General features: G+C 41.4%; 50 protein-coding genes, 1 tRNA gene and 1 pseudogene (2 of these 52 cut by a window edge). 14 read left to right on the top strand and 38 right to left on the bottom strand.

The genetic code is table 11. The features are described 5' to 3' along the window. Positions 1 to 1878, bottom strand: the 5' portion of a protein-coding gene (locus AN213_RS06950; protein ID WP_055198042.1) for an EAL domain-containing protein. It extends 345 nt beyond the left edge of the window; 1878 of the gene's 2223 nt are visible here — the first part of the coding sequence; the start codon lies at positions 1876 to 1878; the stop codon falls past the left edge of the window. A gap of 223 nt (positions 1879 to 2101) precedes the next feature. After that, complete coding sequence (gene miaE, locus AN213_RS06945; RefSeq protein WP_055198063.1) at positions 2102 to 2860, bottom strand: tRNA isopentenyl-2-thiomethyl-A-37 hydroxylase MiaE; 759 nt, start codon at positions 2858 to 2860, stop codon at positions 2102 to 2104. 230 nt (positions 2861 to 3090) lie between these two features. On the opposite strand from miaE, the gene AN213_RS06940 reads away from it, so the two are divergent. Continuing rightward, positions 3091 to 3690: a Yip1 family protein gene (locus tag AN213_RS06940; protein WP_054553157.1), complete on the top strand. Its 600-nt coding sequence runs from the start codon at positions 3091 to 3093 to the stop codon at positions 3688 to 3690. 82 nt (positions 3691 to 3772) lie between these two features. On the opposite strand, the gene purF is transcribed toward AN213_RS06940, so the two are convergent. The 22 genes from purF to AN213_RS06830 form a co-directional block, all read right to left on the bottom strand. Beyond that, positions 3773 to 5299, bottom strand: coding sequence for an amidophosphoribosyltransferase (gene purF, locus AN213_RS06935; RefSeq protein WP_054562087.1), 1527 nt, complete (start codon positions 5297 to 5299; stop codon positions 3773 to 3775). An 18-nt stretch (positions 5300 to 5317) separates the two neighbouring features. Further along, complete coding sequence (locus AN213_RS06930; RefSeq protein ID WP_036969851.1) at positions 5318 to 5812, bottom strand: CvpA family protein; 495 nt, start codon at positions 5810 to 5812, stop codon at positions 5318 to 5320. A 311-nt stretch (positions 5813 to 6123) separates the two neighbouring features. Continuing rightward, positions 6124 to 6777 (bottom strand): SPOR domain-containing protein, encoded by a 654-nt coding sequence (locus AN213_RS06925; protein WP_055198040.1) that lies wholly within the window; start codon positions 6775 to 6777, stop codon positions 6124 to 6126. Positions 6778 to 6788: 11 nt separating this feature from the next. Further along, positions 6789 to 8054, bottom strand: coding sequence for a bifunctional tetrahydrofolate synthase/dihydrofolate synthase (gene folC / locus AN213_RS06920; RefSeq protein ID WP_054562089.1), 1266 nt, complete (start codon positions 8052 to 8054; stop codon positions 6789 to 6791). Between the two features lie 25 nt (positions 8055 to 8079). Continuing rightward, positions 8080 to 8955, bottom strand: a complete 876-nt coding sequence (accD, locus tag AN213_RS06915; protein ID WP_055021719.1) for an acetyl-CoA carboxylase, carboxyltransferase subunit beta — start codon at positions 8953 to 8955, stop codon at positions 8080 to 8082. A 158-nt stretch (positions 8956 to 9113) separates the two neighbouring features. After that, a complete protein-coding gene (truA, locus tag AN213_RS06910) occupies positions 9114 to 9908 on the bottom strand; it encodes a tRNA pseudouridine(38-40) synthase TruA (RefSeq protein ID WP_055198038.1) in 795 nt (264 codons plus the stop codon). 141 nt (positions 9909 to 10049) lie between these two features. Further along, positions 10050 to 10382: a Na+/H+ antiporter subunit G gene (locus tag AN213_RS06905; RefSeq protein ID WP_054553163.1), complete on the bottom strand. Its 333-nt coding sequence runs from the start codon at positions 10380 to 10382 to the stop codon at positions 10050 to 10052. 8 nt (positions 10383 to 10390) lie between these two features. Further along, the gene (locus AN213_RS06900; RefSeq protein WP_054553164.1) at positions 10391 to 10660 is read right to left on the bottom strand and encodes a K+/H+ antiporter subunit F; all 270 of its coding nucleotides are present in this window, start codon (positions 10658 to 10660) and stop codon (positions 10391 to 10393) included. Beyond that, entirely contained in the window at positions 10654 to 11190 is a 537-nt protein-coding gene (locus AN213_RS06895; RefSeq protein ID WP_054562091.1) for a Na+/H+ antiporter subunit E, read from the bottom strand. The genes AN213_RS06900 and AN213_RS06895 overlap by 7 nt, the downstream gene beginning before the upstream one ends. Continuing rightward, entirely contained in the window at positions 11190 to 12707 is a 1518-nt protein-coding gene (locus AN213_RS06890) for a monovalent cation/H+ antiporter subunit D (RefSeq protein ID WP_055021721.1), read from the bottom strand. The genes AN213_RS06895 and AN213_RS06890 overlap by 1 nt, the downstream gene beginning before the upstream one ends. Next, positions 12704 to 13048, bottom strand: coding sequence for a Na+/H+ antiporter subunit C (locus AN213_RS06885; protein WP_054553167.1), 345 nt, complete (start codon positions 13046 to 13048; stop codon positions 12704 to 12706). The genes AN213_RS06890 and AN213_RS06885 overlap by 4 nt, the downstream gene beginning before the upstream one ends. After that, a complete protein-coding gene (locus tag AN213_RS06880; RefSeq protein ID WP_055021722.1) occupies positions 13048 to 15840 on the bottom strand; it encodes a monovalent cation/H+ antiporter subunit A in 2793 nt (930 codons plus the stop codon). The genes AN213_RS06885 and AN213_RS06880 overlap by 1 nt, the downstream gene beginning before the upstream one ends. A 211-nt stretch (positions 15841 to 16051) precedes the next feature. Next, complete coding sequence (locus tag AN213_RS06875) at positions 16052 to 17254, bottom strand: hypothetical protein (RefSeq protein WP_055021723.1); 1203 nt, start codon at positions 17252 to 17254, stop codon at positions 16052 to 16054. Further along, positions 17238 to 18116 carry a lipoprotein NlpI gene (nlpI, locus tag AN213_RS06870; protein WP_055021724.1) on the bottom strand — a complete coding sequence of 293 codons (879 nt, stop codon included), beginning with the start codon at positions 18114 to 18116 and terminating at the stop codon, positions 17238 to 17240. Before nlpI ends, AN213_RS06875 begins: the two co-directional genes overlap by 17 nt. 128 nt (positions 18117 to 18244) lie before the next feature. Next, the gene (gene pnp / locus AN213_RS06865; protein ID WP_054562096.1) at positions 18245 to 20374 is read right to left on the bottom strand and encodes a polyribonucleotide nucleotidyltransferase; all 2130 of its coding nucleotides are present in this window, start codon (positions 20372 to 20374) and stop codon (positions 18245 to 18247) included. A gap of 242 nt (positions 20375 to 20616) precedes the next feature. Then, on the bottom strand, positions 20617 to 20886 hold the full coding sequence (gene rpsO / locus AN213_RS06860) for a 30S ribosomal protein S15 (RefSeq protein WP_054553172.1): 270 nt from the start codon (positions 20884 to 20886) through the stop codon (positions 20617 to 20619). 110 nt (positions 20887 to 20996) lie between these two features. After that, complete coding sequence (truB, locus tag AN213_RS06855; RefSeq protein ID WP_054553173.1) at positions 20997 to 21941, bottom strand: tRNA pseudouridine(55) synthase TruB; 945 nt, start codon at positions 21939 to 21941, stop codon at positions 20997 to 20999. Further along, positions 21941 to 22345, bottom strand: coding sequence for a 30S ribosome-binding factor RbfA (rbfA, locus tag AN213_RS06850; RefSeq protein ID WP_054553174.1), 405 nt, complete (start codon positions 22343 to 22345; stop codon positions 21941 to 21943). Before rbfA ends, truB begins: the two co-directional genes overlap by 1 nt. A gap of 110 nt (positions 22346 to 22455) precedes the next feature. Continuing rightward, the gene (infB, locus tag AN213_RS06845; RefSeq protein ID WP_054562097.1) at positions 22456 to 25113 is read right to left on the bottom strand and encodes a translation initiation factor IF-2; all 2658 of its coding nucleotides are present in this window, start codon (positions 25111 to 25113) and stop codon (positions 22456 to 22458) included. A 25-nt stretch (positions 25114 to 25138) separates the two neighbouring features. Further along, positions 25139 to 26638, bottom strand: coding sequence for a transcription termination factor NusA (gene nusA, locus AN213_RS06840; protein ID WP_055198036.1), 1500 nt, complete (start codon positions 26636 to 26638; stop codon positions 25139 to 25141). A 38-nt stretch (positions 26639 to 26676) separates the two neighbouring features. Beyond that, positions 26677 to 27132, bottom strand: a complete 456-nt coding sequence (rimP, locus tag AN213_RS06835) for a ribosome maturation factor RimP (RefSeq protein WP_054562099.1) — start codon at positions 27130 to 27132, stop codon at positions 26677 to 26679. 289 nt (positions 27133 to 27421) lie between these two features. Next, positions 27422 to 27498 (bottom strand) — tRNA-Met (locus AN213_RS06830). Positions 27499 to 27741: 243 nt separating this feature from the next. Between AN213_RS06830 and AN213_RS06825 the strand changes: the two genes are divergently transcribed. Beyond that, positions 27742 to 28203 carry a globin gene (locus AN213_RS06825; protein ID WP_055021725.1) on the top strand — a complete coding sequence of 154 codons (462 nt, stop codon included), beginning with the start codon at positions 27742 to 27744 and terminating at the stop codon, positions 28201 to 28203. On the opposite strand, the gene AN213_RS06820 is transcribed toward AN213_RS06825, so the two are convergent. Further along, positions 28198 to 28971: a DUF4124 domain-containing protein gene (locus tag AN213_RS06820; RefSeq protein ID WP_055198034.1), complete on the bottom strand. Its 774-nt coding sequence runs from the start codon at positions 28969 to 28971 to the stop codon at positions 28198 to 28200. The genes AN213_RS06825 and AN213_RS06820 overlap by 6 nt on opposite strands. 128 nt (positions 28972 to 29099) lie before the next feature. Here AN213_RS06820 and AN213_RS06815 point away from each other — a divergent pair, with 128 nt between their 5' ends. From AN213_RS06815 to AN213_RS06800, 4 genes are all read left to right on the top strand, one after another. Further along, positions 29100 to 30650, top strand: a complete 1551-nt coding sequence (locus AN213_RS06815; protein ID WP_173637074.1) for a cryptochrome/photolyase family protein — start codon at positions 29100 to 29102, stop codon at positions 30648 to 30650. 117 nt (positions 30651 to 30767) lie between these two features. Then, positions 30768 to 31781, top strand: coding sequence for a hypothetical protein (locus tag AN213_RS06810; RefSeq protein ID WP_055021727.1), 1014 nt, complete (start codon positions 30768 to 30770; stop codon positions 31779 to 31781). Between the two features lie 17 nt (positions 31782 to 31798). After that, a complete protein-coding gene (locus tag AN213_RS06805) occupies positions 31799 to 32965 on the top strand; it encodes a peptidyl-prolyl cis-trans isomerase (protein WP_235576264.1) in 1167 nt (388 codons plus the stop codon). Next, the gene (locus tag AN213_RS06800) at positions 32962 to 33486 is read left to right on the top strand and encodes a hypothetical protein (protein ID WP_055198033.1); all 525 of its coding nucleotides are present in this window, start codon (positions 32962 to 32964) and stop codon (positions 33484 to 33486) included. Before AN213_RS06805 ends, AN213_RS06800 begins: the two co-directional genes overlap by 4 nt. Positions 33487 to 33525: 39 nt before the next feature. Here the strand turns inward: AN213_RS06800 and AN213_RS06795 are convergent, their stop codons facing one another. Continuing rightward, positions 33526 to 33972 carry an Hsp20 family protein gene (locus AN213_RS06795; RefSeq protein WP_054562102.1) on the bottom strand — a complete coding sequence of 149 codons (447 nt, stop codon included), beginning with the start codon at positions 33970 to 33972 and terminating at the stop codon, positions 33526 to 33528. A gap of 330 nt (positions 33973 to 34302) precedes the next feature. On the opposite strand from AN213_RS06795, the gene AN213_RS06790 reads away from it, so the two are divergent. From AN213_RS06790 to AN213_RS06780, 3 genes are all read left to right on the top strand, one after another. Then, the gene (locus AN213_RS06790) at positions 34303 to 34761 is read left to right on the top strand and encodes a TlpA disulfide reductase family protein (RefSeq protein ID WP_235576265.1); all 459 of its coding nucleotides are present in this window, start codon (positions 34303 to 34305) and stop codon (positions 34759 to 34761) included. A 110-nt stretch (positions 34762 to 34871) separates the two neighbouring features. Then, positions 34872 to 35135, top strand: coding sequence for a GrxA family glutaredoxin (locus AN213_RS06785; protein ID WP_054553185.1), 264 nt, complete (start codon positions 34872 to 34874; stop codon positions 35133 to 35135). A 147-nt stretch (positions 35136 to 35282) separates the two neighbouring features. Beyond that, positions 35283 to 37097, top strand: coding sequence for a DEAD/DEAH box helicase (locus AN213_RS06780; RefSeq protein WP_055198031.1), 1815 nt, complete (start codon positions 35283 to 35285; stop codon positions 37095 to 37097). 168 nt (positions 37098 to 37265) lie between these two features. Here AN213_RS06780 and AN213_RS06775 read toward each other — a convergent pair whose 3' ends face one another. Then, positions 37266 to 37706, bottom strand: coding sequence for a hypothetical protein (locus AN213_RS06775; RefSeq protein ID WP_055198029.1), 441 nt, complete (start codon positions 37704 to 37706; stop codon positions 37266 to 37268). Between the two features lie 89 nt (positions 37707 to 37795). On the opposite strand from AN213_RS06775, the gene AN213_RS06770 reads away from it, so the two are divergent. Next, entirely contained in the window at positions 37796 to 38590 is a 795-nt protein-coding gene (locus AN213_RS06770; protein ID WP_055198027.1) for a hypothetical protein, read from the top strand. 53 nt (positions 38591 to 38643) lie between these two features. On the opposite strand, the gene AN213_RS06765 is transcribed toward AN213_RS06770, so the two are convergent. The 8 genes and pseudogenes from AN213_RS06765 to AN213_RS06730 form a co-directional block, all read right to left on the bottom strand. Then, a complete protein-coding gene (locus AN213_RS06765; protein WP_055198025.1) occupies positions 38644 to 40203 on the bottom strand; it encodes an AbgT family transporter in 1560 nt (519 codons plus the stop codon). Positions 40204 to 40351: 148 nt separating this feature from the next. Further along, positions 40352 to 40630: a YfcL family protein gene (locus AN213_RS06760; RefSeq protein ID WP_054553188.1), complete on the bottom strand. Its 279-nt coding sequence runs from the start codon at positions 40628 to 40630 to the stop codon at positions 40352 to 40354. A 2-nt stretch (positions 40631 to 40632) separates the two neighbouring features. Then, on the bottom strand, positions 40633 to 41775 hold the full coding sequence (locus AN213_RS06755) for an ATP-NAD kinase family protein (RefSeq protein WP_055198023.1): 1143 nt from the start codon (positions 41773 to 41775) through the stop codon (positions 40633 to 40635). Then, the gene (locus AN213_RS06750) at positions 41765 to 42334 is read right to left on the bottom strand and encodes an elongation factor P hydroxylase (RefSeq protein WP_054562343.1); all 570 of its coding nucleotides are present in this window, start codon (positions 42332 to 42334) and stop codon (positions 41765 to 41767) included. Before AN213_RS06750 ends, AN213_RS06755 begins: the two co-directional genes overlap by 11 nt. A 90-nt stretch (positions 42335 to 42424) precedes the next feature. Next, positions 42425 to 45601 (bottom strand): HD domain-containing phosphohydrolase, encoded by a 3177-nt coding sequence (locus tag AN213_RS06745; RefSeq protein WP_055198021.1) that lies wholly within the window; start codon positions 45599 to 45601, stop codon positions 42425 to 42427. Between the two features lie 122 nt (positions 45602 to 45723). Then, positions 45724 to 47316 (bottom strand): annotated as a pseudogene (locus tag AN213_RS06740) (HD-GYP domain-containing protein); the annotation flags it as partial. A 944-nt stretch (positions 47317 to 48260) separates the two neighbouring features. After that, a complete protein-coding gene (locus AN213_RS06735) occupies positions 48261 to 49424 on the bottom strand; it encodes a GGDEF domain-containing protein (RefSeq protein ID WP_054562109.1) in 1164 nt (387 codons plus the stop codon). Between the two features lie 169 nt (positions 49425 to 49593). Continuing rightward, complete coding sequence (locus AN213_RS06730) at positions 49594 to 50244, bottom strand: glutathione S-transferase family protein (protein ID WP_055198017.1); 651 nt, start codon at positions 50242 to 50244, stop codon at positions 49594 to 49596. A gap of 101 nt (positions 50245 to 50345) precedes the next feature. Here AN213_RS06730 and AN213_RS06725 point away from each other — a divergent pair, with 101 nt between their 5' ends. Next, positions 50346 to 51185, top strand: a complete 840-nt coding sequence (locus AN213_RS06725; protein ID WP_055198014.1) for a LysR family transcriptional regulator — start codon at positions 50346 to 50348, stop codon at positions 51183 to 51185. 13 nt (positions 51186 to 51198) lie between these two features. On the opposite strand, the gene AN213_RS06720 is transcribed toward AN213_RS06725, so the two are convergent. Continuing rightward, entirely contained in the window at positions 51199 to 53199 is a 2001-nt protein-coding gene (locus tag AN213_RS06720) for a winged helix-turn-helix domain-containing protein (RefSeq protein WP_055198012.1), read from the bottom strand. A 130-nt stretch (positions 53200 to 53329) separates the two neighbouring features. Here AN213_RS06720 and AN213_RS06715 point away from each other — a divergent pair, with 130 nt between their 5' ends. Together AN213_RS06715 and AN213_RS20365 are read left to right on the top strand one after the other, a co-directional pair. Then, positions 53330 to 54682: a hypothetical protein gene (locus AN213_RS06715; RefSeq protein ID WP_236702897.1), complete on the top strand. Its 1353-nt coding sequence runs from the start codon at positions 53330 to 53332 to the stop codon at positions 54680 to 54682. A gap of 93 nt (positions 54683 to 54775) precedes the next feature. Continuing rightward, the gene (locus tag AN213_RS20365; RefSeq protein ID WP_236702896.1) at positions 54776 to 55336 is read left to right on the top strand and encodes a spermidine synthase; all 561 of its coding nucleotides are present in this window, start codon (positions 54776 to 54778) and stop codon (positions 55334 to 55336) included. A 68-nt stretch (positions 55337 to 55404) separates the two neighbouring features. Here the strand turns inward: AN213_RS20365 and aroC are convergent, their stop codons facing one another. Both aroC and prmB read right to left on the bottom strand, forming a co-directional pair. Next, the gene (aroC, locus tag AN213_RS06710) at positions 55405 to 56502 is read right to left on the bottom strand and encodes a chorismate synthase (RefSeq protein WP_054562114.1); all 1098 of its coding nucleotides are present in this window, start codon (positions 56500 to 56502) and stop codon (positions 55405 to 55407) included. A 65-nt stretch (positions 56503 to 56567) separates the two neighbouring features. Further along, entirely contained in the window at positions 56568 to 57503 is a 936-nt protein-coding gene (gene prmB, locus AN213_RS06705; protein ID WP_054562115.1) for a 50S ribosomal protein L3 N(5)-glutamine methyltransferase, read from the bottom strand. A 101-nt stretch (positions 57504 to 57604) separates the two neighbouring features. On the opposite strand from prmB, the gene smrB reads away from it, so the two are divergent. Then, positions 57605 to 57671, top strand: partial view of an endonuclease SmrB gene (gene smrB, locus AN213_RS06700; protein ID WP_054562116.1) — the 5' portion only. The gene runs 491 nt beyond the window's last position; 67 of the gene's 558 nt are visible here — the first part of the coding sequence; its start codon is at positions 57605 to 57607; the stop codon falls past the right edge of the window.

Genomic DNA, 57671 nt, shown 5'->3' with positions numbered 1-57671 from the left:
TGTATTGATCTTTTCATAGTTAAAAATTGCTTGGGTCTCTGTTACTTCAAGCTCAAGTAACGAAGGTGAAATGCCATATTCCTCAATACGTGCCGCAATCTCAACAAAGTAATCATCGGCTAACAAATCAAACGTAGAGGCATTAAACGCGATTGGCAAACTAACGCCCTGCTCTGCAAATTGCTTAATCGTCTGCATTATTTTATCGAAAATAAGTTTATCTAACTCACTAATAAGTCCTGCAGTTTCGGCAAGTTCAATAAACTCATCGGGTCTGACAAATGTTCCATCACCTCTTTGCCATCGCGCCAGAGCTTCAAAACCAATGACTTCATTAGTGGTTAAATTAACCTTGGGTTGTAGGGCTACTTGGAGCTCTTTGTTGCGTATTGCGGTGCGCAGCTCTTGCATCAATTCATAGCGCCGTGTAATCGCTTTGGTATTATCTAACGTATAATAGAGAAGCTCAGCTCTTTGTGTGTTTTCATCATTAAGAGTAGACTCTGCTAAATTGAATATTTGCTCTGCGCTATGATCTTCAAAGGCGATTAATTGCATAACTAAAATACGCACATCTAAATACTGTTTTACCCCATCAATTTCAAAAGATTGACGTTTTAAAGAGTCAACAACGCTTTCATCTTCAAATGCATGGCTTGACACTAAAACACCTAAACAATCACTTTTAAAAACAGCGATACGAGGGTGATACGGCGCTAAGGCTTGCAAAATATTCTCGCGCATTTTTAGATGTGTTTTTTTACAAAATTCATGACCAAACCGAAAAGACTTTTCGTCAAACTGAAGTATCTCAAACACCACTAACTGAGTTTCAGCTTGTTCGTATTTGTTCATGTTATCGATTTCGCGCTGGAGCCAGTTCCTGTTGGGCATGTTTAGCGTTATATCGGTGTAAGCAAGCTCAGTAAGGCGGTTCATCAGTGCAATATTCGAAAAGCCTGTACTGACATTTTCACTAAATACCTTTAGTAAAAATACATTATGCTCGTCGATGGGAACATCTGATTTAACAATCGTGATGTAATAGCTAACATCAACATCAGCGGTATCAAAATAAAAAACACTGTAATGCTCAGAAAACACATGCTCTTTTTTATCTCTTGCTAAAATATACGATTGCTGTGCTTCTTCACTGAGCACATCAGTGCTGAGCTCTTTACCATCAAGCCCTCTGTAACAACCGACACTAGTAAGAACTTTTGGGTGTTTATCAACGTGCTTTTCATTGCCAACGCATAATACGCCGCCTCCCTTAGATAGATGCAAAATTTTACCTATTTCATCTAGCACCGCATGAGAAAATGCACGTATGTCGTGTTTACTATTAATGCTTCTTGCCGCATCAAGTACTAACTGCAGTCCTTGTTTGGCATTTGAGATTTGCGAAATATATTGATACGTACGAAGATGGCTACTAACGATAGATTTAAGTTTATCTACCGTCATGTCAGACTTATTCCAATATTCGTCAATATCAAGCGATTGCATTACTTGTGGTTCGGGGGCAAAGCTTGGCTGCCCTGTTAATAGCACTATGCGTATATCGTTGTTGCCTAATACGTGGCGAATAGTATTCACAAGTCGTAGGCCTGAATCATCTTCTTCCATTACCACATCAAGAAATACAATAGCGATGTCTTTGTGACGCGATAACACAGACGATGCCTCTGACACTGAATTTGCCGTTAATACCTCAAGAGACTCATTGTTATCTAGAGATATGGCATTAAAACTGTTTAGTAATGCTTGTTGATAATTTAAGTCGTCTTCAACCGTTAAAACTTTCCATGTTTTTTGAGTATGCGATTGTTCAGAAGCATCTTCTTTAAACTCGAAAGGCACATTAGAATCACGCATGACTTCTCCTTTTAACAACTTATGATTCTATCTTACGAATGTTAATAGCAACCTAGGTCAAAGGTAGTGCAAGATTTTAAAAGATACAAATTATTTACTAAAACAATAAATGAATAAGTATTAGAAAAGTAATGAGAATTAGTTAATTTGAATAGGGGTAAAACCCACTAATTTGGCAAGATAAATGAACTAGAGCGCCAAACAGGCGCTCTGATTTAATATATTATGCAGGCACACCGCTGTGAAATTTAAAGTCTTCATCTGGGGTTGAAATAAGCTCAGCTTCAAGTTGACCAAAAAATTCAACACGCTCAGTAATATCAAACTCACTGATTTCTTGCGCAAGAGTTAAATAATCTTGGTAATGACGCGCTTCAGAGCGCAGTAGTGAGATATAAAAATCACCTAAGCGTTTATCAACATGTGGGGCTAATTTAGCAAAGCGCTCACATGAACGAGCTTCAATATAAGCACCGATAATTAACTTATCTACCAAGGCATCTGGCTCGTATGTTTTTACATGGCGCAGCATCCCTTTGGCATAACGGCATGGGGTAATACTTTTATATTCAATACCATATTCATCCATGATCTCAAGGACTTGATAAAAGTGATGTAGTTCTTCTTTAATGAGCATCACCATTTTATCAATGAGATCTTGCCCATAAGGTGAGTTAGATTTTGGGATCATTGATTTAGTCAGCTTGTTTTTATCTGCAAGCTCACGCCAATCTCCTTCTCGCTTATATACAAGCGTCTCAAATGGTTTTAACCACTCAAGCAACGCATCACTACTTTCTTTATCAACCGCGTACTTACGAATTAAAAACATGGCAGACTGAGCTGCTTTTAATTCACAGATAAGATGGTCGATTAAAACCACATCTAAGTTTTCTTTTTTGGTTGCCGCAGCAATCCACTCATCAGGCGTTTCGCACTCTAAAAAAGAATGAATGGGCGCTAATAAATCAGAATAAGGCACTGAATAACTTCTCATCTAAAATCTTAATTGGATTTTATCACATAAATTAGCCCACGTTCCATGACCCACATCAGTGCAAAGTAATTTTCTATATGCACTAAAGAGTTACATTTAATCGGCTATATCGATTATTTCAGCTTCTTGACAAGACTTAATTACTGAACCATAACTTAATCAAAGCTGTACAAAAATAAAACAGCTCATATTCCTTTTTTACAGGGGCAATGATTATGATTCTAAACCACTTATGGGGCTTATACGCTCACCCACTCGAAGAATGGCAAACAATTGATAACCGTCACGAAAGCTTGCGCTATAGCTTATCGCACATTTTATTAATCGCCTGTATTCCTTCATTAATGGGCTACTATTCATCAGTTTATTTGGGCTGGAGTATTGGCGCAGGTGAGGCTGTATATTTAACCCATGATAGTGCATTACTTATCGCGGTTGCGATGTACTTTGCACTAATTGCGGGCGTTTTTGCACTGGCATATTTAGCTCATTGGATGGCAGTGACCTTTGGTGCAAAACCCACCTTTACACAAACCCTAGAGCTTGCAGCTTATACTGCAACGCCGGTATTTATGTCTTCATTTGCGGCATTCTTACCTGAACTATGGTTTGTGGTATGTGTAGGCCTTGTAGCACTGGCCTACTCAGTTTACTTACTCTACACAGGGGTGCCAATTTTAATGCACATTCCTGAAGAGCGAGGATTTATCTATGCCAGTTCAGTAGTCACCTGTGGGCTGATCTTACTGGTAATTATTTTAGCTGCGACAGCTATTTTATGGACTAACGGAATTGTCCACCCTATGTTTACTTAAGTTCATTGTTATTTTCCTTTCTTTCCATAAACAAAAAAGGAGCTGTGAAGCTCCTTTTTTATACCAATCAAATCAAGGCTGATTAATCAGCGCTGTTTTCTTCTTGGTTATGTAACTCTAAACTTGCTGACATCGCATTTTCACGAGTTGATTTCGCTGAATCATTACGTAAACGGTCAATGTGGTTTAGGTAATCTTGGTCGATATCACCTGTGATGTATTGACCATCAAATACTGATGTTTCAAAACGGGTGATTTCTGGGTTTTCTTGGCTTACTGCTGAGATTAAATCATCTAGCGATTGATAGATAAGACCATCTGCACCAATGCTGGCGTTGATATCTTCAACTTCACGGCCATGAGCAATTAGCTCTGCTGCCGATGGCATATCAATACCGTAAACGTTCGGGAAACGAATCTCTGGCGCTGCTGATGCGAAGTAAACGTTCTTCGCACCTGACTCACGAGCCATTTCAACGATTTGCGCTGACGTTGTACCACGAACAATTGAGTCATCAACAAGTAATACGTTTTTACCTTTGAACTCACGGTCAATGGCATTCAGTTTTTGACGAACTGACTTCTTACGCATTTCTTGGCCTGGCATGATAAACGTACGGCCAATGTAGCGGTTTTTAACAAAACCTTGGCGGTATGGCAGGTTAAGAGCTGATGCAATCTCAAGTGCTACGTCACATGATGTTTCTGGGATTGGAATAACCACATCGATGTCTTTGTCAGCCCATTCACGTGCGATTTTCTCACCTAACTTAGTACCCATGTTTACACGTGTTGCATAAACAGACATACGGTCAATTGTTGAGTCTGGGCGCGCAAAGTAAACAAACTCAAAGATACACGGCGAGTAAGTTGCTTTTTCAGCACACGCTTGTGAGAAAAGTTGACCATCTTCAGTTACGTAAATTGCTTCACCTGGTGCAACGTCACGAACAAACTCAAAGCCATCTGTTTTTAAAGCAACGCTTTCTGATGCAAACATGTACTCAGTACCATTTGCAGTTTCACGCTTACCAAATACTAATGGGCGAATACCGTTCGGATCACGAAACGCAACAATACCGTGACCAATGATCATTGCAATTGTTGCATAACCACCGGTTACTTTATTATTCACTTCAGTTACCGCTGTGAAGATATCTTCAGCATCAAGTTTTAGCTTGTTTGATTTACTTAATTCATGCGCCATGATGTTAAGTAAAATTTCAGAGTCAGATGTTGTATTAACATGACGGCGAGCTTCTGAAAATAATTGCTGCTTTAATGCTTCTGCGTTTGTTAAGTTACCATTGTGCGCAAGTGCGATACCAAATGGCGAGTTAACATAGAAAGGTTGCGCTTCAGACGAGCTAGAAGAACCAGCTGTCGGGTAGCGAACATGGCCAATACCAATTGTACCTTGCAGACGTTTCATATGGCGTGTATGAAATACATCTTTTACAAGGCCATTGGCTTTACGTAAGCTAAACGTGTTGTTTTCAATGGTAATGATGCCAGCTGCATCTTGACCGCGGTGTTGCAAAACAGTTAAGCCGTCATATAACGCCTGATTAACAGGAGAAGTTCCGACTATGCCAACGATACCACACATTAAATTTATCCTCGCCGATTAACGGTTTACAGAATTTAAAAAGCTCGAGTTGTTTTCGAGGTACGAGAAGAACCACTCAACAACAAAGCCAAATTCTGGAATCAAAATAGAGTTGCCCCACCAATGCGTATTAGGTGCACCGGTAAAAGCATCAAGAAAGAAGAGTAACGCGCTTACGACCAACACGCCACGAAGAGCACCAAACACTATGCCGAAAACACGGTCTGTGCCAGATAAACCAGTACGTTGTACAAGTTCACCTAAAATATAGTTTAGTAACCCACCCAACAGGAGTGTCGCAAAGAATAATATGGCTATTGCGGCTGCATTTCTTAAAAGGGGTTCTGAAATACTTGTTAGGAAGGATGCTAAATATTGGTAAAACAAACTAGAGATGATAAATGCGCCAGCCCATACAGCTAATGACATTGCTTCTTTTACAAAGCCACGTATTAAGCCGATGATAGTGGATAGTGCAATAATGCCAAGTATGGCGTAATCAACCCAGATCATAAGAACCAACTAGTCGTTAATTTGGGGCGCATTCTATACCCAAACCACCTGTGGATGCAAGAATTCAGCATGAGATAAAACGCATTTAGGCAAGGCATTGATTGTAGGGAGTGGAGTCCCCTTGTGAAAATCAATAACGCAGAATAAATGCGTTTTAGCCATGCCCTTCGGGCGCTTCACAGGGCTTCCACTACTGTGTTGTGGCAATTTGAAAGGTACCTACATTCCTGCATCGCCACGCCTTGTATTGAAAACCCTGTGATAGCGCTGAATCATGGATCTACAGGTGGTTTGGGTATTTGGATGCCAGATCATTTTGTAATTTCAAACTGAGTAACTTTGCCGTTTAACTTGGTTAACTGCTTTAACTCAGGAAGCTTACTTTCTAACTCTTTCTTGCTAAGTGAAGGACCTACAAAGACTTTTGTCAGTGTGCCGTTCGGGGTTTTAATTGGGCGAGTGAAGGTTTTGAAACCATTCGCTTTTAATTTTTCTTGTAGTGATTTCACATTAGGTGCGTGAGAAAAACTGCCCAGTTGAATAACATAAGCCATTTGTGTGAGGTTCTCTTCTGGCTTACGGGTTGGCTCAGGCGTTTTAGCAGCTGGCTTGGCAGGCTCTTGCACTGCAACTTTCGGCTCAGCTTTGTTAATTACCGGCTCATCAGTTGAAACTTCAACCATTTGCGGTGCAGTATCAATTTGCTGGGTTTCATTTGCGACAAGATCAGCATCGTTTGCTTGCGTATCTTCAACCGGGATTTGCGAAGGTTGCTCGGCAGAGGCGACTTTATTATCAATCACCTCTTGCAAGTCTATCGTAGTGAACTCAGGGCGTTCAGGAATAGCTTTAAAGCCTTCTTTATAATGAACCTTCTCACCATCCAAAATGTTTGGAATGAAGACAATAGCCGCCACAACCACAATCGTGGTGCCTACTAAGCGATTAATAAACCCTGCGTTCACCGATTTCCTCTCTATTTTTTAAAGTAATTGATGGCTGCAGCCACAGTTATAAACGAACCGAACACAATCACTAACGTGTTTTCATCAACATTTGGTAATAACGTATCTAGCGCAGTTTCAACACTCTCATAGTGCGTACTAGGCGCTGTTGATGTGGTTTCGGCTAGTGCTTTAGCAAGATTCTCAACTTTGTCGCCACGAAAACAATCTAAGCTTGCTAACGACCACTGGTCAACAACATTTGCCACGGCCGACATTGCAGCCACTTTATCTTTATCTGCAAGCATAGCGACTAATGCATGAATTTTAAACCCTTGATCTTTATACACGCTTAATTTGCGTGCCAAATATCGAGCTGACTCAGGATTATGTGCAACATCGGTAAAAACAAGCGGCTGCTGACTTAAATGCTGAAAGCGCCCTTCTACAGTTAGATCCGCCAAGCAATCACGCACTTGTTGCTCACTTGGCAATAGCTCAAGTTTTGCAAGTAGGGTCAACGCGGTTGCTGCATTTTGACAAGGGATAGCGGGCTTAGCTAAGCGCCAATCGTTACCTTGGTACTGCCAGTTAAAGCCTTCATTATCTTCTGTGAATATGAAGTCTTGGCCTGATAGCACCATATCAGCGTTAATTTCATTACCATAATCAGTCACTGTATGCGGAATCGCTAAATCGCCAACAATAGCGGGTGTATTGGTACGGAAAATACCGGCTTTATCATACCCAACAAGTTCACGAGTATCACCTAGGTATTCTTTATGGTCTAAATCTATGGTGGTGATCACACAAGCATACGGATTCACGATATTAGTCGCATCAAAACGGCCACCCAGCCCCACTTCTAGCAGCACATAATCAACAGCGTGACGTTTGAAAATAGCCAGTGCGCCTAAGGTACCGTACTCAAAATAAGTAAGCTGCGTGTCACCACGGCCTTTTTCAAGCATATCGAAAGCATCAACATGGAATTGATCGTCAAGCTCTTGGCCATTAATACGTACGCGCTCGTTGTACCGAATAAGATGCGGCGAAGCATAAGTACCGACACTGTAACCCTGTGCAAGTAATAAGCTTTCTAGGCAACGGGCTGTGGTCCCTTTACCGTTGGTGCCTGCAATTAGGATTATTTTGCTTGATGTATCGAGTAAGCCGACTTGGTTTGCCACGCGTTCTACGCGCTCTAAACCCATTTCGATATTAGCAGGGTGGACACTTTCTAAATAACAAAGCCAATCATCAAGGCTTGATGATTGGCTAGGAAGGATTTCTGTCATAGCGTTTAATCAGTTAAGCTGAAATTTACGCTACTCTATGCTCTTGTTCAGTAGAAGGCAAGTTCATAAATTTCGCTAAGATACGTGCAAGGGTGTCACGCATTTCACGACGGTCTACAATCATGTCGATTGCACCATGCTCTAGCAAGAATTCACTGCGTTGGAAACCTTCAGGAAGCGTTTCACGAACTGTTTGCTCAATTACGCGAGGACCCGCAAAACCGATAAGCGCTTTTGGTTCAGCAACGTTTACATCACCAAGCATTGCCAGTGATGCAGATACACCACCCATTGTTGGATCAGTTAATACTGAAATAAACGGTAAGCCTTTTTCGCTCATTTTTGCAAGTGCAGCACTTGTTTTAGCCATTTGCATTAATGACATAAGAGCTTCTTGCATACGTGCGCCGCCTGATGCAGAGAAACAAATAAGTGGCATGTCGTGCTCTAAACATTGATCTACAGCTTCAACAAAACGAGCACCTACTACTGACGCCATTGAACCACCCATAAACGAGAACTCAAAAGCAACAGCAGCAACAGGAATGCCTTTTAGGCGGCCTTTCATTGCTACAAGTGCGTCTTTCTCGCCACTTGCTTTTTGTGCTTGGGTAATACGGTCAGAGTATTTTTTAGAATCTTTAAACTTTAATACGTCTTTTGGTTCGTGCTCTGCACCAATTTCTTGGCGGTCAGCATCATCTAAAAAGTTTTCAAGACGTTTACGGCCACTTAAACGCATGTGGTGATCACACTTAGGACACACGTTGAGTGCTTTTTCTAATTCTGCTTTATATAAAATTGAATCACAGTCTGTACACTTAGCCCAAACCCCTTCTGGGATTTCTTTACGACCTGACGATTTAGTCGTTTTAGGTAAGATTTTTTCTAACCAACTCATTTGCAACTCTCTTAATGCTGTTCTGTGTCGCAGTCTGTTTAATTGGAAACACTCGCTTGTGTTTCTGATAACAAATAAACAGACAGATTTTTTCAATTAAAACATGAATTACCCGCAGACGATATAAAAAACTGGTCTTAGTAGTAGTCTACTAAAGTCTAATTGTCTGAATCAGGTAAAAACAAAGGCCCTAATGGTGTTTTAGGAATGCCAAAATGTTCTGGGTAATCCACATCAACTAAGTAAAGGCCAGCGGCTTTTGCTGTTGCACTTGCCTTAGCGCGCTCTTTTAAATCGAGTAATTCTTTTAACCACACAGGTTCATGCTTATGAAGACCAATGTCCATCAAACACCCGGTGATGTTTCGTACCATGTGATGTAAAAACGCATTGGCTTTAATATCAATGATCACATAATCACCTTGGCGTTTTACCGATAAATGGTGAATAGTACGATTAGCTGTATTTGCTTGGCAGTGTAGTGCTCTAAACGAAGTAAAATCATGCTCACCTATTAAATACTGACAGGCTTCTTGCATTTTAGTTTCGTCTAATGGGTGATGAAAATGGGTCACCCCTTCACTCATGATAGCGCCGCGATAGGTGTAATTATAAATCACATAACGATAGCGACGTGCTGTGGCACTAAAACGAGCATGAAAGTCTTCGCTTACAGGCTTGGCAAAGCGAATAGCAATATCTTTTGGCAGTAAGGTATTCATACCCATCGTAAACGCGACCATTTCACGCTCAGCGTGAGTATCAAAATGGATCACTTGCCCGGTGCCATGTACACCCGCATCGGTGCGGCCTGCACAAACTATTTCGACTGGATGATTACAAATACGCGACAACGCCGTTTCTACTTCTTGTTGTACGCTATTGACGTGTGATTGACGTTGCCAACCACTGTAACGCGCGCCGTTGTACTCTACTCCAAGTGCTACTCGCATAATGCTCTATTTACCTACTGTACTAAATGACGGGGCATTTTATGCGATCTACGAGCGCAATAAAAGCCACTGTAGTAGATCACATTGTTCTGGTTACTCAGATATCACACCAATTCGCTTAACTATTATTGCGAGCTGGTATTAATCTTCTTCGATGTTATCGAGGCCCTTGGTGCCATCTTTAGCACGAAGCTTGTGGTGGATGGCTGATTTGATCAGCATATAGCCACTAATAGGTGCGGTGATCAGTAAGAAAATCGAAATCAAAATTTCTTTCACACTGATGCCATCGTGGGTGTAGCTAAAATACACCATGGCAGCAATTAGCAATGATGCCATGCCAAGCGTTGTTGCTTTAGTTGGACCATGTAAACGCATAAAAAAGTCAGGCATTTTCACAAGTCCGATTGAACCTATAAGAATAAAGCAACCACCAATTAATAATAAGATTGATACAATCCATTCACTCATCATTCGTTACCTTATTCAATAATATCGCCACGCAGCAGGTATTTACATACCGCTACAGTGCTCACAAAGCCAAGCATGGCGATTAATAATGCGGCTTCAAAATATAAATCGGTGCCCATGCTCATGCCATATAGAATAATTAAAGCAATGGTATTTATGAACATAGTATCTAAAGCCAATATACGATCAGGTACCGACGGCCCAACAATTAAACGCCATAGGTTTAACAGTAACGATATGGCTATCATTGCAAAAACAATTAGAAAAACGGTATCTAGCATCGAAAAATCTCCTTAAGCGGTGCTTCGTAGCGCTGCTTAATAGTATTAATTAACGCTTGTTCATCAGCTAAATCGAGTACATGAATCAATAAGTAGCGCTGCTGAATTTCTTCGCCCTCTTCGAGTGACTCAGGAATAGGATAAACCTCTGCGCTCACTGTACCTGGTGTTAAAGATACTGTGCTGGCCAAAATAGTGATTGGCATTTCATGGCTTAAATCCAATGGTACTTTAATAAAACCTGGGCGTAACTTTTTCGTTGGTCCAAGGATCAACAGAGCAACTTGTAAGTTAGCAGTGACAATATCGTACAGCACTAACAATAAGTGCCTAAACGCAAGACCTGGCCTGACAATAAGAGGCTGTGGATCACGAAATGGGAATGTGATCCACGGAATAGTAATAGCAAAAAATGCAGCTAAAAACAGATGTCCTGGCGACACACTATTATTTAACAACAGCCATACAATGAATAATAAAACACTGCGAAATGGTGTTGGCAACCAACGAAAGCGAGATTCTAAACGCATTATTGGCCTCCTTGTAATACAGCGTTGATACTAGTGTTGATATCAAACAACTGCTCTGACGTTGCTAACATATAGTCTGAAATCGGTCCTGCAAATACAACCATTAATGGTGAACACGCAAGTAATGCAACTACAGCTATCACTTTAACAGGGTGTGCTTTAGTGCCTTCAATTGCTTCACTGTCTTTATGGGTGTGATCCCAAAATAAGCTGGTACCGGCTCGTGAAACCGCCACTAATAACGCTAAACTAGAAACTAGGTAGATTGGCCAAAACAACATGGCTTTTTCGCTATCTAACGTGCTCTTTAAAATCCATACTTTGCCGACAAAGCCAGATAACGGTGGCATACCAACAACAGCAAGTGCAGCCACTACAAAACAAGTACCAAGTAAATATGGCTGTGCAACGGCGCGCCCTGCAACTAACCGGTCAGCAACTTTACCACGTTGCTGAGCAATTAAATCCGCAATTAAGAATAGTGCAGCGCAAATAATGGTTGAATGCACTAAGTAGTAAAGTAATGCAGCTGTTGCTGAGACATTCTGAATCGCAACCAATGCCACTAAAGTACCCACAGATACAACCACCAGATTCGCAATAAGCTTTCTAAAATCTTGACTCGCTAATACACCAATACCACCCATCACTATGGTCGCTAGTGCTAAGCCCCATAACCAAGGCTGTGCCATGTGAGCGAGTTCGCCAGCATTATCACCAAATATTACGGTATACACGCGCAACATGGCATACACACCGACCTTGGTCATAATCGCGAATAATGCAGCAACTAATGGCATTGCACTGGCGTAGGTATTCGGTAGCCATAAATGTAACGGTAATAACGCGCCTTTTAACGCAAATACCACGATTAACAGCAAGCCACCAATTTTAGCAAGGTAAACATCATCACCCGTCAGCTGTGGTACTTTTTGCGCTAAATCAGCAATGTTCAATGTGCCTAACACACCATAAAGTACACCCAGCGCAATTAAGAATACGCTTGAACCAATCAGGTTTAAAATGACGTACTGCAGTGCAGCTCGGGTACTATGTTTGTTGCCGGCATGCATCAATAATGAATACGAAGCAATCAACAGCACTTCAAAAAATACGAACAGGTTAAATACATCGCCAGTTAAAAAGGCGCCATTTACACCTAACACTAAAAAGTGCACTAACGGATGGAAAAAGCTCCCTTTTTTATCATCGCCTGCACAGCTATAAAGCACCACAACTGCACCAAGGAAACTGGTAAGTAGCACAAGTAGCGTTGCTAGCCTATCGGCAACCAGCACAATACCAAATGGTGCAGACCAATCACCGATTGCGTAAACAAGCGGTGCGGTACTATTTACGTGAAATAATAAATAAGCACTGACCAATAGTGTGACAATCGACAAAATAACCGACGAAACACGACGAATATGTAAGTTTTTACCACATGGCGGCATGAGTAAAATCACCCCTGCCAACATCGGAATTAAAATTGGTAAAGAAGCTAAATGCTGAATCATTTTTGCTCCTTCGATGACTTAACAAGGTGACCATCAACATGGTCATTACCCAAGTCAGCACGGCCACGAATCGCTAAAATAACCACAAAAGCGGTCATCGCAAAGCCAATTACAATGGCGGTTAAAACCAGTGCTTGAGGGAGTGGATCGGCATACTCACTGCCTGTACCAAGTACAGCCGCTTTGTTAATAGTTAAACGACCTGAAGAGAATAAAAACAGGTTAACTGCATACGACAACATAGTCAGGCCGAGTACTACCGGGAAGGTACGAGCCCGTAATATTAAGTAAATTCCGCATGCAACCAGCACGCCGACGCATGATGCGTACAATACTTCCATTAAATATTTACCTCTTGCTTGGGTGTATCAGCAGTTAATTTACCTAAACTTGCTAAAATCATCAGCGTTGCACCTACAACAGTTAAATACACACCTAAATCAAATACGATAGCACTAGCAAGTTCTGTCTTGCCGACTAGCGGAATATCAAAATAATCAAACCAGGTTGTTAGGAATGGACGTTCGAAGAACCAACTTCCAATACCTGTAAACAATGCAATAGCAATACCTGACGCAATAATCTTACGATAATTCACGTCAAATCTGTCTGCAATCCAGTGCGAACCATTAGCCATATATTGCAAAATAAATGCAATCGCGGTAACCAGTCCTGCAATAAAGCCACCACCTGGTAAGTTATGACCACGTAAGAAAATATACGCTGACACAAGTAATGCAAGTGGTAACAAGCTTTGTGAAATACTCGACAGTAGAATTGGGTAACGCTCTCTTGCCCATGGGCGCCCTTCACTATCACTTGCAGGCATAAACAGCGGCAAGTTAATAAGAAGCTTATAAATACCTAACGCAGCAATACCCAATACGGTAATCTCACCTAGGGTATCAAACCCCCTAAAGTCAACGAGGATAACGTTTACAACGTTAGTACCACCACCGCCAGTTTTTGCATTGGCAACAAAGAAGTCAGAAATTGACTCAAGTGGTCTTGTCAGAAGCGCATAACAAATACTCGCCACAACCACACCAATTGCCGATGAGATACCTAGGTCACGCAAAATACGCAATGAGCTTGATTCTTTCGGAGTACGCTGTGGTAAAAAGAACAGTGCGAGCATCAGTAGCATTACCGTGACAACTTCAACGGTTAACTGAGTCAGTGCTAAATCAGGCGCAGAGAATCGAGTAAATGCAACAGATACCATCAGGCCTACGATTGAAATCATAATCAAAGATATCATTCGTGAGCGATGCCAAATAACCGTTGCCAGCGCACCAATTATTAGTAAGCCGGCACCAATAGCATTATGGAAATCGATTGGCGTTAACTCACTTGCTCCTGCTAACTGGCGCATTTCAAATAAAGGCCAGCCCGCACACATAAGCACCACAGCAATCATCACAAAGGCATAGCGCTGTAACGAGCCATTTTCGATTCGTTTAATCTTTTCTTGTGACCATTTAATTAAGCTATATAAGCCACGCTCAAAGCCTTTCTTAGCATTCAAAGTTGGCAATGAAGCTTGGAAGTGGAACAGGTGCTTACGCTGCACATAAATCATCACGCCCACGCTTGTAGCAATAAAGCTCATTAACAGCGGTAAATTAAAGCCATGCCATACTGATAGCTTATAATCTGGGGCTGCATCGCCGAGCACTGCATAAGACGCCGAAGCTAAAATATCACTTACTGCAAAGTGCGGGAACATACCGACGAGTAAACACAGCACAACCAAAATTTCGATTGGTACACGCATATAGCGTGGTGGCTCATGAGGCTGTTTTGGCAAATCGATTGGGTCGCCGTTAAAAAACACGTCGTGAATAAAGCGTGCTGAATACGCGACAGAGAGTGCACCAGCAATAGTCGCTAACACTGGAATTAACCAAGACATAGAGCCAAGCACTTGCTGATGCAGTGTTTCGGCAAAGAACATTTCTTTCGATAAGAAACCATTTAACAGTGGCACGCCCGCCATGGCTGCCGCTGCTACCATAGCAAGTGTGGCGGTATACGGCATAAAGCGCCACATACCATTGAGTTTACGCATATCACGGGTGCCAGTTTCATGGTCAATGATACCCGTTGCCATAAATAACGACGCTTTAAAGGTTGCGTGGTTAATAATGTGGAAGATAGCAGCCACTGTAGCAAGCTCAGTGTCTAAACCAAGCAGTAAGGTAATTAAACCTAAATGGCTGATTGTTGAATAAGCCAGCAAGCCTTTTAAATCATGCTTAAATAACGCGATATAAGCACCAACCAATAAAGTCGCCAGACCCGTCATTGCTACTAAAATAAACCAAGTATCTGTGCCTGATAGCGCAGGATAAAAACGCGCTAATAAAAAGATACCCGCTTTAACCATGGTTGCAGAGTGTAGGTAGGCACTGACTGGTGTCGGTGCCGCCATCGCATGTGGTAACCAAAAATGAAATGGAAATTGTGCAGATTTGGTAAATGCACCTAAAAGCACTAATACCAACGCAGCCTCATAAAGTGCATGAGATTGAATAAGCGCTTTGCTTGCTAAAATCACATCAAGATTATAGCTACCAACAATATCACCAATTAGTAATAAACCTGCTAGTAACGCAAGACCACCGGCACCGGTAATAGCAAGTGCCATACGTGCACCTTTGCGAGCTTCTGACTTATGCCACCAATAGCTAATCAATAAGAACGAGCTAATACTGGTGAGCTCCCAGAAAAACCACAGCTGGATCACATTATTCGACATCACGATGCCGACCATTGCGGTCATAAATAGCATTAAATAGCAGTATAGCTTTGGCATTGAGTCGCTACTACTTAAGTAATAACGCGCATAAAAAATCACCAGGGTACCGATACCCAAGATCATATATAGAAAAAGTAACGTTAAACCATCAAGTCGAAACGAAACTTGCATGTTTAAAAGAGGGATCCACTCAGCAGTGTAGCGAATTGTTTCACCAGAAAAGACTGCAGGGGTATACGAAAATACAATTCCAAGGGCAATCAAAGGCGCTAACATGGTCAAAGCAGTGCTTTGGTTACGTGTTAGTTTTGAAGTGCAGGATGAAATAACACTGCCGATTAAGGATAACAGGGGTATCCAGAGCAAAGTCATAATTAGGAGCCTTTTAGTGTCATAAGAATATCAATACCGCTCTAGTTTTAATTAGTTGCGTACTGTTCATTTGGATGGTTAAAAGTTGGCTTCAAAAAAAGCTTACAATGCGTATAGTTATACTGATCAGGTGCTATTTTGTCTATAGGAGACACACCTATTTGCACAACATTTAACCGCTTTGCATACTAAAATAGCAATAAATAGACGATTAGTCAGAAAATTTCTGCTCTTTGGAAGCTGTTGTAAACACTGGCTTTAAGCCTAAAAAGGCAAAATATTCAGAAAACCGAATCGGCTTTGTTAAGGGCTGGTTAATTTGTTTTTGCCAAAGCTCACGGTATTGCTCAGACAAGCTCATTGTTTGGTACTGCATAATCGACCAATTAGGGCTTGGTTTATAGGCTAACTGATTGCTACAAGCGATACTTTTTTGCCAGCCTTTTGGTGGGGAAACCTTATTTGCAATAAACAGATTTGGTGCAACCAGCCCCTGTTGCTTACACAGCCACTGTTGTTTTTGCTCTGGTAAAGCATACTCATCTTCAAAGCCATTGAAATGCATTAGCTCATGTAAAAATACCGCATAAGATTGCGATGAATTGATATGCATAATCCCGCCAAGCACATTAGCAGCCCCTTGCTTTGACATCATCACAATAAAGTCAAAACCTTCAGGCCACGGATACGCTGCCGCATTTTGCCAGTTACACTTAAGCGCCCCACTACTATCATCACAACTAAACTTATCAGCAACATAAACAACGTCAGTAAAACAAAAGCTGCCTTTTGCAGGCTCAGGCGCTTTACTGTATTGCTGCTTATACTGCTTTAAAGTATCAATACCCTTGTAATGATCTGTCATCATTAAAATATTAAATTGGCACTGACTGCTTGCTTGTACACTTGATGTTGATAAGGCTAATTGCTGTTGCTGCGCATAAGCTGGGTCAATTTGAGCTGGCGGCATTTGTTGCTGCAACAGCCAAGCTTGCTTGGCATTTCCCTCTGGTAACTTGCCAGCTTTACCTAGGTAACTTATATCGAGCCACTGGTTTGCTCTGACTAACTGCTCCGCTAAGGTTTGTTGCTGATCTGAATTGAATTTAGCAAAGTAAGGCTGCCACCATAATTTTGCTGCGGTGTAATCATGTTGCTGCAAAAACCTGAGCGCAAGCTGATACGCCGCATTACTATCATTAAGCGTTGCTAACTGGCGAAGCTGTGAGTTACTCAGCACTAAATGCTGCAAATTAATGGCGCTGGGTGCCAAATGATAGATAGCTATTGCTTGTGAAGGAGTAGTATTTGCGTAATAAGCGTAAGCGGGAATAAAACGAGACACTGAGCTTGGTACGAAACCCAAGCTCAGTAATAGAATAGCAGTAAAAGAAACCTTAGCTTGCGTTTTCACCAGCCATTAACTCAAGCTCTAAGCGGGCATATTTGTATTCAACAAACTCATGCACATTGGTGGCAAGGGCAAGTCTAAAGTAATCGGCAGCAAGATAGTTATCACCCGCCGCTTGATGCATCTTCGCTAGGTAGAAATAAGCTTCGCATAAGCGGTGCGCATACTCTTGCTCTGAAGTTACACCTTCAATAATGCCAGATAAAAACTCAAACTCACTGATATCACCTAAATAAAGTGCCAACAGTTGGTAACCCCATTGAGACTCATCAACACCCTGCGAGTTAGCTTTTAAATCAATTAAGGCCTGCGCTTTATCAGCTTCTGATTGGGCTAAATAAAGCCATAACACACGATAAGGATCGCTCGGTGAACGATTTAAAAACTGCTGTAAATCATCTTGTGCAAGTGATGGACGGTCACCATAGTAAAGGGCAATACCACGATTTAAATAGGCATACTCGTGTTGCTCGTTAAGCTCAAGTGCCGAATCAAAGAACTCATAAGCTTGTTCATACTGCTGCATTAGTGTGTGATGAATGCCTAAGAAGTTATACACTTCTGCTAGGTCTGGTTTGAGCTTAATCGCACGGTTAAAGTCAATACGCGCCAAGGTCGACATACCTAAGCTGTCAAATAATACACCGCGATCATAATAAAGTTTGGCTTGTTGCTCTGCACTTAAATCAGCACGGTTTAGTAGTTCAGAATAGCGAGCAATCGTAATTTCGTTACGAAAATCAGGTGCTAATGGTGCAGTAAAAGGCACATTAACAATAGGGACTGACTCAGGTTGTGAAGTTGTTTGACATGCACTTAAAGAAAAAATAGCCACAGCGGTCAATGCTAAGTGTTTAAAAATCATTAAATTCCTTAATACCTGAATTCTCTGTAGACAAAGGCGAAGCGGATAGGTTTCATTAAAGCATAAAAAAAGGGGCTAAACAGCCCCTTTTTCTTATATCCAGCAAATAACTGGTTATTCAATCATCATTAAGCGTCTTTAGACTCTTCTGCTTTTTCTTCAGCAGCTGGTTCCATTGCTTCTTTAATGCTTAGACGTACACGACCTTGGCGATCTACTTCAAGAACTTTAACTTTAACTTCTTGGCCTTCGCTTAGGTGGTCAGTTACGTTGTTAACACGCTCTGTGCTGATTTGTGAAATGTGCACTAGACCGTCTTTACCCGGAAGGATATTAACGAACGCACCAAAATCAACGATACGTACAACTTTACCAGTGTAGATAGTACCTACTTCTAGCTCAGCAGTTAATTGCTCGATACGCTTGATTGCATCGTTTGCGCTGATGCCGTCAGTTGCAGCGATCTTGATTGTACCGTCATCTTCGATTTCAATCGTTGTGCCAGTTTCTTCAGTAAGTTGACGGATAGTTGCGCCACCTTTACCGATAACTTCAGCAATTTTCTTCGCAGGGATTTGCATTGTGTAGATGCGTGGTGCGAATTGAGATAACTCTTCAGAAGGTGCTGCAATCGCTTCGTCCATAACACCTAAGATGTGAAGACGTGCTGCTTTCGCTTGTTTAAGAGCGATTTGCATGATTTCTTTAGTGATACCTTCGATCTTGATATCCATTTGTAGTGCAGTGATACCGTTTGAAGTACCCGCTACTTTAAAGTCCATGTCACCTAAGTGATCTTCATCACCTAAGATATCTGAAAGAACAACGAAATCGTCGCCTTCTTTAACTAGACCCATCGCGATACCAGCAACAGATGCTTTAATTGGTACACCTGCGTTCATAAGTGCTAATGACGTACCACATACTGATGCCATAGACGATGAACCGTTTGATTCAGTGATTTCTGAAACAACACGGATTGAGTATGGGAAGTCAGTAAGTGTAGGTAGTACCGCAGCAATACCACGCTTAGCTAGGTTACCGTGACCAATTTCACGACGCTTAGGAGAGCCTACAAAACCTGTTTCACCTACGCAGAACGGAGGGAAGTTGTAGTGAAGCATGAAGTGATGCTTGTTAGTACCTGTTAAGTCGTCGATTAACTGTGAATCACGCTCAGTACCAAGTGTTGCAGTTACAAGTGCTTGCGTCTCACCACGCGTGAAGATTGCAGAACCGTGAGTACGTGGTAAAACACCCGTCATTACGTCTAGTGCACGAACCATATCTGGTTCACGACCATCGATACGTTTTTCACCAGCGATGATACGACCACGAACGATTTCTTTTTCTAAAGAACCGAATAGTTTGCCAACTTCTTGCGTATCTAGCTCTTCGCCTTCAGCAAGTTCAGCTGTTAATGTAGCAACAACTTCTTCTTTCGCTGCACCTAGTGCTTCTTTACGCGCTACTTTGTCAGTGATGCGGTATGCTTCACCTACTTTATCAGCAGCAATTGCAGAGATTTTCTCAGCAAGTGTTACGTTTTTCTCTGGTGCAGTCCAATCCCAAGCTGGTTTACCCGCTTCAGCTTTGAACTCGTTGATTGCGTTGATGATAGCTTGAGATTGCTCATGACCATAAACAACCGCACCTAACATCACGTCTTCAGATAGTGTTTCAGCTTCTGATTCAACCATAAGTACTGCGTTATCAGTACCAGCAACAACTAGGTCTAATTGGCTTTCTTCAAGCTCAGCTAGTGTTGGGTTAAGTACGTATTCACCGTTGATGAAACCAACACGTGATGCACCGATAGGACCATTGAATGGAATACCAGAGATAGCAAGTGCTGCTGAAGTACCAATCATAGCAACCATGTCAGGTTGGATTTCTGGGTTAACAGAAACAACTGTCGCGATTACTTGTACTTCGTTTACGAAACCGTCTGGGAAAAGTGGACGGATTGGACGGTCGATTAGACGAGCGATAAGTGTTTCGCCATCGTTAGGACGACCTTCACGCTTAAGGAAACCACCAGGGATACGACCCGCAGCGTACATACGTTCTTGGTAGTTAACTGTTAGTGGGAAGAAGTCTTGACCTGGTTGTGCATCACGCTTACCAACAACAGTAACTAATACTGAAGTGTCGCCAATGCTTGCTAGTACTGCGCCGTCTGCTTGACGAGCGATAGCACCTGTTTCTAGGGTCACAGTGTGTTGACCTAGTTGAAATTCTTTAATAATTGCTTGCACTTAAAAATGTCCTTTAAATGTAAAAGCAACTCAGAGCTGTGCTCCGAATTGGTAAAAAATAGTCCATCAAAGTACCAATTACAGTACTTAATTGTGCTTATGAAAACACGATTAAGTACTACAATTGGCAATGATGTTTTTTAATATCTAAGCAGTATCCACTACCTAGGTGTGCGCTAGTATACCTTTCATGCGCGCACAAAAAAAGGGGCTAAATAGCCCCTTTTCTCGTAATCTAGTTCTTAGCGACGTAGGCCAAGCTCTTGGATTAACGCAGTGTAACGTGCAATGTCTTTACCTTTAAGGTAGTCAAGCAGTTTACGGCGTTGGCTTACTTTGCGAAGAAGACCACGACGTGAGTGGAAGTCGTGCTTGTGGCTAGCAAAGTGACCTTGAAGCTTGTTGATATCGAAAGTTAGAAGTGCAACTTGTACTTCAGGTGAACCAGTGTCGCCTTCAGCGCGTGCAAATTTAGCGATGATTTCAACTTTTTCTTGATTGCTTAGTGACATAGTAACTCCAAAAATTAATTTAAATTGTGTTTTAGCCGATCACTAATTCAGCCAAAACGATTGAGCGGGGCGTATTCTACCCAGCTTTGCTAATAACTACAAGGTAATCTTTACTCAGGCAGTTGATTTGATAAGCCACGCTTTGATTTTAAATGACCGTCTTTATGACGCTCACCGGTACCAATGAACACCCCATCAGCCATTACCTTTACCACACCATCTGGTACAGGCTTACCAATCACGACTGTTTGACCATGACTAAATGCCACGCCCTGCTCTTGAGTAATCTCAATCACAGGTAAATCAACCAAAGCAGTATCCATTGGCAATAGTAGCTCATCTAGGTAGCTTGAAGGCGCAACATCGTCTGCTTTTGCTTGCTGTAGCTTTTCTTCAAGTTGCTCAAGAGTGACCATTTTTTCACTTGGATAATGGCCAACTGCACTGCGATGTAACATGATGACATGCGCACCACAGCCGAGCTTTTCACCTAAGTCGTCAACAATAGTACGAATATAAGTGCCTTTAGACACATGTGCCGTCATTTGTACTTCGTTATTAGCTTCATCAAACTCATCAAGCGTTAAACTAAATACATTAATTTTTCGACACTTACGCGGCACTTCGATACCTTCGCGAGCATATTTATACAAAGGCTGACCTTGGTATTTAAGCGCAGAGTACATCGAAGGGTATTGATCCGACTCACCTAAGAAACTGGCAATTTGCTCAGCTAATTGTTCACGGGTGACCGATACGTCGCGCGTTTCAACCACTTCACCATCTGAATCAGAGGTCGTGGTTCGCTCACCAAGTTTGGCGCGTACAACATAGGTTTTGTCAGTATCAAGCAAGAACTGGGTAAACTTAGTCGCTTCACCAAAACAAATAGGCAGCATACCCGTCGCGAGCGGATCAAGCGCACCGGTGTGGCCTGCTTTTTGAGCAAAGTAAATTCCCTTTGCTTGCTGCAATGCTTTGTTTGATGAAATACCTTGCGGCTTATTAAGTAATAAGATGCCGTCAATAGCACGACCTTTACTGCGTCTAGCCATTAGTCTTTAGTGCCTTCTTCGCTGTCATCTTCGTCTACATGCTTGGCATTGTCTTCACGAATAACTGAGTCAACCAAGTTTGAAATACGCATACCTTCCATAAGTGAGTTATCGATCACAAAGCGTAACTCAGGCATGATGCGCGCACGAATACGTTTACCTAATAAAGAACGAATATAACCCGTTGCTTCATTTAAGATTTTAGCGCTTTGCTTGGCTTTATCTTCATCATCAGTGTTGAATACTGTGATAAATACTTTTGCGTAAGATAAGTCGCGAGATACCTCAACCGCAGACACTGTCACCATACCTAAGCGTGGATCTTTGATTTCGCGTTGCAGAATAACAGCAATCTCTTTTTGAATTTGCTGTGCAACACGATCAGTGCGAGAAAATTCTCTCATTTCATTTCACTCTAAAATAATAACTTATTGATGTTAAAGAATAAGTTAATTTAATTACGAATACACAAATGGGGGCTAGGCCCCCATTTAAAGCAATAACTTAAACGAAATTAAAGTGAACGTTGTACTTCAACCGTCTCGAATACCTCGATTTGGTCGCCAACTTTAACATCGTTGTAGTTCTTAACGCCGATACCACATTCCATACCGTTACGAACTTCTTGTACGTCATCTTTAAAGCGACGTAGTGACTCAAGTTCACCTTCATAGATAACCACGTTATCACGAAGTACACGGATAGGCGCGCTACGCTTAACGATACCTTCAGTAACCATACAACCTGCGATTGCACCAATCTTAGGTGACTTGAACACGTCACGAACTTCAGCAAGACCAATAATCTCTTGCTTGAATTCTGGTGCAAGCATACCTGACATCGCTTGTTTAACTTCTTCAATCAGGCTGTAGATTACGCTGTAGTAACGTAAGTCTAGGTTTTCTGACTCAATTACTTTACGAGCTGATGCATCAGCACGTACGTTAAAGCCAACAACGATTGCGTTTGACGCCGCTGCAAGAGTTGCATCAGTTTCAGTGATACCACCTACACCTGAACCAACAATCTTCACTTTAACTTCATCAGTAGAAAGCTTAGTTAATGAATCAGCGATTGCTTCAATTGAACCTTGTACGTCAGCTTTAAGAACGATGTTAACTTCTGATACATCGCCTTCAGCCATGTTCGTAAACATGTTTTCAAGCTTCGCTTTTTGTTGACGAGCAAGCTTCACTTCACGGAACTTACCTTGACGGTAAAGTGCTACTTCACGCGCTTTACGCTCATCTTTAACTACTGTTGCTTCATCACCAGCAGCAGGGATACCAGATAGACCTAAAATCTCAACTGGGATAGATGGACCCGCAGACTTGATGTCTTTACCGTTCTCATCTTTCATCGCACGTACACGGCCATATTCAAGACCACAAAGTACGATATCACCTTGGTTAAGCGTACCAGACTGAACTAGGATTGACGCAACTGGACCACGACCTTTATCTAGACGCGATTCAATTACAACACCTGCAGCCATACCTTCAGCTGGCGCAGTTAGCTCAAGTAGCTCAGCTTGCATTAATACCGCTTCAAGTAGGTCATCAATACCTAAACCAGTTTTCGCAGAGATGTGTACAAACTGTGTTTCACCACCCCACTCTTCTGGGATAACGTCTAGTTGTGCTAGCTCGTTCTTAACGCGATCTGGGTCGATGCCTTCTTTATCCATTTTGTTTACTGCGATGATTAAAGGAACGCCAGCAGCACGCGCGTGCTGAACCGCTTCTTTAGTCTGTGGCATTACACCATCATCCGCAGCAACTACTAGGATTACGATATCCGTTGCTTTAGCACCACGTGCACGCATTGATGTAAACGCGGCGTGGCCTGGAGTATCTAAGAAAGTAATCATGTTGCCATTCGTTTCAACGTGGTATGCACCAATGTGCTGAGTAATACCACCGGCCTCACCAGAGGCAACTTTTGCTGAACGAATGTAGTCAAGTGTTGACGTTTTACCGTGGTCAACGTGACCCATTACTGTTACAACCGGTGCACGAGGAATCGCTTTACCTTCTTCGCTACGGTCGTTTAGAACTTTCTCTTCTAATTCGTTTTCTTTAACGATAATAACCTTGTGACCCATTTCTTCAGCAACAAGCTGCGCTGTTTCTTGGTCAATCACTTGGTTGATGGTAACCATGTCACCCATCTTCATCATCGTTTTAACAACTTCAGCACCTTTAACTGCCATGCGTGATGCAAGCTCAGCAACAGTGATTGTTTCACTGATACGAACTTCGTTTTTCACGTCAGCTGTTGGTTTTTGGAAACCATGTTGTAAAGACGTTGGTGCTTTAAGCTTGCCTTTCTTACCTTTAGGACCGGCAGCCTGTTTATCTTTTTGAGGTCCTTTTTTCTTTTTCTTACGACGAGCGCTATTCTCTTCACGTGCATCAGATTCATCTTCTGCTTCACGTGCGTAAGTTGAAGTCGTAAGGTGGTGATCAGCGTTTTCTTCACGCTGCTTACGCTCTTCTTCTTCCTTTTTCCAGCGAGCTTCATTTTCTTCAGCTAGCTTTCTTGCCTCTTCTGCTTGACGTTTCGCTTCTTCTTCAGCTTTTCTCAATGCGGCCTCTTCTGCTTCTTTTTGCAGACGCTCAGCTTCGGCGCGATCTTGTTCAGACTTAGCACTTTGCTCTGGGGTCATCTGCTTCTGTTTCGCTTTACGCTCAGCTTCAGCTTTACGTTTAGCCTCTTCTTTGGCTTTACGCTCAGCTTCTTCTTTCGCTTTGCGCTCTGCCTCTTGTTTCGCTTTAAGCTCCTCAGCTTCTTGCTGGGCTTTAAGCTCTGCTGCTTTACGTGCAGCTTCTTCTGCAGCTAAACGCTCTTCTTCTTGCTGTTGCTCAATGGCGCTTTTCTTAACGTAAGTACGTGTTTTACGTACTTCAACTTGCACAGACTTCGCTTTACCTGTAGAGCCAGTTACGCTTAGCGTACTTTTGCTTTTACGTTGCAAAGTCATGCGAGCTGGGCCTTCTGAGCCCGTGCCGCCGTGCTGCTTGCTCAAGTGATCTAATAACGTCGACTTTTCAGACTCAGTTACCATATCACCTGCTTTTTTAGAAATACCGGCTTGTTCTAGCTGCTGTAGTAATTTATCAACAGTTGTACCAATATCTCCGGCTAGTTTTTCAACATTTACTTCTGCCATAGTGTGTAATACCTCCGTTAATAAATTACTCGTCTGCGAACCAACAAATGTTACGCGCAGCCATAATCAGCTTGCCAGCTTCTTCTTCTGAAAGTTCAGTGATGTCTACTAAATCATCAATGCCTTGCTCAGCTAAGTCTTCAAGTGTTACTACACCTTTACTTGCCATAACAAATGCAAGGTGACGCTCTAAGCCTTCAAGCGCTAGTAGGTCTTCTGCAGGTTCTGCACCTTCTAGGCTTTCTTCAGTTTTAAGCGCTTTCGTTGTTAATGCGTCTTTTGCACGTGAACGTAAGATATCAACTGTTTCTTCATCTAAACCGTCAATTTCTAAGAATTCTGATGCAGGTACGTAAGCCACTTCTTCAAGTGTTGAGAAACCTTCGTTGATAAGTAAAGTTGCAAACTCATCATCGATATCTAAGTATTCAGTGAATAAGTTGATTAGCTTATCTGATTCAGCTTCGTTCTTCGCACGCATGTCATCAACTGTCATTACGTTTAATTCCCAACCAGTTAACTGGCTAGCAAGACGAACGTTTTGACCATTACGACCGATTGCTTGTGCTAGGTTATCGGCTTCAACAGCGATATCCATTGAATGTGTATCTTCGTCCATTACGATTGACGCAACTTCTGCTGGTGCCATTGCATTGATAACGAATTGCGCTGGGTTGTCATCGTAAAGAACGATATCAACACGCTCACCACCAAGCTCAGTTGAAACTGCTTGTACACGTGCACCACGCATACCAACACACGCACCTACTGGGTCGATACGTTTGTCGTTAGATTTTACCGCGATTTTTGCACGAGAACCTGGATCACGTGCAGCTGCACGTAGTTCAATCATCTCTTCGCCAATCTCTGGCACCTCAATGCGGAAAAGTTCCATTAGCATTTCTGGCTTAGAACGCGTTACAAATAACTGCGCGCCACGTGCTTCTGGCTTAACTTCGTAAAGAAGACCACGGATACGGTCACCTGGACGGAAGTTTTCACGCGGTAACATATCATCACGGTAGATAACCGCTTCAGCATTGTTACCAAGGTCAAGTACGATTGCATCACGGGTTGCTTTTTTAACAACACCTGTTACTAATTCGCCTTGTTGATCTTTGTATTCTTCAACCACTAATGCACGCTCAGCTTCACGTACTTTTTGTACGATAACTTGCTTAGCCATTTGTGTTGTAATACGGTCAAACTTGATTGACTCAATTTGTTCTTCAACGTAATCACCTAATTGTAGGCTTTCGTCTTCAACCTGAGCCGCTTCAAGTGTGATTTCGCTGTAAGGGTTTTCTAAAGAACCATCTTCAAGAACTTCAGCAATCTTCCAACGACGGAATGTGTCGTAATCACCTGTTTTACGGTCGATTGATACGCGAACTTCGATTTCGCCATCGTGTTTTTTCTTTGTTGCAGTCGCTAATGCGAACTCTAACGCTTCAAAAATCTTTTCTTTTGGAACCGCTTTCTCATTGGAGACGGCTTCAGCAACCAATAATATTTCTTTTGCCATGGGTTATGCCTCGCTTGCCCTATTCCTTCGCACTCGAATTAAAACTTTGCGATGATGTTCGCACGTTCAATGTTACTAAGCATAATCATATGCTCAGCGCCATCTGCTGAAAGTGTGATCATATCACTGCTAACTGATACTAAATCGCCTTTAAAGTTACGACGACCATCTTGCGGAAGCTTTGTACGCACGCGTACTTCTTCTCCTTGCGCCTTCTCGTAGTGATCTTGTTTGAATAATGGACGATCAACACCAGGAGACGAAACTTCCAAATCATATTCATTTGTAATTGGGTCTTCGACGTCTAAAATTGCGCTAACTTGACGACTAACGTCGGCACAATTGTCAACCGTAATCCCTGCATCGTGATCGATATAAACACGTAATGTAGAGTGGCGACCAGCTTGCACAAACTCAAGACCATGTAACTCAAAGCCTAACATTTCAACGGCCGGTGAGAGCATGGCTACTAAATCTTGCTCAAGTTTTGTCACGAAAATCCTCCATACAAACAAAAAAAGGGCATATAGCCCTGAAATACTGAGTTTAATAATGATTTAAAATCACCGCCAAGCAGATACAACAACGCCCCGAACCAAGCGGGGCGTCACACCTAAAGCATAAAACTGTGTGGCCTAGGGCCAAGCTTGGTTGCGAGTCAGTCACCTGACTAAATTAAACTAGATAGCCTAAACGCAAAACGCGCATTACCAGAATGCGCGACTTCATACAGTAAAAATTACTGTGCATACTAAGTACACTTACAATGCCTTAGCATGTATTTGGTTGCGGGAGCCGGATTTGAACCGACGACCTTCGGGTTATGAGCCCGACGAGCTACCAGGCTGCTCCATCCCGCGCCAATAGATATTAAAAGTAACTTAATATCATTTAATCGAGTGTTAAACACCTCAATTCAATGGCGGCTATTATAAGCATGTAGCGCTCAATTAGCAACCTTCCTACATGAATTAGTTAGACTATTTTTTGCCTAAAAATTTTATGACAACCTTGTCATAAAATTTCCCATAACTGAAAATTCTCGTCTATATTTAGTCATATAATAAGAACAACCTATAGCCTTGGCTATTAAGCGATTTACTATGAGTCTATCTTCATTTCAAAAAAGACTGTTACTACAAGATATTGAATTGCTAAAACCGGATTTCCATCAGTTTACAAGCGCATATCATCGCAGTCTTAGTACTCGTCAATTAACCATGACAGTGCCTGAGCAAGAAAGCATAACTAAGCGCAGCTATATTCTTTACTGTGCGCTCAACAAAGTAGTAAGCCACCTCGATGACTTACAGCAAGTCACGCCGTTTATTCATTATTTAGCGAATAATTTGAGCTTTTTAAACGTGTCATTTGAAGATATCGATACCCTTTGCGATGCCTTTATTGATACGCGCAAATCGTATATTCACCACATTAGTGCGCAATTACATCAAGCTTGGCTGCAAGCTACGAGAATATTTGCCAACATCGTAAAAAGTTACTTGTTTGCTTATTCAAATGTGGTGTCGTTTAGCGCCTATTGCCCAGCACGCTTAAGCTCATAGTTTGGTCAATTCGCTGTTGAGCCTATCTATTTGTTTTTGTTCAATGGCGATTAAGGTGTTAAAACGACTCGTTAAAGCTGTCATTTTGTCAGCTAGTGCGTTATCGCTATTCGCATCAGCTAAATTACGAGGGCGGCTACTTAGTTGTTGCTCAAGCTCTGACATTTGCATGTTTAACTCACTTTGATAAGTATCTATTTTATTTTCATGCTCTGAAATTTTACGCATAATTTGTTTTGAGCGAATAAAACTAGCAACCTCATTATTAGCAACCGTATTTGCAGATGAAGTTAAAGTGTATTTTTCAGCCGTGAGTCTATCAATACTGCGCTGCTCACTGTCGATAAGCACGCCGTAACGCTCAGATACTGCTGTCATTTGTTTGGCGATTGCAGCTTGTTTTTTAGCCCCCACCAAGTTACGTAGCTGAGCATCTGATTGCTCAGTTAAAGCCACTATCTCCCTGTCCATTTTGAGCTTGAATGTGTCAATTTTATTGTTATGCTCTGCTATTTGCGCATCGATTTGCTTTAAGCGGATATAACGGTCGACCTCGGCGGTATCTTTACCTGCTGATGCTTGTGCAGCATTATCTGACGCGCCCGAAAGGTGTGGATTTTGTTCTTTAATGGTAATCAACTTTGCATCTTTGCCACAGGGCTGTTGGCTAAATTCAGCAACACCGTTTTTCTCACAGTGATAAACAGTGCTGTGGCCCAAAGGGCAAACTAACAGGCTTATAAATAGTAAATGTAAGTTAATTTTCATCTCGACCCTTCCTTAGTAGTGACTCATTAAAAATGCCACTAATGTACCTTTTATAGACTATATTTATCGATCTATCTTTGTGATTGCTTCGTAGTTACCTAGATTACTTGCGGCAAAGGCTATTAGAAGTGCAATACACCACCTTAAGATTTATTTTTGGCGATCAACTTAATGCAAGCCACAGCTGGTTTAAAGAAAAATCACAACCAGACACGCTGTATGTCATCGCCGAATTAAAACAAGAAACCAACTACGTAAAGCACCACCTGCAAAAAGTGGTCGCCTTCTTTGCTGCAATGGAAAACTTTGCTAATGCACTGACAAAAGCGAATTTAAACTGCCTGCATCTGACACTCGATGACACACAAGATGATGACTCACTACCAGAGCTACTTACCCGGTTAGCTAAGCATTATCAATGCCAGAACATTGAGTACCAATACCCAGACGAATATCGCCTTAAAAAGCAACTTGCAGACTTTTCACAGCAGAGTGAATTTGATGTCAATGCAGTTGATTCGGAACACTTTCTACTACCTTTTAATGATATTGACCAGCACTTTAAGCCAAATAAGCCGGTAAAAATGGAGTTTTTTTATCGTGCTATGCGCAAACGTTTTAATATTTTAATGGACGATGATAATCAACCTCGTGGTGGCAAATGGAATTTTGATCAGCAAAATAGAAACAAGTTAAAACCCAGCGATCTTAAAGAAATCCCAGAACCTTTATGTTTCGGTCACGATGTTAGCAACATCCTTAAACGAGTAGAAATGCACAAACTAAACACCTTTGGTGAGTGCAGCGATACGTTAATTTGGCCAACCACACGCGCTGAAGCAAAGCAGTTACTCGATTTTTTTTGCGATCATTTACTGGTTCATTTTGGTCAGTTTCAGGATGCTATGACATGTCAGTCCCAGTACCAATGGTCTTTGTATCACAGCCGTTTATCGTTTGCCCTTAATACTAAAATGCTGCACCCGATGCAGGTCATCGAGCAAGTGTTAGCTAGCTTTGATAAGCAACCTATTGATATTGCGCAAGTTGAAGGCTTTATCAGGCAAATTCTCGGTTGGCGCGAGTATGTACGTGGTATTTATTGGCAAAATATGCCTGATTACGCCAGCAAAAATGCCTTAAATGCAAAGCGCCCCCTACCCGACTATTTTTGGCATGGCAAAACAAACATGAATTGTATGCACCATGCCATTACACAAAGCCTGCAGACAGCTTATGCACACCACATACAACGTTTGATGATCACGGGTAACTTTTGCTTATTAACCGCTATTGAGCCAAGTGAAGTAGATGAATGGTATTTAGGTATTTATATCGACGCCATAGAATGGGTAGAAATGCCCAACACTCGGGGAATGAGCCAATTTGCTGACGGGGGCTTAATTGCCACTAAGCCCTATGCAGCCAGTGGAAATTACATCAACAAAATGAGTGATTACTGCAAACATTGTAGCTACAACATTAAAGAAAAAGCCACTGAGGATGCTTGCCCATTCAACAGCCTATATTGGCATTTTATGTTAGAGCACGAACAACAGCTATCACAAAACCCACGTATCGGTATGATTTATAAAAACTGGTATAAACAGGATGAATCTGTACAGCAAGCCACTCTCAAACGGGCTAACTGGTGCTTGGATAATTTAGAAAAACTGTAATGACAAAGTACCATATTGGGTAAACTTGTTAATTAAATGTTTAATTATTTTGTCACTCTAGTGTAATCACGCTCTTTTTTAATAGCGCTGCATATTAAATAACACTTTGAGGACACAATGAAAAAAACACTTATTAGCGCAGCGTTTTTAGTTGCATGCAGCAGTAACGTACATGCGTTTAGTCAAGAAACCCACAAACGTATAGTGATTGATGCCGTTAACTACATGCAACAACACCCAAGCACAACACAATACGCTGCGTTAGTCAGCTATGCTCAGCAAAATAATATGACTGTCACTCAACTTGGCGAGCTACTTGGGCAAGCAGCCTATGACGTCGATGATTTTGAGGACACTTTTTTTTGTGGTGCTATTACAGGTTCTTGCGTTCAAGCACCAGTTTGGGGTGCTGCGGAAAGTATTGTGAAATACACCAGTTATTGGCACTTTCAAAATCACACGCAAGGTGCTGATCAACATGGCAACGACTTTGGCGGCTACAACTATCAAAGTCTAACAGTATGGGGAGCGGTTGATAATCTCGCAGCGACATGGCTCAAAGGTGATTACCTTGATGATGGTAAAGGTGGTGAAACAGGCTGGTTCAATGCTGACTCTTCAAAATATAATAGCTATGGCGTTACTGAAGCTCATTACCGTATAGATAGCCAATCAAGTTACAGCATGTATGATGACTTTGAGGATATGCCATTCCAACCTATCGATAACTTAGGGCAGTACTGGTATCAAAGTTACTTACAAAGCGGTAATCCACAGATTTTAGGTTTTGTATTTCACACCACCGATTTACTCCAACCTCATCATACTTGGACAACCTCCGATTTAAATCACTCAAGCTGGGAAAGTTGGGTGAATGATTATTACGACCAAGAAAACCTCAACGATCCAGCCCTTGTTACACAAGCTATGACGACCTTTGCGGCATTAGATACACAATCAACTGATGTACGCCCTTTGTTAACCCAAGGTGGCGCATTTTCGTATGCTCAAGGTGGGATCGTGTTAAATTCAGAAGATCATTACGACCGACTCGATACTGCAAAACAAGTGGTTCCTCATGCGATTGCGATGGTGGTTCACCTACTTAATCATGCCATGGTTGCTCGATAATGCGTGGGCTTTACATTTTGACAGCACTGCTAGGTTTGCTTTTTAGCAACCTAGCAGTTGCTGCGTTTAATCAATACACGGAATCTGAAATTGATCTCATGTGGCAGGTCTACAAAGAGCAAAGCCCTGATATTAGCAAACAGCAAACACGTGCACGTCTATACGAGAATCAATTTTTACTTGAGTACGCACAGAAAAACATGCCAGAGCTTGTAGAGCGCCAAGCGAGTGTTGGCTTTTCAACTCATTACCATGTAATGCGCTACTTAGATAATCTGTTTATTCATCAGCTAAATCTTACCGATAAACCTGCCACAACTGGGCTTAAACCATTTGATCAACACTGGTTGAAAATCAACTTAGGGCAATACCCGCTGAATGGTCAGTACAGTGATGCCCAAATCAAACAATTCAATGCTATTAAACTCAATTTGTTTGAAAACTCAATGACGCTGTACGAATTTATGGCGCCTCTTTCTATGCAGACTCGCTTTCGTTTGCATCAAGGGGATAGCGACTTGTTCAAAACCGAAATTTTAAAACATCGACAATTTATTTTGCATTTAAAGCAAGCTGACACAGTCTTACAAACACAGCAACTTTCGCTACCCCATCTTTATTCTATAGCCAAGGGCGATATCTTAAGACCTTCGATTCAAAGCTGGTTAGGCATAAAAGGTATTATGCATGTTGATAGTCCTGTGTTAACTAGCTTAGAAAACACGGTAACTGGCACCGAAATCCAGCAATATTACCAGCAACACAAAGAACGATTTCATTATCTAAAATCGGTTAAGGCCCATGGCGGCGAATTTACCGATAGAGAGGCGGCGTTAGCATTTAGAAAGCAAGCAGAATCAAGCTCGATACAACACGCACTAAAGCAATTAAATCAGCCCGATATTTACGCTCAATATAAAAACCACTTAACCCGAGAGCAAAAACGAAATTGGGCAGTACAATTAGCATTCACACAAAAACCTCAACAATTGAGTGAAGTAATACGCTCACCGAATGGTTTATGGGTAGTAGTAATGAGCTACGATCATACTTTTGGCTACTTTAGCGCAAATGACGAAACCGTTCGCTATCAAGCTAAAAAGGCCATCGCAATTGAAAAAGCCAAAAGCAGCTATCAACAAAAATGGCTGGCTTGGCAAACACACCATGGCGTTAAGCTATGAAATGGTTAGCTTTAGCACTCATGGTACTGTCCAGCGCTGCCGTTGTTATTCATCTGCAAACTCACCCTATTAGTTTAGCACCTGCTGAAAAAGTACCGGTGTCCGTTGAGGTTGAAAAAACAGATGTTCATGATCAGCAAGCACTGACCAGCACGCTCGAAAAGCAAGCCCACCCAGCTACAGAGCAAATCGAAAATGCCAGCATTAAAGCGATAATCACAACACCTGATTATATAGCCCCTATTGCAAAGCAAACCCTGCAAGCAAAGCGGTTTACAGGTGATCTTAATGATCACAAAGCGTATCAGACATATCATCAAGCGCAGCAAACTGAACTAGAACTTCGCTTTATTGATGCCGCAGAGAGTAAAATTGCTACTCTCGAATCCCTTCTAGAACGTGGTAAGCAAGCGGGGTTGTCAGAAGATAAGCTTAATGAAGCCGAAGATAAAATTGCGGCTTTAAAGACGATGCAAGCAGAATTAGTTGCTAAGCATAACGAAAAAAGCCGCCTCAAATGAGGCGGCAAAACTAACTAGGGGAAACAATGCTGTTGGTAATTACTTGTTTTCGAGTAATTTACCATTACCGATTTCGATTTTACGTGGTTTTAAAGCTTCTGGAATTTCACGCTCTAAATCGATACTTAGTAAACCATTTTCAAGGTCAGCGCCAAGCACTTTAACGTGGTCACCTAATTGGAACTTACGCTCAAAGTTACGCTCTGCAATGCCTTGGTGAATGAACTTACGTTCAGCATTATCTTGTTTATCAGCTTTAGTACCGCTGACTTTCAATGTATTGTTTTCTGACTCAATGGTCAATTCACTGTCACTAAAACCTGCTACAGCCATAGTGATACGATATTTGTCTTTATCGAGTGCTTCGATGTTGTACGGAGGAAAACTTGGCTGCTTGTCTGTGCGAGCTGCCGCATCCATTAATGATGCTAAATGATCGAAACCGATGAATGAACGATAAAGTGGTGATAAGTCTACTGTACGCATAATTATATCCTCATATTTAAGCGATATTTTGTTAGTACTCTTCTATTGAACCAGTGCTAGCAAAGTTAAATTAATACTATATATTTCAATTACTTTAGTTTGTTTGGGACCCATCAGGCGTCCTCACTAAACTATCTATGGGCGGGTAAAATCTTTTCAAGATTTTTAGCAAAAAAAAATTGTAATTTTTTTAAATCAATTGAAATTTTAACCCCCTCAAACTGGTCTGAATTAGTTGATTTTAAAGGGCTAACAACGTACAAAATAACAATGAAAAAAAATCCAACTTTTTTAAAAAAATTTATCAATGTGCTAAAAAATGTCGTGTTAATGGCAGTCGTTGTGTATGCCGTGACCGCATTTCAGCAACGTAATTTACTCTCAACTGATAAAACTCCTGCCCCCTATTTTAATTTAGCCACGCTAAAAAACCCGACAGAGCGGATGACCATTGCACAATTACAAGGAAAGCAAACAGTGGTGTATTTCTTTGCGCCTTGGTGCTCAATTTGTCGTTACAGTATGCCAAATTTAGAAAAGGCTCATCAGCAAGGTAAGTTAAATGCCATAGCAATTGCCCTTGATTACCAAAACATTACTGAAGTTAAACAGTTTACCGATTCACTCGAATTAACAATGCCGGTGTTACTTGGCAGTAAAAGTACAGGTCAAGATTATAAAATCAGTGCCTACCCAACTTATTATGTTATTGATGAGCAATTGGCCATTACTGCGCATTCTATGGGTTACTCAACAGAACTTGGCCTTAGGATGCGCACACTTGATTAGCTCAATCGCTTTTAGTGAGAAAAAACAGAATAGTGCAATCGATTTTATGCGCTGTTTTTATTCATTTAATCCGTTAAGATGATAAACACATTCAAATCGAGGAGAGCGATATGTTAACTGTAATTTTTGGCCGTGAAGGCTGCCCATACTGTGTTCGTGCAAAAGACGTTGCTGAAAAACTAGCAAATGAGCGTGACGATTTTAAATACCGTTATATCGACATCATTAAAGAAGGCATCAGCAAAGCAGATTTAGAACAGTCTGCAGGCAAACCTTGCCCAACCGTACCACAGATTTTTATTGACCAAGCCCACATTGGTGGCTTCACTGAATTCGAAGCATACGCTAAAGAAAATTTAGGGTTATATCAATAAATTGTAAACGTGGTTGATTTTGGTAACTTTAAACTGATTAAATTATGACCAACATCAACCACATACAAATTAGTTGTAATTTATACAAGCAATTGCATTGTATTTCCTATACAATGCGCGCCTCTTTAAATTCGTTGAGGCGTATTAATGTCAGAACCAGTCACGTTTGAATCTCTAAATCTTTCTCCTGCAATCCTTAAAGCAGTTGAAGAGTTGGGTTACAAGACTCCATCTGAAATCCAAGCTCAATGTATACCGTTATTGCTAGAAAGAAAGGACGTACTGGGACTAGCGCAAACGGGTACAGGTAAAACAGCAGCATTTGCACTGCCGTTACTAAATAATATTGACCCGTCTGTGAAGCAGCCACAGATCCTTGTTTTAACGCCTACGCGTGAACTTGCGATCCAAGTAGCTGAGGCATTCGAACAATATGCTAAGCATACTCGTGGTGTTGAAGTTTTAGCCCTTTATGGTGGCCAAAGCTATAGCATCCAACTAAGTGCACTTCGTCGTGGCGCGCAAATCATTGTTGCAACGCCAGGTCGCTTAATTGACCACATTAACCGTGGCACAATCAAGTTTGAGAGCTTACAAGCCCTTGTTCTTGATGAAGCAGACGAAATGTTACGCATGGGCTTCATTGATGATGTAGAAAGCATCATGGAGAAAACGCCACGTGAAAAGCAAACATGTCTTTTCTCTGCGACCATGCCTAAGCAAATTCAAAATATCAGCAGCAAGTACATGAATGAGCCTGAGCAAGTTCATATTTCTGCGCGTAACTCAACTGTATCAACGGTTGAGCAAGTATTTTGGAATGCACACGTACACAAAAACAAAGCAATCGTTCGCTTCTTAGAAGCAGAACAATACGATGGTGCAATTGTTTTCGTACGTACACGTAACGACACGGTACAGTTAGCTGAATTACTTGAGCGCGAAGGTTTCTCTGCGGCACCACTTAATGGTGACATGAACCAACAAGCACGTGAACGCACAGTAGATCGTTTGAAAAACGGCCTAGTTGATATCGTTATTGCAACAGACGTTGCTGCACGTGGCCTTGATGTAGACCGTTTAAGCTTAGTAATTAACTACGATATCCCACAAGATTCAGAAGCCTACGTTCACCGTATTGGTCGTACTGGTCGAGCGGGTCGTACTGGTAAAGCGATTCTTTTCGTAAAACATAACGAGCGTTATTTACTTAAAAATATCATTCGTCATACGAAATCTGATATCGCACAAGTTGATTTGCCAACTGCAAAAGTAGTTGAAGAAAAGCGTATTAAAGCGCTTCAAGACAAACTAACGATTGCTCTTGAAAACAAAGACATCACTTTCTTTAATCAAGTTGCTGCTAACATGGCAGAGAAACTTGAGCTAAGTACTGAAGATTTAGCAGGTGCATTACTTTGTTTAGCGCAGCAACAATCACCAATCAAGGTTGAAGAAGTTAAAGTTCAACCACGTGGCGAACGCAATGAGCGTCGTCGCAACGAACGTGGTGATCGAGCTGATCGTGGCGACCGTCAAGGACGCGAGCGTAAACCTCGTGAGCCGCGTGAGCGCAATAGCCGCAGCATGGGTCCTATGGATACTTACCGTATCGAAGTAGGTCGTGAGCACGGTGTACAAGTTAAAAATATCGTTGGTGCGATTGCTAACGAAGCTGATATCTCAAGCAAATTCATTGGTGATATCCGCTTACATGACAATCACAGTACGGTACAGTTACCACAGAACATGCCAAAAGATGTGCTTGATCACTTCCAAAAGGTATTTATCTGTAAACGTCCGATGAATATGACGCTAACGCAAGACCAAGGTCCTGCGGCTCCTCGCTCTGAGCGCCCAAGTGGTGATCGTGGCGACAAAAAGCGTAACTTCAAAGACCGTGGTGAAAAACGTGGTGGCCCTCGTAAAGAGCGTCGTCCAGTGAGCTTCACTGCGAACTAATCGAAGCAGTAAGCTGTAAGCAGTAAGCTGTAAGCTGTAAGCAGTAAGCTGTAAGCTGTAAGCAATAAAAAACCTTGTCATGAGAGTGACAAGGTTTTTTTGTGTCTGTTGTAAAGCTGTCAACATTAATAATGTCATAACTGCCACTGTTATTTAATCTATGTTCTGCTAATCAGAACTCAAAGCTCTATCAGTGGAAGTAAAATAACTAAGACCATAAAAAGTTATAACAAGCCCGACCGCTGCTAGTAAATCTTTTAACACCGAGTATTCTAAATAAGATGCGGCGCTAAAACCATTTCCCGCCACTAACCTGTATATGGATAATATTGAGATTAAAGCAATTGGAAGTTGAACTATAAATATGTTTACGGAATATATCTTTTTTCTTTTTAAAAATAAAAAGAGTAATACGATAAAAAAATATAAAGAAAAAATCATGGCTAAATCATGAAAAAACAAAACGATGTAATTAACCCCTCCATCTTCGGCAATAATGATATTATCCACATATTCAAGTGTACTTATCACATCAAAAGACAGACTCAAACCCCAAACTAATAAAATTCCTATAAACAGTGAGATTGATCCATTAATAATATTTGACATGTGCACCCCTTTCAGCTTTATTAAGGTTGTTTACAAAATAACCAACAAATCAGGAAATGTAAACAATTATAAAATAAAGGAATAAAAAAATGAAAAATTATATATCTTCTCTACTCTTATTAGCTTTTCTTTCTCCGGCGATAGCTGCTAATGAATATGTATTAGAAATTTGCGATAATTGCAGTAGTTATGAAATGCAAAACCAAGCCTTTCAGCATAGGGCATTAAATAAAACAGTAGAAGTTCAAGTTGTAAACCCTGAAAATGGAAATGTTAGTGCGTTTAGAGTTAAATCAATTTCTGAGCCTGGATTTGAAACTGTAGATATTTTTCCTGCTCAAATCAGAAATGAAGTTTTGGTAGCTGCGATCGAAGCTAAAGCTGAACTCGATAGTATTAAAGAAAAGACAAATGCTAATCCAGATTTAGTGACAAAAGCAAGAAGGCTTTATGACTTCCCATCCTATGCCCGATTAAATTTAGAAAAAATACCTGTAACTGTAGTGAGCAGCGCAAGAGAAATTGCTTTAGGGAATATTCATCATATTGCTGTCAGCCAGTATCTTGATGATCAAATAGGTGTCCCTAGCAACCTTAAAGATTTAATTGTTACTTTAACATTAACTTACACCATCACTTTTTTTGAAGATGGCTCAGTAATGTTATTTATACCTAAGCCATGGTCTACAATAAAGTGGGAAGTTTTTGGGGGGACAATACTTGATGGTAACGGCAATGTATTGAGTATATCAGGTGGTTCATCAAGTAGTGGGGGCTCATCAAATACTTCAGGTTCAAACGGTACTTCAACAATAGTGATTTCTAGTGGAACTGAATGGTGTTTTGTACAACAAGGTCACCCAACATACTGTTGGATGGAATAACTCTTAAACAACCTCATTAAATTTTTTCAATGAGGTTGTTTAAATTATAAAAGTTATGAGCCGATGGCTGGGTATGCGTAGCTTGATTGAAGACCTAGTGGAATGCCTAAGCCCCAGTACGCAAGTAAGAAGATACTCCAACCGATTAAGAAGGCGATTGAGTAAGGTAACATCATCGCAATTAAAGTGCCGATACCGGTGCCTTTTACATACTTTTGACAGTACACAACAACCAGTGGGAAGTATGGCATTAGTGGCGTGATGATATTTGAGCTTGAGTCACCTACACGGTAGGCTGCTTGCGTTAAATCAGGTGAAATACCCAGTTGCATAAGCATAGGTACAAAGATTGGCCCTAATAGCGCCCATTTTGCTGAGCTTGAGCCAACAAATAGATTCACAAACGCGGTTAAAAAGATAATACCTACCACAGTGACTGAGCTTGGCAGTGCCATTGCTTTTAACAGCTCTGCACCTTCAATCGCAAGTAATGCACCTAGGTTTGATTTACTAAATGCAGCAATAAATAACGCACAGAAGAACGCCATAACAATATAGTAAGCCATACCACTCATCGCTTTACTCATTGCATCTATCATATCTTTAGAGCTTTTGAAGGTACCCACTGCAAAACCGTAAACTGCACCAGGGATCCAAAACAGTAAGAAGATAAGAGGCACAATTGATTGCATTAACGGCGAGCGGAAATTAGTTAGCGAGCCATCACCGCTTCGCATTGCAGAGTCTGCCGGGGCCGAAACAAACCAAAGTAAAGCAAGGCCTGCAATCATCACTGTGCTTGCAATATAAAACGCACGTTTTTCATCACTGCGCGCTTCATCAAATGCAGGTAGGTCTTCTGTATCACCATCAAGTGGTGTGTTCTGTAAACGCGGCTCGATGATTTTATCTGTGATATACCAGCCTAATAAGATAATAAATAAGCTTGAAGCAGAGGTGAAAAACCAGTTATTAAGCGGATTAATCGCCATATCAGGATTAATAATTTGTGCTGCACTTTGGGTAAAGCTTTGCAGTAACGGATCAATCCCTGACGGAATAAAGTTTGCGCTAAAGCCACCACTTACCCCAGCAAACGCAGCTGCAATACCAGCTAGCGGATGACGCCCCATCGCATAGAAGATAACTCCAGCAAGTGGGATAACTAGTACGTAACCGGCATCAGTTGCGGTATGGCTAACAATCGCCACTAAAATAATAGACGGTGTTAAAAGCTGCTTAGGCGTTACTTTTAACATTAATTTAAGGCCGGTATTGATAAAGCCAGAATGTTCAGCAACACCAACACCTAACATAGCAACCAGCACTACACCAAGCGGCGCAAAGCCAGTGAAGGTTTTCACCATCGAAGATAAGAAGGTAGCAAGGGAGTCCCCTGCTAATAGGTTATTTACAACGATGGCTTCGCCAGTGCGCGGGTCGATTGCATCAAATGTAGTGCCCGAGAAAAGCCAAGATAAAAACCAAATAAGTAGCATGGCGACTAAGAATATAATCGCCGGATCAGGTAGCTTGTTACCTACCCTTTCTATGGTATTTAGAAAACGTGCGATTGCACCACTTGGTGCCTGCACATCATTATTGTTATTCATTTTCAAATTCCCTGGAAAAATATCTCGTTAACCTTAACGTATCTAACTACTAAGGTAAATTTTAAGTTAATGGAATTACCTGATAAAGGTAAAGTGATAATGTAAAAAAAGCGACACAGGTCGCTTTACAGAATTTTATTTAATTAGATTAAGCTGCAAGAGCTTTAACTTCATCCCATAGGCGCACAACAAGCTCTTTATCTTCTTCGTTTAGCTCACCGTTGCGATAAGCTTTAACTAGGCTAGATTCAACTTGATTATTTAACTCATCAATCGATAAGTTTAATTCTTCTACTTGTGCATAGCCTACAGCTAAGTCAAAGTGACCACGCAAATAACCACCAGCAAATAGCTCGTCGTCAGTTGCTTTATCAACTAAATCATCAAAATATTGCTGCGCTGCATCAATATAACTTACTAAACTCATTGTTACTTCTCCTCTGGGTGCAGCCCATCTTGATGACCCACTGCATACATAATATGGTCATTGAAACCTGTGGTTACGCGAATATAACCACTTAATTCATCGTCTAACTCACTATCACCCGTATCGGCAATCAGTGGTCGGCCATTCAAGGCCTGTAATTTAGTTTTAGTGGCTACAACAATAATATTATCACGGCCAATAGCACGAATAAGTGCAGGGCTTAATTGCTGATTACCTCGGCCGAAGATATGGCCTTGGCCACCAATTAAGGTGATCACCAATTTGGTTTCTTTACCTTGTGTGAGTTCAAGTAATTGCTGAGCAGTTAAATCCTGCGCGATAAGCTCTTGGTCTGCCACTAAGTCTACACCCAGCAAGGTATTTTCAAGACCCATTTCTTCCATAATTGCCGCGACTGTAGAACCACTGCCCATCACATATAAGCAGTCTTCATCCATTTCACTAACAACATAGGCAGCTATATCGGCAAGCACTAATTCATCGGTTTCTTTACCGCCATTTTTCACTGCCTGTACATATCGTACTTCACTAGGCACTTGCATTTCACCATAGCGCTTAGCTTTTACCGTGCCCTCGCGAAATGCCTCTTCGTCGATATCCATCACATCAGCATCACCAAGGCTTACAAGTTCACCTTTAACTAGCATCTCAACAACACGCCCAGCTGCTTTTGGGGTAATAGCATAAACCCCAGAATGAATTTTACAGCCTGCAGGAATACCTAATACAGGAGTGCTATCGCCAACCGCATGGCATATATTGCGGGCAGTACCATCGCCACCCGCAAATAAAATAAGGTCGACACCTTGCTCAACTAGTAGCTTGGCAGCCTGCTCTGTGTCATCTGGGGTGGTGATATCGTTTGTTTGGTAAATAACTTGGCTTTGAAAGCCTAGTTGCTTTGCCGTTTGCTCGCCCATTTCACCGTTTACAGTGTAAATGATTAAGTCATCTTGATGGGCAAGCAGCACTTCAAGTGCCGCTCGGGTGCGTAAGTTTGCTTTTGGCTCAGCACCAAGTTGCATTGCTTTTGCGGCGGTATCTGCGCCATCACTGCCCTTTAGTGCGACACTGCCACCTAAGCCGGCAACCGGATTTACAATCAAACCTAATTTAAACTGCATCAGATAAAGCTCCTGGGTTGCCATGAAAATCGCGCTGCCACGTAAACTGAGCAGCCGATAGTGGCCATGGGGTTTTATAGAAATCACTCAATGCTTTAAGAAGTGCTGTCGTGCGCTGATTAAAGCCAGATGCTAAAAAGCTCAACACTTGCTGGTGAACTCGCGCTTGAAAATCGAATCGACAGGTTTGCTCGCCATTTAAATTATCAACCGATACATTAAAATCAAAACCTGCTGCAGTACTGAGCGCCCACTCTATAGCTTGGGGCTTTACTTCAACTGCTTCAAATTCAGCTTGCTGGTGCTTATCACGACCATCTGGGCAATACCAATAGCCATAATCTTCTTTTAACCGACGTGCCTCACCAGCCACCAGCCAATGGGCAATTTCGTGTAAAGCACTGGCATAAAAACCGTGGGCAAACACAATTTGGTGATAAGGCGTTTGCTCATCAGCAGGCAGGTAAATAGGTTCATCATCACCCTTTATCAAACGCGTGTTATGGCTTTGATAAAAGGTGCTTTCAAAAATAGCGATTAAGTCAGCAATTTGATGCATACGGCTTGAATTCATCTCGTTAAAAGCGTCACTAAAAACGAGGCGAATTGTACGGACTTTTCACTCTAAAGTAAAAGCAACCGCCCTCAGTTACAGGTATTTTGCGATATCAACATCATCGATTTGCTCTGGGTTTAAATAGCGTTTTGCATATTCAAGGTAAATACCTGATGTTAAAAATAATTTGAACACATCTTGATCAACATGCTGATCGGCTACCATCTTGGCTAAAATATCAATGGCAACACTGAGTGGCTTGGCTTTTTTATAAGGTCTATCGGCAGCGGTTAATGCTTCGAAGATATCAGCCAGCACTAGCACACGCTCAGGTATCGATAAATCATCTGCAGATAACTTACGCGGATACCCCGTGCCTTTTAGAGTTTCGTGATGGGTCGAGGCATAACGTGGCACCCGTGCTAACTCTTCAGGGAACGGCACATTATCGAGCATTCGAATGGTACTGATAATATGCTCATTAATTTTAAAGCGATCTTCATTTGTTAACGTACCGCGCTGAATTTGCAAGTTATACAGCTCACCTAGATTATACTTGTATTCAGGAATGCTTACTTTAATGCCTAAGCGCTCGTCATACTCAATAGGTTTATCATGGGTGATCAGATGTTCTGGCTTATCTGAAAGTAGCTTTTCAGTAACAGGCAACTGCTCATCATTACTATGAACGCGTAGTTCTTCAACTGGCGAAAGGCCTATTTTATCGTCAAAATGTCGCTGCCAAGTTATGTTACTGAGCGCCTCTAAACGCTTAAGGCTTGCTTCATCCATAAACTCGCCACCCACATTGCACGCAGCGATAAACGAAAAATCACTGCGTAATTGTGCTTGGCGTTTGCCAAGCTCGGCCTCAAGCTCAGGTTGCTTTTCTGGTGAGCTTTGCAACGCTTTTAAATAAGCGATTTCTGCATCTCGCCATAGCACTTCAAAACGTGTGCGCACTTCATGAATACGGTTATAAATGGTTTCTAACTTAGTGCCTTTGTCGACGATATGCTCTGGGGTGGTGATTTTACCGCAGTCATGTAGCCAAGCCGCGAGGCTAAACTCTCTTAACTCGTCTTTATTTTTAAAGGCAAACTCTTTAAAAGCGTGTTCATTGGAACTTGAAGCCGCTTGGGCCAACATAATGCCCAGTTCTGGTACTCGTTCGCAGTGCCCTGCTGTGTAGGGCGATTTATCATCGATGGCCTGCGCAATAAGCTCAATAAATGATTCCATTAAGGCTTTTTGATTTTGCTCATGCTGCTGAATAGATTGACTCATTTGCACCATAGAGGTGGCCAGGTTATTGATTTCTTTAATACTGCTTTTTAACGTTGAAACTTGGTCAAACTGACGCCGCTTTATCTTTAAGTTTTCGCCCTCTAAGGTCTTAATAGGTGCAACAATGGGTGAGGCAAAAAACCACGACACCGGCAATACCATAATTAAGCATGCGGCAGTGATAAAAATAGAGAGCTTAATTTTCTCACGGGTAGAGCTTAGTACCCCCTCTTTCGGCACTACTATCGCTAAGTAATCGCTATTAATGCCCCCTTCTGAAAGCGGAGTGATATACACGTACTTTTCAATGCCATTTAGGGTCATCAAACGTAAATGGGCAAAGTTTGTTTCATCTGTAATTAAAGTTAAAAACTCAGGATATGGCACAGTGCCAATAACTTGTGTTTGCTGACTGGCATCGCTCCCTAACCATTTTCGCTCGAGTGCCGCAATGTACGAATTTGGCAACTGAGTAATTGCCATATCAATTAAGTCTTTAAGCGCTGCATCCTCTGGATGAAACAATAAATGCAGGGTATCGGGTAGTAGATCGTGGCTATAACTATCAAGCTGATTGTACTGAATACCATCAATAAAAAACTGCTTTTGGGTGTACTTGAATACCGCCTCGTTATCTAAACCAGCATAGACGCGCCCTTGGCTTACTGCATCAAGCACCGCTTTAGTACTCGGTAGCTCAACAATATCGATGTCGGGAAAGTGCTCTTTGATCACTTTAATCACCGACCAGCCCTCGCCTATAGCCAACTGTTTGCCTGCTAACTGCTTCATAGTAACAATTGGTGTGGACCCTTTTGCTGTAATGATACTGAACGGTAAGGTCGCCATAGTTTGGCTCATAAGACCAAGCGGCTCATTGGCAGGCGTTTTAAAAATAGGCTGAATAATGTCTATTTCATCTTTTGCAAATTGGCTTAAAAACTCAGCCCAGGTAAAGCCATTAATAAAAGTCACCTTAATTCCAAGTAACTCAGCCAAACCATTAATATAATCAATGCTATAGCCTTTTGGGTTTCCGCCAACACTAAAGTCCATTGGTGGCCAATTGGTTTCGTTAGAAACACTTAAATAAGGGTACTTCGCCAATACACTTTGCTGATCTTCAGTAAGAGGCAGTTTTTCAAGCCTTGGCAATAGTAAGCCATTTTTTTGTTGGTTAGAGGCAACAATTTCACCTTCTTTATTGTAAATATACAGCTCACTTAAATACTGACTGCTCATTTTACTTTGCTGTTTACTTAAATACTCAGAGATGCTCGATAAGCTCACGTCTAACGCCAATACACTGTTTTCTCTTGCCGACTTTATCGAATAGGTTTGCCCGGGAGCTTGTAGGTGGGTGAAAAAATACGGCTTGGTTTTATTGACTCGGGTCGAGTTTGCTTGCTTAAACCACAAACGCTCTCGCGGATCATAGCTGGTACTCTTTGTTTGAGAGATACGCAAATTAAATTGCTGATCAAAGTAATGAGTATGCTGAACACGCTCAGCCCCTTCGCCGGTAATGTGGATCACGACCCAGCGATCTGCTTCGATGGCTTGCAACTGCTGGCGAACAATTTCACTACTTTCTAAATTAATTAATTCATAAAAGTCACCATTTTCATAGCCGACATATAAGGCATAAAACAATGGATTGAGCTGCATGATTTCGCTCATGACATCTCTCAGTTCACTTTTATCTTCGCTGTCGGCGCTGATAAGGCTGCTGTTTTGTACCATCACACTTAATGTGTTTTCTGACTTTTCATTCACCCCAGTAAGGTAATCAGCAACGGAGCCGGTGGCTAAATTAAAGTTTTTAACACTGGCTTCTAAAGCCATTTTTTCACTGAAATAATATTGCAGGCTAATTGCAATCAGGGCTGTTAATGAGGTGGCTAATACGAACACCGCGACAACGGTAAGACGAATCGAGAAACGAATTTTTTGTTTAAGTTTTTGAAAAGCAGATACCAGCACTTATGCATCTCCTTGCAATGCTTTGTTCGTAAATAATATTAGCTTGTATAATCTTTATACACCAATAACTTTGTATTACAAACAAAAACACTGCAATATTAGCCTAAAGCATAAGCAAATAATTATCTTAGATATTTTTGAATATCGACCGAATCGATTTGCGACTCATGTAAAAACTGTTTTGCATATTTTAGGTATATGCCTGAAGTTAAAAAGAGCTCAAATACGTCACGGTCAATGTGATCGTCATCGACCATTTTCGCTAAAATATCAATAGCAACACTCAGAGGTTTCGCTTTTTTATAAGGTCTATCTGCTGCGGTTAATGCTTCGAAGATGTCAGCAAGTACTAACACACGTTCAGGTATTGATAACTGCTCAGCGGTTAATTTTCGTGGATAACCGGTGCCTTTTAAGGTTTCGTGGTGGGTTGACGCATAACGCGGAACTCTCGCTAATTCTTTAGGGAATGGCACACTTCCAAGCATACGAATTGTGCTGATCACATGCTCATTGATCTTAAATCGGTCTTCCGCTGTTAACGTGCCCCGTGCAACCGACAAGTTATACACTTCGCCAAGGTTATATTTATACTCAGGAATGACCATATTAATGCCCAAACTCTCTGGGTACTCAACGGCTTTTTCGTGTGGAATTAAATCACTTGGCTTATCGCTTAGCAGTGACTCTTCGACAGGTAAATGCTGATTCTTCAAATCAGCCATACGCATTTCTTCAAGGGGCGATAAACCTAAACTAGCGTCAAAATGACGCTGCCACTTAATGCTAGCAACCTCATGTAAACGAGACAGCTGCTCTTCATCCATAAACTCACCACCAATATTACAGGCAGCAATAAAGCTAAAGTCTGCGTGTAACTTTTCAGTTTGTTGCTCAAGCTTTTGCTCAAGCACAGATTGCTGCTCTGGGTGCGCTAATAGTTGCTCATAGTAAGCAATTTTTGCATCACGCAGCAGCACTTCAAACCGGGTGCGTACTTCATGAATACGGTTATAAATGGTTTCGAGCTTAGTGCCTTTATCAACAATATGCTCTGGTGTGGTGATTTTACCGCAATCGTGCAACCACGCTGCTAAACGAAACTCGCGTCGCTCATCAGGGGTTTTAAAGCTGAACTCAGAAAACGCCTCATCTGTTGAACCAGATGCTGCATCAGCAAGCCAAATACCCAGCTCTGGCACCCGCTCACAATGCCCTGCCGTATAGGGAGATTTATCATCAATGGCTTGCGCAATAAGCTCAACAAAGGACTCCATCAGCGCTTTTTGAGAATCTTCATGTTGCTCAATGGAGCGACTCATATCGACCATCGAACTAGCTAAATAATGAATTTCTAAAATATGGCTCGAAAGCGTTGATACCTCATTGTAATCGCGCTGTTGAATTTTTTTATTCTCACCCACTAGTTTAAGTATTGGATTAACGATTGAAGAGGCAAAAAACCAAGAAACGGGCAGCAGCAAGAGTAAAAATAAACCCGTGACTAAAATTGAAATTCGTATTTTTTCTTTAATTACCGCTAACACATCATCTTTAGATACCAGTACTGTAAAATAATCCACTTCATCAGATTGCATATCGCTACTGAGCGGCAGAGGCAGCACAAACATGTACTTTTCTATCCCCTTTTCATGGACGCTCAGCATTTTACCAAATTGATGCGCTTTATTGGCAAGCCCTGATTGCTGCTCATCTAATTTAACTAACTGGGATAAATCAGCAAAACTATGCTGATGGCTTTGATTTTTACTGCTCGCAATAATCTCGCCATCACCCCGATAAACATACATTTCACTTTCAACTAAGTGCTTCATTTTAGTTTGTTGTGCGGTTAAGAAGTGATTCAAACTTGCACTGGCAATATCAATCGCTAATACATCGCCTGTTTGCGCTGATTTAATTGCATAGGTATAACCTGGTACATCAAATACGTTAAACACGTACTGCTCAGTTTTCGTCACCGAAGTACTGATTGCATCCTGAAACCAAACACGGGTGCGCGGGTCGTAATCTGTCGCTTTAATTTCTCTTTTACGAACGTTGAGCGACTCGTCTAAATACGTGGTTACTTGCTTACGATCGCTACCCTGCCCTGTAATTTGATACACCAGCCAATGATCGTCTTCATCAAGTTGAAACGATGAAGGAAGCTTGGCATAGCCTTTTAAATTAATAACCTGTAATAAGTCGCCATTAGCATGACCAAGAAAAAGCGAATAAAAGTCTGGATGGCGCGTTAAAATTTCGAGCAATACATGCTGTAAAATCTCTTTATTATCTTGGCTATTCGAAAATAATCGCGTGTCGTGGATCATCACGCTCAAGGTATTATCGGCACGCTCATTGATTCGGGTGATGTGATCGGCTATTTGTTGGCTAGTTTGTTTAAATTGCTCAGATTTAGTTTGCAGTATCAGCTTTTCACTAAAGTAATAATGCAAACTAATCGCCACCACGGCTGTGAGTAAGCTTGCAAGGACAAATACCAGCAGAACACTGGCCCTAATTGAAATTTTATACCCTTTATCGTGGCGTGTTAGCATTCGCGACTCCTTGCTTGCTAATCTAAGAAAATAATCTGATTAAAGATTATACCGAAATGACTATAAGGTACATGTTTTAACTCATATTAAAGCTGTTAAAGTTTAATAACTAATTGATTACGCCCAGCATCTTTAGCCTGATATAGCGCAGCATCAGCCCTTGCAATTACTAACTTTTGTTCTTCTTCTCGCATCACAGTCAAACCAAAACTTGCTCGGATCGGTAGAGATAACCCCTCAACTTGGAACATCTCAGCATTCAGCCGTGAGATCATACTATTAATAATGACAGTAGCATCTGGCACTGAACATAATGGCAACACAATAACAAACTCTTCACCACCGAAGCGATATACATCATCTGAGGTACGCAACGACTGCGTTAAAAATGCAGAAAAATATTGTAATACCACATCTCCTACCTCATGACCGTGGGTATCGTTAACACGTTTAAAATAATCAATATCTGCCAAAATGACGCACACCTGTTTTGACTCACCCTGTTGCTGCTGAGTGAGCCTTTGGTACTCTGGGTAAGCATTATCAAAAGCGCGTCTGTTTGGCAGTTGAGTGAGTGAGTCTCTAAGTGCTTGGGTTTTCATTTCGTGAGCAAGTTGCGCAAGCTGAGCATTTCTGACAAATAGCTCCCTACGGATAATATGTTCGTGAGCAGCCATGATCATGCCTGCTAAGTTAGCCGCCAGATGCGCTAAAATGACCATATAAAGAGAGTGGTTAGAAATTTCTTTATTAAAATAGATAACAGAGATAGCAAGTGCACTATATAAAGTACTTAAAAATACAGATAACTTAATTGATACTAAGGTCGAAAAGTAAAATGTAATCAAAATGATTAAATCAAAAAACATATGCAGAATGTAAAAACGTTCATAAGTAATAGCCATAAACTGCATATTCAAAAATAAGAACAGCATAAATACAGATATCACCAAACGAAATAACTGGATAGTTTTGATATAACTCAGACCAAAAGCACTAAGTACGCATACTGAAACCATAATAATTCGGCCAGTTAGAGCAATATCAGGCCAAAATGAAGCTTGAATAATCATCTTATCGAAGAAGGTTACAAGCGTGGTAACTAAAGCAATTATGCAGCAAAAAAATTGCGCTATTTTTTTATCTTGTGCAAATTTACTTTGTAAAAATATTTGCTCTACCTGCAGCGACTTAAATTGACAGGCATAGCGATCTATCGTCATATCTTGATTAAATAATTTTGCTGCAAAAGCGCCCATAAATAAATGCCTACTACGAAAGGGGGGTGTTCGATTAAAGAGCAACTACTCTAGTATAGAGTGTATATTCACTAATTAAACTAGTATTTTTGTATAAAAATACTACAAAAAACCCTAAATAAAAGTATAGTAGACAATAAATTAAATAGGAAAATATTCTAAATTTCAGTTAGTTGATTTCTTCACCCGCTTCATCACAGTCTACAATATCGGTTTCTTTAAGGGCTTCGCTGATCCAGCTTTGCATTACCGGGCAACTAAGTACGTGCTGGCAATAAGCTTGTGCAGCATGCGAAAGCTCCACCTGATACGTTTTGAAGCGCAGCACCACAGGTGCAAACATCGCATCAACAATAGAGAACTCACCAAATAACCATGCATTAGGGTAACTTTGCTGCTGAGCAGAAAATATCTCATCGATACGCGCAATGTCTTTTTTAGCTTGCTCTGATAATTCAACATGCCTGTTAGCGCGAATATTCATTGGCATTTCACTGCGAAGTGCAGCAAAACCAGAGTGCATCTCAGCCGCTAGACTGCGCGCTTTTGCTCTTTGGGCTATTTCACTAGGCCAAGCAGCACCATTTAGATAAGCATCATTGATGTATTCACAAATAGCGAGTGAATCCCACACGATTAATTCAGCATCAATAAGGGCCGGCACTTTTTGCACGGGAAACTTACTTTTTAATGCTTCATAAAACTCAGACGTATCTAAAACTAATTGCAGCTCTGTAAAAGAGATATTGAATTTACTCAGCAAATACCACGCCCGCAATGACCAAGTTGAGTAGTTTTTATTGCCAATAAATAATTGCATTGTGCTTCCTTTAACGTTTAGATTAGGCTCACTATAAAACAGCAATTGGGTAATTACTCGCCAATTGTTTTTATGCTACCTATAAGAAAAGCTGATACATTATGGATATTGATGCCCTCAGAACTTTTTGTGCCTTTGTTGATACAGGCAGCTTCACCCGCGCTGCAGCACAAATTTGCAGAACCCAATCTGCGGTAAGTATGCAAATGAAAAAGCTTGAACAAGACCTCGCAAGTCCGCTATTTGAAAAGCAAGGCCGTCAGTTGGTGCTAAGCCATCAAGGCCACCAGCTAGCAAGCTATGCAAAGCAATTGATAGCGCTTCATGATGAAGCCTTTAAGCAATTAAAAGCAGGCACTGGCAATATACGTGTGCGCATTGGTTGTCCTGATGACTATGCCCACTCTTTACTACCAGAGCTTGTTGATGCTTTACACCAACAGTTTAATGCACTGGATTTACAAATAAGCTGCGCCCCTAGTACTGAGCTTAGAGCCAAACTAGACCAAGGTATGCTCGATTTGGTGATTGCCACTCGCTCGCCAGACAGCGAAGAAGGCTACTTATTGCAATCAAGCCAAGGCGTGTGGGTGAAAAGCCCTGCTTTTGAGATTATCGATTCAACCCCACTTCCTATCGCCTTATTTCAACGAGACTGTAAGTTTCACCAAGCCAGTATTGAGGGTCTATTAAAAGCCGAGCGTCGTTTTAATATTATTGCCTGTTGTGGCTCAGCTGGAGCGTTACATGGTTTGATTAAACAGGGACTGGCAATTGGCAGTATGGCGCGAATAAGCATGCAATCGGGTGTGGAAGAGATCAGCGATACCTCACTTCCGGTACTGCCTGTCATTGATATCGTGCTGCTTTACGGTAATCATGCCCACAACCCACTAAGTCATGAGCAACTTAAGCAGCTTGTGGATTTGATTAATACGTAAAAAACATATCAAGCTAAAGAAGCTTTACTAACTTACGAGTTCTATTAGGCTCTGTAAGGTATAAAAACTCTGTTAAATCATGGGCACTGTTGATCAGCATATGTTGCTTAGGTTGAGTTAATTGCCAACTTTCTGTTGCAGCGGTTGCCAAATCAATACGTTGGAAATTAATGGTATCAGCATACTCCATAGTGACCGCTAATTGCTGGTTACTTACAGATATACCAATGATGTCATTGTTAGCAGCTTGCCAAACAGTCTCAGTATCTCCTCGGCTATTAACTCGAAACACTTCGTTGCTATTTGAAAAATAGATCTGATCTTGCTCATCTAAATCCATGCCATAGCAGCTTAAACGTTTCCCTGAGCCTGTGAAAGGTGTCAAATTTAGGCTTGTTAAATCGAATTTTGCCGGATGAAACGTCTGTCCATCCTCCGCTCGATATGAAACTAAAATCGCGTCTTGATTGTGATACATTTCTCGCAAGTAAAAAGAGTGATTTCCATGGGGAATTGTTTCATAAGTGCCACTGCTTAAATCAATTTTAAACAATGTATCTTTACTTGCGGTGTAAACCTGCCGTGCGTCTTGGCTCCAAACAATACCAAATAACTCATGGTTATCAGGGTTAGCAAAAATGCGCGTTTGCTTACCATTATCGTATAAAAATAATTGCTTTAATCCAAAACGATGAGACTCAAAAACAAATTTAGTTGAGTCTGGCGAAAACACGGGTAGAAAGTCGATCGATGAGGTATCTACGAGTTTGGTCAATTTGTCAGGGGTGGCACGTGTTTGGCTAACAATATCTACATCAACATTCACTAGCTCCATCAAAATGGCTTCAGCGTCTGGTGTGTACTGGGCATCACGAATTATTTGATAATTATTAAATGAAATTAACTGCTGCTCACCATCAAGCTCTAAATTAATAAGCTGATTTCGTTGGCTAATCAATAGTGCTTGATTATTCGGGTGCCAACTTAATCCTTGAATACCGTTTTCTATAATGGCAATAGTTTGTATTTTTTTACTGGCTAGGTCGAGTACATCAATACGGTATTTGTTTTGCCCCGCTTCAATCCCCATTGCGACTATACGGCCGTCTTTCGATAACGCATTAACAAGTAACCAATCTTGCTGTGTGGCAGCTAGTAAATGTGCCTTTTGTTTAGATTCTAAGTTAAGTGAAACGAGTCGAGTATCGTTGTGTAGTTTATCCTTTTCTATGTAATAAAGCTTATCAGCATGCCAATCGATGTGGTGACTGGTTACAACGGTGTCATCAAAAACACTCACCGTCGCTTGTTCTAATGGCTGAAATTTAGATAAATCAATGCTTATAGTGTTTAGATGTTGTTTCTGCTCTGTACTTTTCACAAACGCAATCGCATTATCGGAGGTCGACCACCCCAAAGCATAGTAGCTTGCAGCATCTTCAGTCAGCCTCACTTCTCGCTCTGTCGCAAGCTCTTTAAGCCAAATTTGCTGACTTCCTTTATCACCTCTAACAAAAGCAAGGTACTTACCACTATGTGAAAGTGACAAATTAGCTTCATTTAGTTCACTCGAAGTGAGTGGCATCAGCTGGGTAAAGTGAGCAGTATCTTGCTGTTTAGGGATTAGTTGCCACGCAGTAGCGATAAGGCTTACTAGTAAAAAAAACAGCAACCCAAGATTTTGCGCTTTTAGTTTTTTGCTCTGCCCCTGTGTTACTTTTTCAAGGCTATAACCGCGCTTAGGGTGTGTAATTATATACTGCGGATTTTTGGCATCTTCTTGGAGTGCTTTTCGTAGTAATGCGATACAACGCTGTACCGAACTTGGGTTGTAGGTAGCATTAGGCCACACATTTGCAAAGATTACTTCTTGGCTTACAACTTCACCTTTATTTAAATAAAGGGTATGTAATACATCCATGACCTTTGGCTCGACTATTTGCTCATAATCTTGCGATGAAATTAAACATCGACTCTCATCAATTGCAAATTTGCCGATTCGATAACGCGCCACTGACTTCTCCAATAAATATTTACGAATCAAAGATTAAGGTTTTCTTAAGAGAAACTCAAGCGTTACTCCATTGTCACTTTAATCTGGCTAATAGATTGTTTTTGCTATCTCAAAATAGGTAATAAAAACAATGTATAAATATTTATCAACGCTCACTATTTTCATCAGTGCTTTTTTAATTTTTCAAATTCAGCCGATGCTTTCAAAGCAACTTCTACCGCAATTTGGTGGTGGTGCCTCTATCTGGTCTGCGAGTTTAGTGTTTTATCAAGTCATGTTACTTATTGGCTATTTCTATGCGCATAACATAGGGCGCTTTCATATTAAGTTGCAGGTAGTCACCCATATAGTTTTAGTCACCTTTGCCACACTCATTGTTGTGACAGAATTTGCAGCCCCAAATCTCACAAATTGGCCACCTGCGCTTGCGGTGTTTGTTAATTTATTTATAGAAATTGGTCCAATATTTATTCTACTGAGCGCTACCAGCGTACTTTTACAAAGATGGTATGTGCAAACTGCTTCAGCACAGGTGCCTTACCATTGGTATTCCATCTCAAACTTGGGCTCTTTACTGGCGTTAATGAGCTACCCACTCGTTTATGAATTACTATTTTCTTTAGAGCAGCAAACTACATATTGGCTATTTGGACTTATCAGCTACTGCTTGTTATTAGCACTTCTAGTAATATTTTTACTCAAAAAAGCACCCGATTTATCAAAAGCATCTATTCAAACTAGGCCTTTCACGCTTTTAAAAGGTAAAGGTCAATGGCTGTTATTAAGTGCCTTAAGCTCAGCCATGTTGGTATCTACCACGCATATGATCAGCACTAATATTCCACCCATGCCATTACTTTGGTCGTTACCTCTTGTAATTTACTTGCTCACCTTTAGTTATACGTTTGCCAAAAGAGCTAATTATCAGCGTCATGTGTGGGCATATGTGTTTATATTCTCGGCTTTTGCAGGTCTGCTGATGTTTTATTTTGGCAGCTTATTCAATGCCCTAGCCCAGCTTATAATTTACAGCCTGATTCTATTAACCGCCGGTATGGTTTGTCATGGTGAGCTGAGAAACAAAGCCCCTGAAAACGAGCAATTTACCATTTTTTATTTTTATATCGCCCTTGGTGGTGTGTTAGGGTCGCTTTTCAGTACGCTCATTGCCCCATTGCTATTTGTCCAGATTGACGAGTATTTACTTACATTAGCGGTTATTTTTAGTTTTGTGTGCTACTTCCAATTAAATGCTAAAACAACGACAAAACAGCTCAAATTCACTCTCGCAACCAGCTCCATCGCTTGGTTAGCATGCTATTGCTTTTTAGCAGTAAACTTTAACCAATATAACGTTGCCACTAGCCGCAACTTTTATGGCTATTTAGCGGTAAAAGATATAAACACTCAATCAATAAAAGAAAGGCGCTTAATTGACGGCACCACGATTCATGGCTCAGAGCCACTAAATCCAAACCAATAGTTTGAGCAAAGTTATTACCATCAGCATACTGGTGTCGCTAAATCACTTGCCATACTAAAGCAACACAGCGCACTAAACATTGGCGTCATTGGTTTGGGTGCAGGCGTTTTAGCGCGGTTTGCAGACCAACAGGATAGTATTCACTTTTTTGAGTTAAACCCTGCTGTGGTCGAGATGGCAAAGCGCTATTTCTCATATTTAGAAAACAGTAAAGCCAAGCTCACAGTCAGCTTAGGGGATGGTCGTATTGCGCTAAAAAATAATGCGGACGAAGTATTTGACGTCTTGATTATTGATGCATTTTCAAGTGATGTAATTCCTGCGCATTTGCTAACCCAAGAAGCAATGTCACTTTATTGGCAAAGGCTCAATGAAAATGGCGTATTGATTGTGCATATTTCAAATAATCATATCGACTTACTGCCTGTATTACAGGCACATAGCCAACATTTTAATAAAGCAATGTTAAAGTTTAGCTATCAAGGCCATAGCCCATCAGACATAGGCTCAGACTGGGTAGTGCTAACTGATAATCAGGCTTTTTTAAATCGTGTATCTATCAGTGATTTGTCGCCCATTAAACGCTACCCATTTAGCGAACTGACCATGTGGACTGATAGCAAACACAGCCTACTTCCCTTATTAAAATTCTAACAGGCATAAAAAAGCGCGATGATAATCATCGCGCTCATTAACTGCGTTTACTTTATTTAAGACTGCGCTTAAATCGAACCTTTGATTGGTCCATGTTCGTGGCTCACATGTGGGTTTTGACCACGTTGGCGCAATAAGTGATCCATTAAAGTAATCGCCATCATCGCCTCAGCAATAGGAATTGCACGAATGCCCACACATGGGTCATGACGTCCTTTGGTGATCATCTCTACCGCTTCGTTGCTGGTATTAATGCTGTTACCCGGTATGGTAATGCTTGAGGTTGGCTTAAGTGCGATAGAGGCAATGATGTCTTGCCCTGTCGAGATACCTGCAAGTACACCACCCGCGTGATTTGATGTGAAACCATCTGGAGTTAACTCATCACGGTGCTCAGAGCCTTTTTGCTCAACCACATCAAAGCCGTCACCAATCTCAACGCCTTTTACCGCATTAATGCTCATTAATGAGTGTGCAAGCTCTGCATCTAGGCGATCAAATACTGGCTCACCAAGACCAACAGGCACATTTTTAGCAACCACTTTAACTTTAGCGCCTACCGAATCACCTTGTTTTTTTAGGTCGCGCATATATTCATCAAGCGCGCCTAATTTACTCGGATCAGGGAAGAAAAATGCATTGTTTTCTACTTCATCCCAGTTGTAATCTTCAGCTTTAATTGGCCCAAGCTGGCTCAAACATGCCCGCACTTCAATACCATGAAATTGTTTAAGGTATTTTTTTGCAATTGCACCTGCCGCTACACGAATCGCCGTTTCACGGGCAGAAGAGCGACCACCCCCTCGGTAATCACGAATACCGTATTTATGCCAATAGGTATAATCACCATGACCTGGGCGAAATACCTCGGCAATTTTGCCGTAATCTTTTGAACGTTGATCGGTGTTTTCAATCAGTAAACCAATGCTAGTACCTGTGGTTTTACCTTCGAATACACCAGAAAGAATTTTTACTTCGTCACTTTCGCGGCGCTGTGTTGTATAACGACTTTGCCCCGGCTTGCGACGGTCTAAATCAATTTGTAAATCGGCCTCGCTAATTTCAAGACCTGCTGGTGTGCCATCAACAACGCCGCCTAATGCAACGCCGTGGCTTTCACCAAAGGTGGACACTTTAAATAGTTGCCCGATGCTATTACCTGCCATTAATTTTCCTCATTCCTAATGACTACTGAGACCGAGCCCTCAGGCTCGGCTTTTAAAACCTGCTGTTAATCTTCGAAATAGTTAACAAGTTGCTGTTTGCTGATCACAAACACGCCAAGACCACCTTGTTCAAATTCAACCCACTCAAATGGTGCGCCTGGGTACAGCTCTTCCATATGTACCATAGAGTTACCAACTTCGACAAATAACAAACCGTTATCAGTTAGATGCTCTGCAGCTTCAGCTAGGATGGTGCGAGTAACATCAAGACCATCATGACCCGATGCTAAACCAAGCTCAGGCTCGTGATGGAATTCACGTGGTAAATCAGCCATATCTTCAGCATCAACATACGGTGGATTAGCTACGATCAGGTCATATTTTTGACCTGGAACACCACTAAACACATCTGACTGAATTGGCAGTACACGGTCATTTAGCATGTAATCGCTAATATTAATATCAGCAACTTCGAGTGCTTCATATGAAATATCAACCGCATCAACCTGTGCATCTTCAAATGCTTGTGCAAGTGCAATAGCGATACATGCAGAACCGGTACATAAATCAAGAATGCGCGTTACTGAGCTTGGCTCTTCTAACCAAGGCGCAAAGCGATTGTTAATTAACTCAGCAAATGGCGAACGTGGAATTAACACACGCTCATCAACATAAAACGGCATACCTGCAAACCACGCTGTGTTGGTCAGGTACGGTACTGGCGTACAATCATTAATACGCTCTGCAATTAGTTCAGCTAAACGGTTTTTCTCGGTGCTGGTTAAACGCGCATGCATTAACTCTTTTGGCGCATCTATTGGCAAACTTAATGCAGGTAATAGTAAGCTAACTGCTTCATCCCACGCATTATCTGTGCCGTGCCCAAAGAAAATACCACTGCTGGCAAATTGACTGGTTGTCCAACGTAACCAATCATGCAACGTTGAAAGTTCTGCAATTGCCTCGTCTAAAATTGCGTCTTCTATCTGGAAATGGTTCATGTATGTTCCTTAACTTTCAAAGTCTGTTCTGACGCGTATTGTACCGTCTTTTCAGTTGGTTTTTACTCGATTTTTAGCGTTTTTTTGTTTAGACTGCCGCCATGAAAAAAGATCCCCACGCCAACAACCACATTAGCACTGACGATATTGACTTATTTCGTCAGAGTA

Source organism: Pseudoalteromonas sp. P1-8 (assembly GCF_001399985.1).
GTDB lineage: Bacteria > Pseudomonadota > Gammaproteobacteria > Enterobacterales > Alteromonadaceae > Pseudoalteromonas.
The sequence above is the reverse complement of the archived record's forward strand: the minus strand, read 5'-3'. Positions and strand labels throughout refer to the sequence as shown.

Coding starts and splice junctions, on each gene's coding strand:
- AN213_RS06940 (WP_054553157.1), top strand. CDS start 3,091: ATGATTCTAAACCACTTATGGGGCTTATACGCTCACCCACTCGAAGAA.
- purF (WP_054562087.1), bottom strand. CDS start 5,299: ATGTGTGGTATCGTTGGCATAGTCGGAACTTCTCCTGTTAATCAGGCG.
- AN213_RS06930 (WP_036969851.1), bottom strand. CDS start 5,812: ATGATCTGGGTTGATTACGCCATACTTGGCATTATTGCACTATCCACT.
- folC (WP_054562089.1), bottom strand. CDS start 8,054: ATGACAGAAATCCTTCCTAGCCAATCATCAAGCCTTGATGATTGGCTT.
- accD (WP_055021719.1), bottom strand. CDS start 8,955: ATGAGTTGGTTAGAAAAAATCTTACCTAAAACGACTAAATCGTCAGGT.
- truA (WP_055198038.1), bottom strand. CDS start 9,908: ATGCGAGTAGCACTTGGAGTAGAGTACAACGGCGCGCGTTACAGTGGT.
- AN213_RS06905 (WP_054553163.1), bottom strand. CDS start 10,382: ATGATGAGTGAATGGATTGTATCAATCTTATTATTAATTGGTGGTTGC.
- AN213_RS06900 (WP_054553164.1), bottom strand. CDS start 10,660: ATGCTAGATACCGTTTTTCTAATTGTTTTTGCAATGATAGCCATATCG.
- AN213_RS06895 (WP_054562091.1), bottom strand. CDS start 11,190: ATGCGTTTAGAATCTCGCTTTCGTTGGTTGCCAACACCATTTCGCAGT.
- AN213_RS06890 (WP_055021721.1), bottom strand. CDS start 12,707: ATGATTCAGCATTTAGCTTCTTTACCAATTTTAATTCCGATGTTGGCA.
- AN213_RS06885 (WP_054553167.1), bottom strand. CDS start 13,048: ATGGAAGTATTGTACGCATCATGCGTCGGCGTGCTGGTTGCATGCGGA.
- AN213_RS06880 (WP_055021722.1), bottom strand. CDS start 15,840: ATGACTTTGCTCTGGATACCCCTGTTATCCTTAATCGGCAGTGTTATT.
- nlpI (WP_055021724.1), bottom strand. CDS start 18,116: ATGATTTTTAAACACTTAGCATTGACCGCTGTGGCTATTTTTTCTTTA.
- rpsO (WP_054553172.1), bottom strand. CDS start 20,886: ATGTCACTAAGCAATCAAGAAAAAGTTGAAATCATCGCTAAATTTGCA.
- truB (WP_054553173.1), bottom strand. CDS start 21,941: ATGGCTAGACGCAGTAAAGGTCGTGCTATTGACGGCATCTTATTACTT.
- rbfA (WP_054553174.1), bottom strand. CDS start 22,345: ATGAGAGAATTTTCTCGCACTGATCGTGTTGCACAGCAAATTCAAAAA.
- infB (WP_054562097.1), bottom strand. CDS start 25,113: ATGGCAGAAGTAAATGTTGAAAAACTAGCCGGAGATATTGGTACAACT.
- nusA (WP_055198036.1), bottom strand. CDS start 26,638: ATGGCAAAAGAAATATTATTGGTTGCTGAAGCCGTCTCCAATGAGAAA.
- AN213_RS06825 (WP_055021725.1), top strand. CDS start 27,742: ATGAGTCTATCTTCATTTCAAAAAAGACTGTTACTACAAGATATTGAA.
- AN213_RS06820 (WP_055198034.1), bottom strand. CDS start 28,971: ATGAAAATTAACTTACATTTACTATTTATAAGCCTGTTAGTTTGCCCT.
- AN213_RS06810 (WP_055021727.1), top strand. CDS start 30,768: ATGAAAAAAACACTTATTAGCGCAGCGTTTTTAGTTGCATGCAGCAGT.
- AN213_RS06800 (WP_055198033.1), top strand. CDS start 32,962: ATGAAATGGTTAGCTTTAGCACTCATGGTACTGTCCAGCGCTGCCGTT.
- AN213_RS06795 (WP_054562102.1), bottom strand. CDS start 33,972: ATGCGTACAGTAGACTTATCACCACTTTATCGTTCATTCATCGGTTTC.
- AN213_RS06790 (WP_235576265.1), top strand. CDS start 34,303: ATGGCAGTCGTTGTGTATGCCGTGACCGCATTTCAGCAACGTAATTTA.
- AN213_RS06785 (WP_054553185.1), top strand. CDS start 34,872: ATGTTAACTGTAATTTTTGGCCGTGAAGGCTGCCCATACTGTGTTCGT.
- AN213_RS06780 (WP_055198031.1), top strand. CDS start 35,283: ATGTCAGAACCAGTCACGTTTGAATCTCTAAATCTTTCTCCTGCAATC.
- AN213_RS06775 (WP_055198029.1), bottom strand. CDS start 37,706: ATGTCAAATATTATTAATGGATCAATCTCACTGTTTATAGGAATTTTA.
- AN213_RS06770 (WP_055198027.1), top strand. CDS start 37,796: ATGAAAAATTATATATCTTCTCTACTCTTATTAGCTTTTCTTTCTCCG.
- AN213_RS06765 (WP_055198025.1), bottom strand. CDS start 40,203: ATGAATAACAATAATGATGTGCAGGCACCAAGTGGTGCAATCGCACGT.
- AN213_RS06760 (WP_054553188.1), bottom strand. CDS start 40,630: ATGAGTTTAGTAAGTTATATTGATGCAGCGCAGCAATATTTTGATGAT.
- AN213_RS06755 (WP_055198023.1), bottom strand. CDS start 41,775: ATGCAGTTTAAATTAGGTTTGATTGTAAATCCGGTTGCCGGCTTAGGT.
- AN213_RS06750 (WP_054562343.1), bottom strand. CDS start 42,334: ATGCATCAAATTGCTGACTTAATCGCTATTTTTGAAAGCACCTTTTAT.
- AN213_RS06735 (WP_054562109.1), bottom strand. CDS start 49,424: ATGGGCGCTTTTGCAGCAAAATTATTTAATCAAGATATGACGATAGAT.
- AN213_RS06730 (WP_055198017.1), bottom strand. CDS start 50,244: ATGCAATTATTTATTGGCAATAAAAACTACTCAACTTGGTCATTGCGG.
- AN213_RS06725 (WP_055198014.1), top strand. CDS start 50,346: ATGGATATTGATGCCCTCAGAACTTTTTGTGCCTTTGTTGATACAGGC.
- AN213_RS06715 (WP_236702897.1), top strand. CDS start 53,330: ATGTATAAATATTTATCAACGCTCACTATTTTCATCAGTGCTTTTTTA.
- aroC (WP_054562114.1), bottom strand. CDS start 56,502: ATGGCAGGTAATAGCATCGGGCAACTATTTAAAGTGTCCACCTTTGGT.
- prmB (WP_054562115.1), bottom strand. CDS start 57,503: ATGAACCATTTCCAGATAGAAGACGCAATTTTAGACGAGGCAATTGCA.